This is a genomic window from Nocardia sp. NPDC004260, assembly GCF_053603155.1.
In genome coordinates this window covers 57,672-115,342 of sequence record NZ_JBSGEZ010000011.1, presented here as the reverse complement: position 1 = coordinate 115,342, position 57,671 = coordinate 57,672, and the positions used below count along the sequence as shown (strand labels likewise).

Here is a 57,671-nt window from a genome sequence, read left to right as displayed (position 1 = left end):
CGACAACCGGTCGCCCCAACCGGCGGGCACCGGTCCGAACTCCGGCACCTACGCGCCCAGCGCACCCTGACCACGACTTTCGAGCGAAGCGAGACCGAGCATCCGCCGCTCGCGGCCCGGCTCGGGTGTGCGCGGCCGCCGTGTACGCGACGAAGGAGCAAGCGGCGGTCGCGCACACGCGAGCCATAAAGGGGCCGCGAACACGCAGCGCCGCAGGCGCTGCAAATCGAACACAGTAGGATTGCCAGGTGTCTCCGGCCGATCGCGCGAACAGTCGACGCCGCCAGCCTCGGCGCCGCGGTTCGGCCGCCAATGCCGCGAAGCCGCGGATGCGCACGGTGCGGGAAACTTCGGCAGGTGGACTGGTCGTCGACGGCCTGGACGGTCCCCGGGAAGCACGAAGCGCGGCCCTCATCGGACGCACCGATCGCCGCGGGCGGTTACTGTGGTCGCTGCCCAAAGGACATATCGAAGAAGGTGAGACCGCCGAGCAAACCGCGATCCGCGAGGTCGCCGAGGAGACCGGCATCAACGGTGTCGTGGTCGCCGAACTCGGCAGCATCGATTACTGGTTCGTGACCGACGGTCGGCGGGTACACAAAACGGTGCATCATTATCTGCTGCGTTCGGTCGGTGGCGAACTGTCCGACGCCGACGTGGAAGTGACCCAGGTCGCCTGGGTTCCGTTGAGTGAACTGGATTCTCGGTTGGCCTACGCCGATGAGCGGCGGCTGGCGGAGATGGCGAACAAGCTGATCGACCGGATGGAGACCGGCAAGCGATGACGCGTGGACTGTTCCGGATCTTCGTGGCGGTCCTGACCATCCTCGGCCCCGTGACGACGCTGCCGCTGCTCGATTCCGCGGCGGCGGGAGCGCAACCGATCGGGTCCGGAACCTCGACGAATCCCAAATTCCTGAAGCTGTCCCTCGATTCGGTGACGCCGACCACAGTGACCGCGGGCAGTGATTCGGTGCTCACGGTCGCGGGCACGGTCACCAATATCGGCGACCGTGTGGTGGACGACGTCAGCATCCGTGTCCAGCGGGCGGCGGCGATCACCACGCCGGTCGGGTTGCGCGCCACCTTGCGCCTCGATGAGGTCAACTACGACGTGAACGGCGACTTCGAAGATGTCGCGCAGCGGCTGAACCCGGGGCAGCGCAAACAGTTCACGCTGAGCATCCCGTTGCGTTCGGAGACCGGCGCCACGTCGCTGCGGATCACGGAGCCGGGTGTCTACCCGCTGCTGCTGAACGTCAACGGCGAACCCGCTTACGGCACGCAGGCCAGGCTCGACGACGCGCGATTCCTGCTCCCGGTGCTCGGCGTGCCGCCCGCCGCGAGCGATGGAGCCCCGTCGGTCTCGGCGCCCACCGACGCTCCGGTGGCGACCACGCTGCTGTGGCCGCTGGCCGACCGGCCGCGGCAGGTCGGGGGTCGTCCGGGCAGCGTGGACGGCAAGGTCGAGCTCACCGACGACGAATTGGCCGCCGCACTCGGCAAGGGCGGCCGTCTCGATCAACTACTGGCCGCGCTGGAAGGGACGTTGAATCCGAGCGCGGGCCGCAGCACCGATCTGGCCTCGGCCGTGTGCCTCGCCATCGACCCGGACCTGCTGCTCACGGTGCGCGCGATGACCAAGGGTTACCGCGTGCTGGCTAGTCCGTCCGATCCCGACGGCGCGACCAGGGCGGGTGCGGGCGCCGAACAGGCCCAGACCTGGCTGGACCGGCTGCGCGCCCTGGCCGGGTCGATGTGCACCGTGGCACTGCCGTTCGCGCAGGTCGATCTCACCGCGCTGGCCGCGGTCAACGATCCGGCACTCTCCGCGCGCGCGATCAACGAACCGGCGGAGATCATCGACTCGATCCTGTCGACCCGGTCGGTGCGCGGGGTCAGCCTGCCGGATTCCGGCAGCATCGATGACGGCGCGGGGGCCCTGTTGCGCAGTCATGGTTTCGGTACCGCCGTGCTCGCGTCGACGGCGGCCGTACCGCAGGGAAGCGTGGACTGGGCGCAGTCGAGCAGTGAGAGCGGCCGATCCACATCCGGTGCGAACGAGCTTCTCTCCACCGCCGACCCGGCGATTCCGGAAGCGGTACGCCTGCCCGATATCACCGCGAGCCAGCCGACCGCACCGGCACCCGCACCGCAGGTCACGGGCAATCCGGTGCCCACCGCGAGTGCACCCGCGCCCGTCGGCGACCCCGCACTGCACGCGGTGACGTTCGACATCTGGTCCGCGACCGCGCTCGCCGCGGTGGGTTCGAACCCGCCGACCCCGCCGTTCACCCCGTCCCGTGTCCGCTACGACGTGACCAACGACTCACGAGCGGCGCGCTTGCAGGACGCTCTCGGGGCGATTTCGTGGAAGGCGCTGCACCCGGAGGCGAACCCCTCGCGCTCGCTGTTGCTCGTTCCGCCGCAGCAATGGGGTGCGAACCGGGACGAGGCCACCGCACTGCTGCGCCAAGTCGACCAGCTGCTGCGCGGCAACCTCGCCACCGCGCGTCCGTTCCACGATCTGGTGACGCTGCCGCCGGACCCGCAGCCCTACGAGCTGGACTATCTGCCACAGGCAGCGCAGGACGGGGTGCCGGACCGATTCCTGCCGCCGGTACGCGAGCAGAGTCGCCGGATCACCGAGATGACGCGCGCGTTGGTGGACGTGCCGGAGGCCGAGCCGACGCCGCACGAATTCCTGACGCCGCTGCGCGACGACCTGCTGCGCGTACTGAGCCTCTCGGATCGGCGCGCGGGCGATGCCGCGCCGCCGGACACCTTCGCCCAGCGGCGGCTGGACCAGAACACCCGGACGATGGACAAGCTCTATCGCTCGGTGACCGTCCTGCCGCCGGGCGGTGTGTACACGCTCGCGTCCGAGCAGAGCCCGCTGCTGCTGGTCGCGCGCAACGACCTGCCGGTGGCCATCCGGGTCAGGTTCCGGATCGAGGCGCCTGCCGAGACGAAGATCACCGACCCCGGCGAGCAGCAGCTCCCGGCCAACGGATCCAGGTCCTTCCAGATCCCGACGGAGGTCAGCGACAGCCGCAACCTCGTCATTCCGATCTCGCTCACCACGCCGGAGGGCGTCGCGCTCGGCAATCCCACGCAGGTCTCGGTGCGTTCGAATGCCTACGGCAAGGCCTTGGCGATAATTACGGGATGCGCCGCACTCCTGCTGCTCCTGCTGGCCGGTCGCCGTTTGTGGCGCCGGTTCCGCGGGCAGCCCGACCCGGCCGACGAGGGATTCGATCCGAGTACCAGGCGCCGGGTCAACCGGTACCGGCGCGCGCGCTCGCGTGTGCTGCGGGCCCAGGAAAAAGAGCAGGAGCATCTCCAGGAGACGCGGTGACGGATCCCGCTCCGACGGGGCCACATAAGCCGCTGCTACCTGCGCCGATGTGGGGTACCGCAGTGTCATGTGGCACGGTGGAGGACAATCACAGTGTTGCCGAGCCGGTCCGATCCGGACGGGGACCACGGACAGAATGTTCGCTGAGCACGGCGAACCATTGCGGCGAGCCGCGGCTCACCGCACCGATGGGGGTGCGGAATCCCGGCTGGTACAGGAGGCATGATGAGCGACGATGACATATCGGCTCATCGCCCTCGACCAAGCGACCGGCTCGACGGGCCACCGGTGCGCCGAGCCCCGGTCGCGCCGTGGGAACGGAGCCCCGCTCCAGCCGAAGCCGAACACCAGGAGGTGAACGGCGGTCCGTACAACGACGGCCAGGCGCCGAGGGTGCCGCAGGTCAGTCGTCCTCCGGCCGCACCGCAGCCGCGGCCTGGTCAGCACATGCCGCCGCCACCGCCCGCCGGACAACCGAGGCCGCCGGTGCCGCCACCGCCGCGCCCCGGCCCCGTACCGAACCCACGCCGATATCCGGCTCCGCCACCGGCGGCCGGTCCTGGCCAGCCCCGCCCCGTTCCGCCCGGACCCAATCGCCAGGTGCCTGCGCCTTCCGGCCCGCCTGGCAGTGTCCGGCAGACGCCGCCGCCCCCCGGGCCACGTGGGCCGCAGTCCGGCGCCATTCCGGCCGCGCCGCGTCCCCCGCAGTCCGGCGGGATCCCGACCACGCCGCGTCCACCTCGTTCCGGCGCCATACCCGCGGTGCCACGGCCTCCGCAGTCCGGTCCGATCCCGGCCGCGCCGCGCCCACCCCGTTCCGGGCCGATGCCTGCGATCCCGCCGGAATCCGATCGGGTGCCGCCGCCGCGCTACGCCCCGCCGCAGCCGCAGCAGTTCCCACCGCCGCGTCAGCGGCCTGCCGCCCCGGTTCGGCATGAACCGGCGGAACCGGCTCGCCCACGGACCAGGGAGTGGCCCGCCGCCACCGCCACCGCGGAGCCACCGAAGGCCGACGAGCCGAAGCTGAGTGCGAATTCCCGGCTGCTCAGCGACTCCGGATCGATCGCGTTCGCGACACTGATCAGCAGGATCACGGGGTTCGGCAAGCAACTGCTGCTGCTGACCGTGCTCGGCCCTGCCATCGCAAGCGCGTTCACCGTCGCCAGCCAGATTCCGAACATGATCGCGGAGTTGGTGCTCGGCGCGGTGCTCACCGCGATCGTGGTGCCCACGCTGGTGCGCGCGGAGCAGGAGGATCCCGATCGCGGAGAGGCGTTCGTCCGGCGCCTGGTGACCGCGGCGTTCGTGGTCTTGGCCACTGCCGCGCTGCTGGCGACGGCCGCCGCGCCGGTGCTGACCACACATGTCTTCCTGTCCGACGACGGCAAGGTCAACACGGCGCTGACCACGGCGCTATCTTTCCTGTTGCTGCCCGCGATCCTGTTCTACGGCATGTCGGCGCTGCTCACGGCGATACTGAACACCCGGCAGATGTTCAAGCCCGGCGCCTGGGCGCCGGTACTGAACAACCTGGTGGTGCTCACCGTCCTCGGGCTGTACGTCCTGATGCCGGGGGAGATCACGCTGGATCCGGTCCGCATGAGCGACCCGAAGCTGCTGGTGCTCGGCGTCGGCGTCACGGTCGGCGTTGTGGTGCAGGCCGTCAGCCTCCTTCCGGCGATCCGTAGGGCGGGCATCGACCTGCGCCCGCTGTGGGGCATCGATGATCGCCTCAAGCAGTTCGGCGGCATGGGCGCGGCGATCATCCTGTACGTGCTCATCAGCCAGGCAGGCTTCGTCTTCGCCACCCGGATCTCATCGCATGCCGACGCGGCAGGTCCGGCGATCTACAACAACGCGTGGCTGCTGCTGCAACTGCCGTACGGCGTCCTCGGTGTCACGGTGCTGACCGCGATCATGCCCCGGCTGAGCCGCAACGCCGCCGCCGACGACACGCCCGCGGTGGTCGACGATCTCTCCGCCGCCACCCGGTTGACCATGATCGCCCTGGTACCCGTGGTCACCTTCCTGACGCTGGCCGGTCCGCAGGTCGGACAAGCCCTCTATGGCTACGGCAACTTCGGATCGGACGCCGAACGTCTCGGTCTCGCGGTCAGCTGGTCGGCGTTCGCACTGATCCCGTACTCGCTGGTGCTGATCCACTTGCGCGTGTTCTACGCCAGGGAGCAGGCGTGGATTCCCACTTGGATCATCCTCGGCATCACCGCCGCCAAGATCGTCTTCTCCGCACTGGCTCCCGTGGTCACCGACGCCGAACACGTGGTGGTCGCGCTCGGTGTCGCCAACGGCCTCGGCTTCGCGGTCGGCGCCGTCGTGGGTGGTTTCCTCCTGCACCGCAGTCTCGGCGACCTGCGTATGGCGAACGTCGGCCGAACGGTGACCCGTGTCGTACTTGCGTCACTCGCGGGCGGCGCGGTGATGTGGATCGTGGACCGGGTACTCGGCTTGGATCGGCTGACCGAGTCCTTCGGCGGCCCCGGTTCGCTGATCCGGGTGGCGATCACCGCGATCGTGATGTTCGCGGTGGCCTTCGGCTTGATGCGACTCGCCGGTATTCCGGAGATCGTCGCCATCACCGTGGCAGTCTCGCGGCGCCTCGGCTGGACACCGCCCGCGCCGGAACTCGACCTGGAGAGCCCGGTCGAAGATCCCTACGTCACGCAGGTGCTCCGCAGGCCTGATCCCTACTTGGCATACCCGAGGTTCGATTCGTACATGGACGCACAGACCATGGTGCTTCCTGTGATCCGACCCGATGCCGTTGACCGCACCGGCAAGGGTGAGTTCCCGTACCCTGTTCGGCAGAGAAGCACAAGTGGCGAATTCGCCGGAACCTCGACATACCAGGGCGAAGGAGGACCGAGGGTGAGCGACGACGCGGTGGGCGGCGTCCCAGCCGCCGATTCTTCTGCGACCACGCCCGGCGGACTGTCCACCGATGTACCGCCGACCGCGGGGGAGCCGTTGGATCCCGCGTACGCGAACAACGGACCGGGCACGGCCGGACCGGAGCAGGCCGCGGCGAGACCGCAGGAGAACCAGCTGCCGCCGCGCGATCCGATGTACGACACCGGGATGATCCCCGTCGGCTCGCCGGAGATGCCGCCGATGGGTGGCGAGAACCTGGGCGCTCGGCGGATCCCGCGCGGCCCCAAGTTGATTCCGGGCGCGTCGGTGGCAGGCGGGCGTTACCGCCTGCTGGCGAGTCACGGCGGCGCCCGGGGCCTGAAGTTCTGGCAGGCGCTGGACATCAAACTCGATCGCGAGGTCGCGCTGACCTTCGTCGACGCCGACCAGAAAGCGACGGAGAACTCCGGGCAGGACGGCCCCCAGGCGATCCTGTCCCGGACGCTGCGCCTCGGCCGGATCAACTCGCCCGGCCTCGCCCGCGTACTCGACGTCGTGCGCGGCAGTTCCGGCGGCATCGTGGTGGCGGAATGGACGCCGGGTCGTTCGTTGCGCGAGATGGCCGAGACGGTGCCGTCGCCGATCGGCGCGGCGCGGGCCATCCGCGCCCTCGCCTCGGCGGCCGAGCTGGCGCACCGTGGCGGCGGATCGCTGTCCATCGACCATCCCGACCGGGTGCGCATCAGCGCGTCCGGTGACGCGGTGCTCGCCTTCCCCGGCACGCTGTCGGACTCCGACGCGCAGTCCGACGTCCGCGGTCTCGGTGCGATGCTCTACTCCCTGATCACCGCCCGCTGGCCGATCCGCTCCGGCGGCGTCACGGGCACCGCCGCGACCGTCGGCGGGCTGCGGTTGGCCGATTTCGGACCGGACGGCACGCCGGTGGAACCGCGCCAGATCCGTCCCGAAGTGCCGTTCGAGATCTCCGCGGTCGCCGTGCGCTCGCTGGAGTCGAACAAGGGCGTGCGTACGGCGGCGACGGTCCAGCACGTGCTGGAGCAGGCGTCGGTGGTCGATCAGAAGACCGACTTCATCCCGGTGCTGCGGCTGGGCCAGCGCGCTCCCGCGAACATGGACGACTCGCTCGCCGATCCGGAACTGCTCGCGGCCGAACGTGAACGCTCGCAACGCATGATGTGGATCATGGTCGGCCTCGGCATCCTCGCCGCGCTGGTGGTCGGCGTCGTGATCTGGTGGATGGTCAGCGTGTTCGCACCGAGCGCTTCCGACGCGCCGCTGAACGAACAGCGCAATATCGGCCTGACGACGAACAACCAGCCGGTACCGACGCCCGCCGCCGCGGGCCCCGGCCTCACCTCGACCGGTGCGCCGGTTCCGGTGACCGGCGTGTCGGTGTTCTCGCCGGAGGGCACCGCCGACGGCGTCGCCAACGTCCACGCCGTGCTGGACAACGATCCGGGCACCCAATGGCGCACCGATCAGTACTTCCAGCAGTTTCCGGCGCTCAAGAAGGGGGTCGGTCTGCTCGCCACGCTGCCGGCCCCCGCGAAGCTCACGAACGTCTCGATCAACTCGCCCAGCGCGGGCACATCGGTGGAGATCCGCACGTCGCCCACCGGCTCGCCGACGCTGGATCAGACCCAGCTGATCGGTTCCGCCCGGCTGGACGACGGCGTCACCGACATCCCGGTGCGCGCCGACCAAGCCGCCCGCTACGTGCTCGTCTGGATCACCGGACTGGGGAATTCCGGAGGACAGTTCCAGACCGCCATCGCCGACATCCGTTTCGACGCCGCGCCGTAGCCCGGCTTGCCCGCGCATCGGTCGTGCGGGCCATTCGTCACGCGGCGTTGAACGCCGCGCATTCTTCCGTATCCGGACCGATCACTTGGTTGCTGCCAAAACGTTACGGGCGATATGATCTTCGCGCGCTCTCAGCAGGGGAGCTTCCCAGGTTTCGGCGTTCGATCCTGGATGCTGCGAAGTCCGGTGATGGTCAACCATGCCCGTTGCCGCGTGAGAGCTGTCCAAGGGGTTGGCATTTGTCGTCCGAAGTGAACGAGGAGCTCGGCAGGGGGGCGTCGCAGCCGGTGATGTGTCGCGAGCGCGCCTTCGAACTCGGTGAACGCACCGATGTGGAGTTGTTGCGGGCGCACGTCGCCGGTGAGCGGTTCGCGTTCGCGGAGTTACTGCGCAGACACAACGATCATCTGTGGCAGACCGCGCTGCGCACCTCCTACACGCGTGAGGATGCGGCCGATTCACTACAGGACGCGCTCTTGTCGGCGCATCGCACCGCGGGCTCGTTCCGGGCGGAGGCGGAGGTCCGCAGTTGGTTGCACGCGATCGTGGTGAACGCGTGCCTGGACCGGATCCGGCGGAACAAGACCAGGCGGGCGCTGTCGCTGGCGCCGGAGTCGATGCCGGAGCCGAGAGATACCCGCGACGAGATGGCCGAGGTGGAGATGTCGTTGGTCATCGATCGAGCGTTGTTCTCGTTGCCGCCGGATCAGCGGACCGCGTTGGTAGCGGTGGATGTGGAGGGGTATAGCGTTGCCGAAGCGGCGGCGTTGCTCGGCGTGCCCGAGGGGACGATCAAGAGCCGGTGCGCTCGTGCGCGGCAGCGGTTGAAAGAGCGATTGGATTTTCTGCGTGATCCGGGGAACCGGGGGTAGTTGGGATGCGTCATTAACAGTGACGAACCACTGAACGAATCAGAGACAGGCCCCGTAGGCGAGGGGGTCCCCGCGATGTCCGATGCGAACAACGGAGGTGCGATGGCTACCGAGTCCGTGCCGCAGCCTCCGTTCGCGTCCGAATTGCTGGCTGACCTACATGCCGACAACGTAACGCCCGCGCAGCGCGAGCAGTTGTGGCCGATCGTCTCGCGTGACCCGGAAGCGGTGCGGTATCTGCGCGCGCTGGATGACGTGCGTGCGGAGCTGCGTGCCTTGGGCGGGAACGAGCGCATCGTCCATCCGATGCCGGAAGACGTGGCGGCCCGGCTCGCACGGTTCGTCGACGAGCTGGAGCCCCCCGAAGGCGCCACGGTTCATGAGCTTGCGCCCGCGCAGGTAAGCGAATCCGTCGCCGAAGCAGACGATTTCGAATCCGCGCCGGTGGCTCTGGACGAGCGCCGCCGCGGCAGGTTGCGCTGGTTGGCCGCGGCGGCCGCGGCGATCGTCGCCGTCATCGGCGCGGGTGTCTGGGCTTCGACAATCCGCAGCGGAGACGACCCAGCGCCCACGGCGCAGCCGACCTCGGGGAAAGACGACTGGGGTGACGATCTCACCGCCACCGTGGCCCTCGGCGCGCTGGGCAGGCACAACGTCACCGGAGCCCTGGCCGGCCCGGAAGCGCTCGAGCGTTGCGTCCGGGCGAACGGTCTGGACCGCACGATCCTCGGTTCGACCGACATCCGATTCCAGGGCGGCAACGCGGTGCTCATCCTGCTGAACGGGCCGCATTCGCCGAAGATCACCGCGCTGGTCGTCGGGACGGGTTGCGCTACGGGCGATCCCCAGCGCAAGGCGCTGCAAGACATCGGCTGACCTTGCGATCCGGGCCACCCGCGCGGTGTGACCCCGCCGACGCGGGGAACAACAGCCATTACCCTGTTGTTGACCGACACGTCCGATCGAATCTCCCCGGAAGGGCCTCATGAGCGAGCGTAGCGAGCAAAAAAGCGACACCGGCACGCCAGTTCGCGACCTGATCATCATCGGCTCCGGCCCCGCCGGCTACACGGCCGCCATCTACGCGGGCCGCGCCGAGCTCCAGCCGTTGCAGTTCGAGGGGACCCAGTTCGGCGGTGCGCTGATGACCACCACCGAGGTCGAGAACTTCCCCGGCTTCCGCAACGGCATCATGGGCCCGGATCTCATGGAGGAGATGCGCGAGCAGGCCAAGCGGTTCGGCGCGGACATCCGCACCGAGGACGTAGAGGCGGTCGACCTGACCGGCCCGATCAAGAAGGTCGTCGTCGGCGGCGAGACCTTTCACGCCTACGCCGTGATTCTCGCCATGGGTTCGGCCGCGCGCTACCTGAACGTTCCGGGCGAGCAGCGGCTGCTCGGCCGCGGTGTCAGCGCCTGCGCTACCTGCGACGGGTTCTTCTTCAAGGGCCAGGACATCGTGGTGGTCGGCGGCGGCGACTCCGCGATGGAAGAGGCGATCTTACTGACCAAGTTCGCCTCCAGCGTCACCATCGTGCACCGCCGCGAGGAGTTCCGTGCCTCCCGCATCATGCTGGAACGGGCGAAGGCGAACGAGAAGATCAAGTTCGTGCTCAACGCCGAGGTGGTCGAGGTGCACGGGGAGAACAGCGTCACCCATCTGACGCTGCGTGACACCCGGACCGGCGAAACCTCCGAGCTGGCCGCCACCGGCCTGTTCGTCGCGATCGGCCACGATCCACGCAGCGAACTCGTCAAGGGCCAGGTCGCCTTGGACGACGAAGGATATGTGCTGGTACAGCACCCGACGACCGCGACCGATGTCCCCGGCGTCTTCGCCTCGGGCGATCTCGTCGACCACACCTACCGGCAGGCGATCACCGCCGCGGGCACGGGCTGCCGTGCGGCCATCGACGCCGAGCGCTGGTTGGCCGAGCAGGGCGACATCACCTCGAACACCCTCGCACACGCGGGTGAGTCGGTGGCCGCCAACTGAGCTCGCGCTGGACGAGCCACACCTTTCCGTCTCGCTGTATCGCAAGGAGAACACCCATGTCCGAGTCCGCCAACATGGTCACCGTCACCGACGCGTCCTTCGCCGACGACGTGCTGCTGAGTGATAAGCCGGTCCTCGTCGATTTCTGGGCCGACTGGTGCGGCCCGTGCAAGATGGTCGCGCCCGTCCTGGAGGAGATCGCGGGCGCGCACGCGGACAAGCTGACCGTCGCGAAGCTGGATGTGGACGCCAACCCGAGCACCGCCCGCGATTATCAGATCCTCTCGCTGCCCACTATGATGCTGTTCCGCGGCGGTAAGCCGGTCAAGCAGATCGTCGGAGCGAAGGGCAAAGCGGCTCTTCTGCGCGAACTCGAAGACGTCATCTGAGGACGCGCCGTAGGATGCCTGGACCCGGGGATTGTCGAAACCCGGTCCGGGTCTGAGACAATCGACCGACGCTCCGGTCGTGCGAAGGTGTATCCCATCGCATGAGTGGGTACCCGCAGGTTTGACGGAAGGAAAGGGCTCTCACGCATGCACCGACTTCGTCACGGCGATTCCGGTCCAGCCGTAGCAGAGGTTCGGAGCACCCTGGCAAGCCTCGGGTTCCTACACGCGCACATCGCTGCCGACACCGCGGACGCACGCGAATATTGGAAGGACACCGAAGTGTCCTTCGACCATCACCTCGACTCCGCGGTCCGCGCGTTTCAGCAGCATCGCGGTTTACTCGTCGACGGTGTGGTCGGTCCGGCGACTTACCGGGCACTGAAGGAAGCGTCCTATCGACTCGGCGCGCGCACGCTGATCTATCAGCTGTCCGCGCCGCTGTACGGCGACGATGTGGCCACACTCCAGCGCAGGCTGCAGGACCTCGGCTTCTACGTGCACCGGGTCGACGGCTACTTCGGTCCGCACACCCACGACGCGCTGACCGCCTTCCAGCGGGAGATCGGCCTGTCGGCCGACGGCATCTGCGGTCCCGACACGCTGCGCTCGCTCGACCTGCTCGGCGCCAGGGTCACCGGCGGCAATCCACACCGGATCGCTGAGGAAGAGGTCGTGCACCGGGCTGGGCCGCAGCTGACCGGCAAGCGGATCGTCATCGATCCGGGTCTCGGCGGTCCGGACAAGGGTTGTGCCGTGCCCACCGAGTACGGCGACGTCTACGAATCGGAGATCCTGTGGGATCTCGCCAGCCGTCTGGAGGGACGGATGGCTGCCACGGGCATGGAGACCTTCCTGTCGCGGCCGTGGGGCGCCAACCCCACCGACGCCGAACGCGCGGAAACATCCAACGCCTTCGACGCCGATCTGATGATCTCCCTGCGCTGTGCTGCTAACCCGAGCCCGCTCGCCAACGGCGTTGCCGGGTTCTACTTCGGTAACTCACACGGCTCGGTGTCCATGATCGGGCAGGTGCTGGCCGGGTTCATCCAGCGCGAGGTCGTCGCCCGAACGTCGTTGCAGGACTGCCGCACTCACGCGCGAACCTGGGATCTGCTGCGTCTCACCAAGATGCCCACCGTGCAGGTCGACATCGGTTATATGACAAACGAATACGATGCCTCGGTGCTCACCAACCCGCGCATGCGCGACGTGATCGCCGAAGCCATTCTGATCTCGGTGAAGCGGCTGTACCTGCTCGGTCAGGATGACCAGCCCACCGGCACATACACTTTCGCGGAACTGCTGGCCGAAGAGCTGGCTGCCGCCGACCGGATGTAGCCATCGGTCTTTCGTAAGTCGAAGCGCCCCCTGCCCTTTCGAGCTCGGCAGGGGGCGCTTCGATGTTCAGCTCAACGCGCTCCGATACGGGTCGGCGCGGTCATCGACGCCGCCGCGAGCAGCTGATCCAGCGCCCGTTCGACGTCTTCCTTCCAGCCGTGATCGGAGGCGAGCTCCAACCGCAAGCGCGGGAATCGGTGATGCGGGGCTACGACCTCGAAGCCGACATCCTCCAAGAAGTCGGCGTCGATCATGCAACTCTCGGGTGAGCATTCGGTCGTCGCGCCCGCCGGGTTCGCATTCTTGATCGGCGCGACGATCCGCTCCAGCAGTGTCATCGAGCCGGACCGCTCCGAGAGTGCCTGCGTCGTCGGGTCGGTGCGGATACCGAAAGCCTCCAGGGCGCGCACGCCGCGACGCACCAGATCGGACACCACGCCCTGAACCAGGCGGTGGGCGACATCGGCATCCTGATAAGGGAATTCGGCCCGCAGCGTGGTCAACAGGACCGCGTCCGGACTCACGGGGGAGGTGGGGAAGAGGGTGGCGCGCGGCACGGCGCTCGGTGGCGCGTACAAGGCGCAGCCGGCGACGTTGCCATCGACGTTCGCTACCTGCCCGCACGAACCCCACTCCAGCATGACCGTGGACAGCCAGGCTTCCTTCTCGAACACCGGATCGCTGAAGTTGCGTGAGTCCTCGGCCACGGCGGGGTCCATCTCCCAGAAGACACAGCGCCGCGCATGCGCGGGAAGCTTTTCCAGTCCGCCGAGGGTTAGTGCTGTGACGCTGGTCGACACCGCTCTGCTCAGCCTCCAGCTGTCCGATTCATCCACGCTCACGTCGCATCAATGTTTGCTCGCCAGCAAGAATAAGCGATCAACGGGAACCTGCCTCATTCCATGTCGCTGTGCTGTTGGTCGGAAGAACTTGGGTTGGTCCGCCGGGAGCGATGCACGCTCGCAGCCGTTGCGGTACCCCTGCCGTCACTGTGACGTTTCGGCCGGGTATCCGCACCTATCGAAACCACAAGTTAAATTTCGTCACTTCTGTCACACTGCGGGTGCGTTCTGCTCCATCAGGGCGACGATCCGTTCGAGGTCTTCGACCGACCCGAACTCGACGACGATCTTGCCTTTGCGCTTGCCCATACTCACGAGGACCCGGGTGTCGAAGGAACCGGACAGCCGTTCGGCCACGGCTTGCAGGCCTGGCATCTCGATCGGCTTGCGCCGAGCGACGGGAGAGGGCGCGGCCGCGTCCTGCTCTCGGTTCGCCAGCATGACGGCTTCCTCGGTAGCCCGGACCGAGAGTCCCTCGGCGACGATCCGGGCGGCGAGCACCTCTTGAGCGTCCGCACCCGCTTCGAGACCGAGCAGTGCCCGCGCGTGCCCGGCGGACAGTACGCCCGCCGCGACCCGGCGCTGCACCGGGATCGGCAACTTCAGTAGACGGATCATATTCGTCACGACGGGGCGAGAGCGGCCGATTCGCGAAGCCAATTCTTCGTGAGTGACGTCGAATTCCTCCAGCAGCTGCTGGTAGGCCGCCGCCTCTTCGAGCGGGTTCAGTTGCACCCGGTGGATGTTCTCCAGCAGGGCGTCGCGCAGCATGGACTCGTCCGCGGTCTCCCGGACGATCGCGGGAATCGCCGCCAGGCCCGCCTCCTGACAGGCCCGCCACCGCCGCTCGCCCATGACCAGCTGATAGCGGTCCACACCCGGTTCGGTCCGGCGCACCACGATCGGCTGCATCAACCCGAATTCGCGAATCGAATGCACCAGCTCGGCCAGCGCGTCTTCTTCGAAGACCGTGCGCGGCTGCTTGGGATTCGGCTCGATCTGGTCCGGCGGGATCTCCCGGTAGACGGCGCCGCCTGCTTCCAGTTCAGCGTTGTCGGCGGGATCCGGTACCCGGTGCAGGTAGGCCGAGGGTGGCTGCGGCCCGACCGGATCCAGACCGATGACACTCGCCGCAGCGCTACTGAGGCCCGGTGATGCCGTCGGTGTCGTCGGGATCAGCGCGGCGAGACCGCGCCCGAGACCACCCTTCTTCGCCTGACTCATCGGTCTACCGACCCCTTCCTCATTCCGCTACCGAACCGCACTGTGCCGAGCGTCGACCCGGCAGGCCGAATCACTCCGCCGACTTCGTCGCGGCGACGCGCGGGGCCACCGCGCGGGCCGCCATTTCGCGTCCGGCGTCCAGGTAGCTCATCGCGCCCCGGGAGCCTGGATCATAATCGAGCACCGTCATGCCGTAACCAGGCGCCTCCGACACCTTCACGCTGCGTGGAATCACCGACCGCAGTACGACATCGCCGAAGTGCCCGCGAACCTCCTCGGCGACCTGGTCGGCCAACTTGGTGCGCCCGTCGTACATCGTGAGGATCACAGTCGAGACGTGCAGCTCCGGGTTCAAGTGCGCCTGCACCAAGCCGATATTGCGAAGTAGCTGACCCACGCCTTCCAGCGCGTAGTACTCGCACTGGATCGGAATCAGCACCTCTTTCGCCGCGACGAGCGCGTTGACCGTCAACAGGCCCAAGGAAGGCGGGCAGTCGATCATCACGTAATCGATGTCGTATCCGGCGATATTCGCCTCTTGGATAGCGGCTTTCAGGCGCCCCTCCCGGGCCACCATCGACACGAGTTCGATCTCGGCGCCCGCCAGGTCGATGGTCGCTGGGATGCAAAGGAGGCGTTCGCTGTGCGGACTCGTTTGGATAGCGTCTCTGACCGAGACCTCGCCGATGAGCAGCTCGTAGCTGGAGGGGACACCCGAGTGGTGCTCGATACCCAGGGCGGTGCTTGCGTTGCCCTGCGGATCGAGGTCGATCACAAGCACCGTCATCCCCTGATGCGCCAAGGCGGCCGCCAGATTCACGGCAGTGGTCGTCTTCCCGACGCCGCCTTTCTGATTGGCGATCGTGATGATCCGTTGCTCGTGGGGTTTCGGCACAGTCACCTTTCCTGGATGGAGGACCTGACTTGCACGTTGGGCTTCGGCGGCTATCGGGGTCTCGCTGGGGGAGATGTGCCCGAACGGCGTATTTCCGAATGCCTCCGTGTCGAAATTGCTGGAGTCCAGCATCCCCGGCACGCGCGACGTTGTTTCCCGTGAAACATTCGCCGGACCGCTCGACATAGACAGCTCCTAACCCGAGAAACTTCAGAACACGTGCGCGCGACGGGACGGGTCGGCGTCGTATCTGCAACAGCCTTTGTCGGTTCGAACACGATGCACAACCGGCTCCGCGGTGCCCGATCGACCGAGCGGAGCTGCGCGCCGCTGTGACAACCAGATCCCTCGTGGCACCTACGCTCACGCCCGACGCACACTAGCTTGCCAGCACTGAGCGGTTTAAGAAAGCTGAATCGCGGCGAGGCGCAAAGCGACACGCAAATCCGCACGAATTCGCCTCGACGCGCGCGCTGTTTCACATGAAACATTGCCGCCGGACGGTGCGTGGGACAGCAGGCATGCCGCGACCGATCGCGGATAGCGAATGATTACTCGCAGTGGCTGTTCGACCGACCTGGTCCACATGCTTCGTCTGACGACCTCGGACCAGCACACAGCCCCGCGCTACTTCGAATGGACTGAGCTCGGTCGCGCATCGACAGGCTTGACGACGCCGGGGTATGCGTTGCCGCGCTTCGAGAGTGGCGCGGCGACCAGAAGGACCACACGCATCGCCCCTCAGCTGTGGTCGGAGACTGGTCGCGTCTCCAGCGGAGCGAAACCGATTCACGTGAAACATCGGGTGACAATTCCAGAGGCGCTCAGGATTCCGGCGGACTCGTTCGGAGGGGCTTTGATTCACGTGAAACACGGGCCGCAGCCTGGTGATCCGAGAAGTGCCCGCTAGGTCCGCAACCCACCCCTGTCTCATGCTCGGGGTGTAGTTCGAGACGCACCTCGATGAAGTCGAGTGTGACTCGGCCACGCTCGCATGGAACTTCAGGGTCTCGCTCCAGCCTCGCCGCGCGGACCAACTTCCCGCCGATGTTTCACGTGAATCCAATCCGCGTGGGAGTCTGTGCACCCACGCGCACACAACACGACGACTTCTCACCCGACGCACAACGGACTTGATCCAACCGCGACGCCAGTAGCAATCTCCTTCCCCAGCCACGGCAGATGGACGCCTCGACTTCAGCCACCAAGCGGCCACGCCGTTCCAGACGGAGGTGCCGCACGGGACCCAGCCGGCGGATCGAAAGAAAGCACATCAAGCGCGTTCAACCGGGCCATTCCGTCAGAGTGACGAAACGATCCCAGGCCCGAGGTCGACGGTCGAGCCTTCGCGATCGAAGCTGCTACTTGGCCTTGCGTGCCGCACGCTTACGCGCACGCTCCGTCGTCGCGGCGCGGACAGCCTTTCCGCCACGCTCGACCGCTCGTTCGGCGCGCCGTCGAGTGGCTCGTGCGGCGCGGGGGAGGCGCTCTGCGCTGATCACCATCGTGGGCGTCGCCACCAGACCGACGCCACATTCCAGGACGACCGCGTTACCTGCGCCGGCCTTCGTCAGCGCGTCGCCATCGCGTTCGAGTTCCTCGGCCGCGCTCGCTCCCTTGAGCGCGAGCATGTGCCCGTGGTCGCGGAGGAGAGGAAGGGACCACTGGGCGAGTTTCCCGAGCGGGGCCACCGCGCGGGACGTGACCACGTCCGCGCCACCGGCCTCCTTCATCACGCCCGACTCCTCCGCGCGCCCTCGCACCACGGTCACGTCCAGTCCGACCGATTCGATGAACTCGCTCAGGAAGATCGTTCGGCGCAGCAGTGGTTCGACCAGAGTGATCCGGAGATCCGGACGCGCAATGGCGAGCGGGATGCCCGGCAGGCCCGCACCGCTGCCGATATCGACCACGGACGCACCCTCGGCGATCAACTCGCCGAGCACGGCGCAGTTGAGAATGTGGCGATCCCAGAGGCGGGGCACCTCGCGCGGGCCGATCAGTCCGCGCTCCACGCCCGCGGTCGCGAGCGCCGTGCGATATCGACGCGCGAGATCGAGTCGGTCGCCGAAGACGGTCGCCGCCGACGCGGGTGGCTCCAACTCCGCGGGGTCCGCGGTGGTTCCACCGAGATCTCGTTCCACGTGAAACATCCTTCCGAACTCGGGTCGATCTACGAACGAGCAATCGGGCTCCGGACACGAACAAGGCCCCCGGTCCGAAGACCAGAGGCCCTATCCAACCACTACCCATCCGGGCCCGCGAAACACGCCGCCCGCTCCGGGGATGTCGCGACTCAGCCGGGAACGACCACCACGTGCCGGTTCGGTTCCACACCTTCGCTCTCGCTGCTCACGCCCTCCACGGCCGCCACCGCATCGTGCACGATCTTGCGCTCGAACGGAGTCATGGGCGCCAGCGACTCCGGTTCACCGGAGTCCAGTACGCGCTGCGCCGCCGCTGCGCCGAGTTCGCTCAGCTCGGACCGCCGCTTGGCCCGCCAACCCGCCACGTCCAGCATCAGCCGGCTCCGCACTCCGGTCGCCTGCTGGACGGCGAGCCGGGTCAGTTCCTGCAACGCGTCGAGCACCTCGCCGTTACGTCCGACGAGCTTGGTCAGGTCACGTCCGCCGTCGATGCTCACCACGGCGCGATCGCCTTCCACGTCGAGATCGATGTCGCCGTCGAAGTCCAGCACGTCGAGCAACTGTTCGAGATAGTCGCCCGCGATCTCGCCTTCCTCGATGAGCGCTTCCTCGGCATCATTCACGACATCGTCGGTGTCCGCTCCGGCGTTCGCCGTCGTCGTCGCCACGGTGGCGTCCCCTCCGTCGGTCTCAACAGTCATTTGATTTCCTTCATCTGCTCATCGCGCGCGCCGGGCAATCGCCGCCGGGCGGTATTCGCGATCAAGGGGGTTGCTCAGCGATCGAGGTGGGCGGCTCGGCCCACCGATAATGCGATCAGCGCTTGCGCTTCTGGTTCGCCCTGCCCCGGTTACCCGGCCGTTTCTGCCCGGCCGGACGCCGTTGGCCCGCCGACTGCTTCGGCGGCTTCGCGGTGCCGTTCGTCGACGCGACTGCAGTGTCCTCGTCCGACGTGGCATCGGCAGCGGCGGCGGTCGGCTTCTTCTTCACGTTGACCGGTTTGGCTCCGGGCTTGGGCGCGTTCTGCGCGCGCTGCTCGAGCTTCGCCTGCTTCTTGGCCTCTTCTTCTTTCGCCATGCGGCCGAACACGAGGTGCTGCTGCCCGTAGGTCCAGATGTTGTTGGAGACCCAGTACAGCAGGATGGCGATCGGCAGGAACGGGCCACCGACGAGCACGCCGAGCGGGAACACCCACAGCGCGAGCTTGTTCATCATCGCGGCCTGGGGGTTGGCCGCGGCTTCCGGCGTCTGCCGCGCGACCGAAGCACGCGCGTTGAAGTGCGTGGCGATACCGGCGATGACCATCAAGGGAATCGCGACGAGCGCGATGCTCAACTTGGTCGGCACGCCGCCGTAGTCGGCGAAGGCCTGCAACTGGGGGGGCGGAATGGTGATGAACGCCGAGATCGGCGCACCGAAGATGCGGGCGCTCAGGAAGGACTGGACATCGGCGGCGCTGAAGACGTAGTTCGCGGTGTTCGCGTTCTGTTCCGGCGTCATTCCGAGCTGGCCGATACCGTGCCCGGTCCGGTTGAACGAGCGCAGCACGTGGAAGAGTCCGAGGAACACCGGCACCTGAGCGAGGATCGGCAGGCAGCCCATCAGCGGGTTGAAGCCGTTGTCCTTCTGAAGCTTCTGCATCTCGACCGCCATCTTCTGACGGTCGTTCTTGTACTTCTTCTGCAGCTCTTTGATCTGCGGCTGCAGTTCCTGCATCTGCTTGGTGGTGCGCACCTGCTTGACGAACGGCTTGTAGAGCACCAGGCGCAAGGTGAACACCAGGAACACCACGGCCAGCGCCCAGGTGAGACCGTTGTCCGCGCCGAACGCGAACCCGAAGACCCGATGCCAGAACCAGAGGATCCAGGACACCGGGTAATAGATGAAGTCGAGCACGGCTCTATGCACTCCCGTCGTTCGTGTCGCCGATCACCGCGTGCGGCGATCCTTTACAAGCTTTCGGCTCCGACCGCGGTCCGGTGAGCAGGCTCGTTTCCTGCGACGTCGCGTCGGTCGCTGCCCCGTCCGCCGGCTCGGCGCGATGCGTACTCCGCTTCCGCTCCGGGACGGGGTCCCACCCACCAGGGTGCCAGGGCGCACATTTGGCCAAGCGCACGACCGTCAGTAAGAGCCCCATGAACAGGCCCCGAGTGCGCAATGCGGTCACCGCGTACTCACTACAGGTCGGGGTGAATCGGCACACCGGCATGCGGGTGGGGGAGACGTAGGTCCGATACAGCTCGATCGAAAAGATCAGCACGTTCGCGGGCAGTCTGGCGATCTTCGCCCAGAGGCTCATGCCAGGCCACCCGTCGACATACCCGCCTGAGCGCCGACGCCGAGCTTGCGCAGTGCGGTGCGCAGCTGGCGAAGCAGGTCCTCCGACGACGCTGTAGCGGCGCCAGGAAGCGCGCGGATGACGACATCGGTCTCGGCGGGCAATTCGTCGACCACCTGGGCACACATATGACGCAGGCGGCGGGCGACGCGATGTCGAACCACCGCGTTGCCCACCGCCTTGCTGACGATCAGCCCGAAGCGCGGTCCGCCCACGCGGATCAGCACGTCGTCCGGGACCTGATCGTGTCGTCCATTCGCGCCCACGATTCCGTCATACCCGTGCGCGAGCGCATGTACGACCAGATCACGCCTCCCGATTCGCTGGCCGCGGCGCACCGTCCGGGAGAAGTCGGCACGATGATGCAACCGATACGGCTCAGGCAACACCCGAGCGTCCGAGAGCGAGGATCAGGCAGTGAGGGAGGCGCGGCCCTTACGGCGACGCGCCGACACGATGGCGCGGCCCGCACGGGTGCGCATCCGGAGGCGGAAGCCGTGAACCCGCGCCCGACGACGGTTGTTCGGCTGGAACGTCCGCTTGCCCTTGGCCACGGTCAACACTCCTCGAGTAGGCGGGCACCAGGTAGTGCCCGAAGCTTGTCGGTGATACGTATATTGCGCGAATGAATCGCAGGTCTGGTCATCATCGGCGCGCGTCGGTCCTGGCGCACAGTCGGTCGATCACGACCTAAACGCGGTCAGCACAAGACCGCCACCGCACCAAGGGGTGACTGTACGAGGGTACTGATCGGCTCGGGGCGGGTCAAACTCGCCCCATCGCTTCGCTCGCCCCGGCGACCAGGCGGAATCGGCTCGCCGGAGTCAGGCATTCTGGCAATCACCGTGAGTTCGTCCACACCCCTAGCCATCGCGCACCCCGCGCCACTAAGGTACGTAGCCAGGCGATTGCTACAGAACCCCAGGTCGTGGCGTTGCCCTTCTCGCGCGTACGCGCGTTTCACAGTTCCCGAGAGTTCTCCACATCTGTGGATAATTGTGTGGAAAGACCCCTGGAGTGGCATATTCGTAGGGCCGACGGTGCCACGCCGCTGTCCAGATGGGGGACCCGGGCAGCGTCCGAACCGGTTACGGACGTACGCAGGATCACGGGATCCATCCCGAGCATCGCATTCCACGCGTGCCCCGGCCGTCTGCTCCTATCGACCTACTCCGGGGAGGAAACTGCATGGACGACGAGCAGAACGTGCTGGCCACGGTGTGGCCCGAGGTTGTCACCGAGCTGACCACCGGGTCGCCCGACGGCGCTATTCCTCCGGTGACCCGAGCACAGCAGGCTTGGCTGAAGCTGGTCAAGCCGCTGACGGTCGCACAGGGGTTCGCGCTGCTCTCCGTGCCCTCGTCGCTGGCCCAGGAGGCCATCGAACGCGATCTGCGCGAGCCCATCCTCCGTTCTCTCGGCCGTCGGCTCGGACCTCAGGTGGAAGGGCTCGGCGTTCGCATCGCCGCCCCGACCACCCCGACCGTCGACCGGCAGACCAACACGCCGCGGCACGCGCGGATGACGAGCAGGCCGGAGCGCAACCGAGAGGGCCGTGCTCCCGCCGCCTACCCGGGTTCGGAGTTCCCCGGTCGCGATGCCTACCCGGGGCCACGTTATGCACAGCCCACCGACTTTCCTGCGGCGCCCGCGTACCACGACGGCTCCGACTACCCGGGCGCCGAATACGGTCAGGACTTCGCCCCGCCGGAGGAGTACCGCCAGCCGGAGTACGCGCACGCCGACTATCCACCGCGCGGTGAGTACGCCACGACGGCCGAGCTGCCCATGATGTCCGGGCCCGACGCCGCGTCGCGCCGCGAACCCGGGCTTCCGCCGCGGCGAGAGCCCGCCATCCCTCCGGGGCAAGAGTCGCTGTTCAATCCGGAGCCGTCGCCGAGCGGTGTGCGCGGCCCGCTGCGTGCGCCGATGCGCGAGACCACAGACGACGACACGGGCTTGGCGCACGATCCGGTGCGCGAGCCGGTGGGTGACCGCGACCAGGACGACGAGCCCGTGGTGAACGTCCGCAACTCCTGGCCCACTTACTTCGCCAAGTCGCAGGAAACACCCGCTCCGTCGACGTCCTCGGCGAGCCTGAACGCGAAGTACACCTTCGAGACCTTCGTCATCGGCGCGTCCAACCGCTTCGCGCATGCCGCGGCCGTAGCCATCGCCGAAGCCCCGGCTCGGGCCTACAACCCGTTGTTCGTCTGGGGCGCATCGGGGTTGGGCAAGACCCATCTCTTGCACGCGGCCGGCCATTACGCACAGCGTCTCTTCCCCGGCATGCGGGTCAAGTACGTCTCGACCGAAGAGTTCACCAATGACTTCATCAACAGCCTGCGTGACGACCGCAAGGTCGCGTTCAAGCGCCGCTACCGCGAGACCGACATCCTGTTGGTCGACGACATCCAGTTCATTGAGGGCAAGGAAGGCATCCAAGAGGAGTTCTTCCACACCTTCAACACCCTGCACAACGCCAACAAGCAGATCGTCGTCTCCTCGGATCGTCCGCCCAAGCAACTGGCCACACTAGAAGAGCGGCTGCGGACCCGATTCGAATGGGGACTGATCACCGACGTACAGCCGCCGGAGCTGGAGACACGCATCGCCATCCTGCGGAAGAAGGCGCGGATGGACCGGCTCGACGTACCGCACGACGTGCTGGAACTGATCGCCAGCCGGGTGGAGCGCAACATCCGCGAGCTGGAGGGCGCGCTGATCCGGGTGACCGCGTTCGCCTCGTTGAACGGCCAGCCGCTGGACCTTCCGCTGGCGGAAGTGGTGCTGCGCGATCTGATGCCGGACACCGCGGCCCTGGAGATCAACGCGGCCACGATCATGGCCGTCACGGCGGAGTACTTCAACACCACACTCGAAGAACTCACCGGTCCAGGTAAAGCGCGGCCGCTGGCCCAAGCCAGGCAGATCGCCATGTATCTCTGCCGCGAGCTGACCGACCTGTCGCTGCCGAAGATCGGCCAGGCATTCGGCCGCGACCACACCACGGTGATGTACGCGGAGAAGAAGGTACGCAAGGAGATGACCGAGCGGCGCCGCGTCTACGACCAGGTGCAAGAACTCACAGCCCGGATCAAGCAGCGCTCCCGCTGAGCGCTATCCACACCTGAGCACCGCCCCTGACCTGGGGCGGTGCTTTTTTGTGGGTTGTGGATTCCTCGAGGAATCCTTGTGGAGTCCTCGAGGAATCCACCGGTTTGTCCACGGATCCGTGCACAGGTCGGGGCAACCGCTCCCTCGAGTTCCCTCACAGGGCGAATTCAACAGTTTCCCCAGGCAGAGTTGCGCACAGCCGCTGACCAGGGGAGTGTCCGGATCTGGCCTTGTGGAATCCTCGAGGAGTCCTTGTGGAATCCTCGAGGAGTCCTTGTGGAGTCCTCGAGGATTCCTCGAGCTGTCCACGATCTCGTGCACATGTGTGAACAACCGGGTGAATCCGGTGGAACAACTCGAGGAGCGCTCGAGGATGAATCCGGGACAACCACGGAACCTCCACAGACGCCTCGTGTTCATCCTCGAGACACTCCATGGCCATCCCCACGGCACCACGCCCCCTGAACAGCGGTTTCGGCCGCAGTCCACAGAATCCACAGCGCCTACTACTACTTCAGTTCTTTTCATTAGAGATCTCTCTTCAAAACAGGGTGTGTGGAAAGTCGGTCGAGCGACGCACTTCGCCATCCGCTCCCGGTTTCCCGCAAGGAAGAGGGACCGACCCGGAGCGGGATCACCCGTCCCGACGACCGACCGCCGTGCGGCGTCCGCCCGCCCACTGCACGCCCGGCCCGATCTCCGTCGCCGCCCCGCTTGCGTCCACCCGTGGCTCGGCCATCGGCGGCACCGGAGGGTCGGGCTAGGTGCATGTCCCTCGCGCGGGTACGGTTTGATGTCGGTCGTCTGTGCCAGACTTCGAAGGCGGCCGATTCGGCAGGACCCTTTCGAGCACCGACACTGACGAGCCGACAACAGATCACGGAACCGGGAGAGGACAGATCGGGCGATGGAGCTTGCAAGCATGAAGTTTCGGGTCGCCCGCGAGGATTTCGCCGAGTCCGTCGCCTGGGTGGCGCGCAGTCTTCCCTCCCGGCCGCCGGTTCCGGTACTCGGCGGTGTGCTGCTGGTCGCCGACGAGGACGGCTTGACCGTCTCCGGCTTCGACTACGAGGTCTCCGCACAGGTACGGGTCGCGGCCGAGGTCGCGGGTCCCGGCCAGGTGCTGGTCTCCGGTCGTCTGCTCGCCGACATCACCAAGGCGCTGTCCAACAAGCCCGTCGACGTCTCCGTCGACGGCACGCGCGTGCTGATCACCTGTGGCAGCGCGAAGTTCTCCCTGCCGACCATGCCGGTGGAGGATTATCCCCAACTGCCCGAGGTGCCTCAGCAGACCGGTGCACTGAGTGTTGATGTCTTCGCCGAGGCGGTCGGTCAGGTCGCCGTCGCCGCCGGCCGCGACGACACCTTGCCCATGCTGACCGGTATCCGGGTGGAGATCGAGGGATCGCAGGTCGTGCTCGCCGCCACCGACCGGTTCCGCCTCGCCGTCCGGCACATCGAATGGCAGCCAGCGCGTGCCGATATCGAGACTTCGGTACTCATTCCGGCCAGGACGCTGTCGGAGGCCGCCAAGACGCTCGGACCCTCCGACGCGCCCGTCCAGCTGTCCCTGGGCACCGGTGCGGGGTCGGACGGGCTGCTCGGCATCGTGAACGCGGGCCGCCGGACCACCACCCGCCTGCTGGACGCGGAATTCCCCAAGTTCCGCCAATTGCTCCCCAAGGAGCACACCTCGATCGCCACCCTGGCCGTCGCCGCGCTCACCGAAGCCATCAAGCGCGTCGCGTTGGTCGCCGAACGCGGCGCGCAGGTGCGGCTGGAGTTCTCCGCCGACGGCCTGCTGCTGTCGGCGGGCGGCGACGATGCCGGCCGGGCCGAGGAGTGGCTGGAGGCGGATTTTCGCGGCGAATCCCTGACCATCGCCTTCAATCCCGGTTATCTCATCGACGGCCTGTCCGCGCTGCACGCCGACCGGGTCACCTTCGGCTTCACCACGCCGAGCAGGCCCGCCGTGCTGCTGCCTGCGTCGGGGGAAGAGCCCGAGGTACTCGACTCGGGGACGTTCGCGGCGCTGTCGAGCCCGTACATCTATCTGCTGATGCCGGTCCGGCTCCCGGGCTGATCGCCTGTGCAGGATCTGGTTCCCGGCGGATCCGCTCCGCGTGATCCAGCGCGGGTGAGCGGTGACGTCGCTGGAGAATTCCCGGCGACGCCAGAGAAATCGGTCTGCGCAAAGCGGAGTATCCAGTTTATCCACAGGTGTTCCACAGGGGTGTGGTTCGCCGAGCGGCATGCGCACGACGCGGCGGCGATGCTTCCACCGGGGGAAATGTCCGCTTCGACGCAGGCAGGGGCGCGATAGCGGATGTTCGTCCGAGCTCTGTCGCTGCGTGACTTCCGCTCGTGGGAGCATGCCGAACTGGAATTATCCCCAGGTCGAACCGTTTTCTTGGGATCGAACGGCAACGGCAAGACGAACCTGCTGGAAGCGATCGGCTACCTGGCCACGCTCGGGTCGCATCGCGTCGCCACGGAAGCTCCGTTGATCCGGACCGGGACCGAGCGCGCCCGGATCGGCGCCACGGTGGTCAACGCCGGCCGCGAGCTGCGCATCGATGTCGAGCTGAATCAGGGCAGTGCGAACCGCGCGCAGATCAACCGCTCGCCGGTTCGCCGGACCAGGGAGATCCTGGGGATCCTGCAGACGGTGTTGTTCGCCCCGGAGGATCTCGCTCTGGTCCGCGGCGATCCCGGGGAACGGCGTCGATTCATGGACGAGTTGTGCACAACTCGCCTCCCCAGGCTGGCCGCGGTCCGCAGCGACTACGACCGGGTGCTGCGCCAGCGCTCGGCGCTGTTGAAAACCGCTGGGCGGCAGGCCAGGTCGAAGGGCGACCTGAGCACTCTGGACGTGTGGGACGGGCACCTCGCCGAGCATGCGTCCGTCCTGCTCGCCCAACGGCTGCGTTTGGTGCACGATCTCGCGCCCTATCTCGCCCAGTCCTATGCATCGATCGCCCCCGAATCCCGGCCCGCGTCGATCGCGTATCGCAGCGCCGCGCTTCCCCCCGAGTTCCTGGATCCGGCCAGGCCTCCGCGCCCGGAGGACACGGAGGAGCTCGCTGCGATCATGCTGCGTGAACTCGCCGCCGCGCGTTCGAGGGAACTCGAACGCGGTGTCTGCCTGATCGGTCCGCACCGCGACGACCTGGACCTGATGTTGGGCGATTCGCCCGCGAAGGGCTTCGCCAGTCACGGCGAGTCCTGGTCGTTCGCACTGGCTTTGCGCTTGGGCGCGTTCGAACTGCTGCGCGCCACCGGCGCCGAACCGGTCCTGCTGCTCGACGACGTGTTCGCCGAGCTCGACCGGCGTCGCCGCGCCGCGCTGGCGGCCGTCGCCGCGAGCGCGGAACAAGTGCTGATCACAGCGGCCGTGCCGGAGGACGTGCCCGGCGAACTCGCCGCGGTGCCGCTGCGCGTCGAGACGGCGGGTGGGCCCGACGGCCGCGTTTCGCGGATCCTCGCCGAGGATCGTTCTGGCAGCGGAGGTTTCGACGGCAACCAACGGCAGGACCACGCCACGCCTCCGGCAGCCGGCGGCGAACGCGATCCGGTCACCGGATCGACGGAGTCGCGGGCGCCGTAGCCATTCACAGGCGAAGTGGACAGAATCGCCATACACCGCCCCGGTCCACTACAGTGACCACTCGTCGGGATCGTCGATCGAGTTCTCAACAGTTGAGACCGATTCCCCAATACCTGTGGAAAACTCGTCCGGTCACGCTTGCCCGCTTCCCCGAAACCTCACCCAGCAACAGCTGAGCAAGTCATCGAGCTTTGCCGGAAAAGCCAGTTTGGGCGGGGAACAGAGCGTTCAAACCGCTGCCTGCGGCAGGCAGTAGGCAGGATTCTCGATGCAGGCAACCTTGTGCGACGGCTGGGGACAACTCGATCGAAGCTGGGGACAAATCATCGGACGCGGAGAAAGGGGGGCGATGAGCGATCAGCCTCCGGAGCCCGGATCCGCCGAATCCACCGGACCGGAACCCGAACTGCGCGGAATCGACCTGGCCCGGCGTGCCCTGGAGGAAGCGCGTGCGGCGGCACGGGCGAGCGGAAAATCCGTCGGTCAGGGGCGTTCCTCGCCTCAGCGCAGGCTGCGAACGGGTGGCCGCAGACGAACCGGATGGTCGGGCGCGGGTCCGGACGATCGCGATCCACAGTTGTTGTCCAAGCTGGCCGGCTCCATCGCCAGGAGCCGCGGCTGGTCGGGCCGAGTCGCCGAGGGCATGGTCTTCGGTCGCTGGGCGGGCGTGGTGGGCGAGGACATCGCCGCGCACGCCACGCCGGTCACCTTGAAGGACGGCGTGTTGAGTATCTCCGCAGAGTCGACCGCCTGGGCGACGCAGCTGCGGATGCTGCAAAACCAGATACTCGCGAAGATCAATGCCGCGGTCGGGCAGGGCGTGGTGACCTCGCTGAAGATCTCGGGGCCCGCTGCGCCGAGCTGGCGCAAGGGCGAACGTCATATCAAAGGTCGCGGACCGCGCGACACCTACGGATAACCACGATGGCCAGTATCTGATACCGAGTGTTACGTTTATTAGAAAGCGGCGTTTCACGTGGAACGCCCCGGTTCGACGTCCCATCGGCAGCCCGCGGCGTCGGATCGAAAGCGTCCGCGCAGAAGGAATCTCGATGACGATCACCACCTCGGTCGGCCCGTTCCCCGCGACCGCGACCCGGACGGTTCACCGAGGCGACGTCGAGCTCGCGGTATACGAGTGCGGCAATCCCGAGGGTGTTCCGGTACTGCTGATCCACGGTTGGCCCGATACCCATCTGCTGTGGAGTCGGGTGGCGGGCCTGCTCGGCGGCCGTCATCGTGTGATCGCCTTCGACAACCGAGGCGCGGGGAGCAGTTCGGCGCCGGAAGCGGTCGAGGCCTACCGGATCGAAGAGCTCGCGGCGGATGTCCGTGCGGTCATCGCCGCAGTCGCGCCCGGTGAACGGGTGCACGTCCTCGGGCACGACTGGGGGTCGGTGATCGGGTGGGAGCTGGTGGCCGCTACGGACGCCGCATCCGTGATCGCGTCCTTCACCTCGGTGTCCGGCCCGAATCTGGATTTCCTCGGCGCTTATCTGCGTGGACCGCTCACCTCGGCGCGGCTGCGCGGCGCGCTGGCCCAAGTCGTGGCCTCGGGCTACACCGTCGCCTTCCAGATCCCCAAGCTGCCGGATCCGGTACTGCGCGCGTTGTCCAGCCGCTGGCCGCGTTTCCTCGCGTTCTTCGACGGCCTGGACCCCGCGTTGGTGGAGACGGCGCCGACGCTGCGCACCGATATGGTCAACAACCTGAAGCTCTATCGAGCGAACATCCGGACCCACCTGCGTCATCCCCGACCGCGTCCGATCGAGGTGCCCGTCCAGTTGATCGTCGCCACCGGCGACCGTGCCGTGCGGCCCGTGGTGAACGCCGAGGCGGACCGGTGGGTGCCCCGTCTGAGCCGGGTCGAGATCCCGGCGCGGCACTGGTCGCCGATCTCACACCCAGCGGAGCTGGCGCGCCACACCGCCGCGTTCATCGCTCGGGCCGACGCCGCTCGCTGATCCGGGCGCCCGAAAGAACGACCTGCCAACGCATCTCTCAGCCCACTTCTGATGGATCGAAACCGGCGGGAGGCGGAACCGAGTCGCCGGATACCGATTTCTCGCATCCACGCCGCCGTGAGGGGTGTCGGAGGTGGGTTGTAAGTTGGCTGTACCAGTAGGATGGTGACGTAACTAGCGGCGATACCTTCGGCGCGTTCCGCACAGTCCGCGCGTGGACCCTAATTCTCCAGCAGGCGTCACCAGGGCCCCACGTGTGCTGTCCGATCGCTCTATGCCGGGATCAGCAAGTAAGGAGAGCTACCGACCAGTGGCTGCCAAAGACTCCAACGCATCGGGTTCGACCAGAGCGACCGGGAAGCAGGACTACGGTGCCTCCTCCATCACGGTTCTCGAGGGACTCGAGGCGGTTCGCAAGCGTCCGGGCATGTACATCGGCTCCACCGGCGAGCGCGGTCTGCACCACCTGATCTGGGAGGTCGTCGACAACTCCGTCGACGAGGCGATGGCCGGATACGCGACGAAGGTCGAGGTCACCCTGCTGGCCGACGGCGGCGTCGAAGTGATCGACGACGGCCGAGGCATCCCCGTGGAGATGCACGCGCAGGGCATCCCGACCATCGAGGTCGTCATGACCCAGCTGCACGCAGGCGGCAAGTTCGACTCCGAGTCCTACGCGGTGTCCGGTGGTCTGCACGGCGTCGGCATCTCCGTAGTCAACGCGCTGTCGACGCGGCTGGAGGCCGAGATCGACACCGGCGGCTATCACTGGACCCAGGAATACAAGGACGCGAAGCCCGGCAAGCTCATCCAGGGCGAGCCGACGAAGCGGACCGGTACCACCATCCGGTTCTGGCCGGATCCGGACATCTTCGAGACCACCACCTTCAACTTCGAGACCGTCGCGCGCCGGTTGCAGGAGATGGCGTTCCTGAACAAGGGCCTCACCATCGTCCTCACCGACCAGCGGGTCAGCGACACCGAGATCACCGACGAGGTGGTCAGCGAAACCGCCGAGGCGCCCAAGCACGCCGAGGAGGGCGCAGCGCCCACCGAGCACAAGGTGAAGTCCCGGACCTACCACTACCCGGGCGGTCTGGAGGACTTCGTCCGCCATATCAACCGGACCAAGCAGCCGATCCACAACTCGGTCGTCGCGTTCACCGGTAAGGGCACCGGCCACGAACTCGAGGTCGCGATGCAGTGGAACTCCGGTTACTCGGAGTCGGTGCACACCTTCGCCAACACCATCAACACCCATGAGGGCGGTACGCACGAAGAGGGCTTCCGCGCGGCGCTGACCACGGTGGTCAACAAGTACGCCAAGGACAAGAAGCTCATCAAGGAGAAGGACGGCAACCTCACCGGTGACGACATCCGGGAGGGCCTGGCCGCCATCGTGAGCGTCAAGGTCGGCGAGCCGCAGTTCGAGGGCCAGACCAAGACCAAGTTGGGCAACACCGAGGTGAAGTCGTTCGTGCAGCGCACTTGCAACGAGCACCTCACCCACTGGTTCGAGGCCAACCCGGCCGACGCGAAGACCATCGTCAACAAGGCGGTGTCCTCGGCGCAGGCCCGCGTCGCCGCGCGCAAGGCTCGCGAGCTGGTGCGGCGCAAGTCGGCCACCGACCTGGGTGGACTGCCCGGCAAGCTGGCCGACTGCCGGTCGAAGGACCCGAGCAAGTCCGAGATCTACATCGTGGAGGGCGACTCCGCCGGCGGCTCGGCCAAGTCCGGGCGCGACTCGATGTACCAGGCGATCCTGCCGCTGCGCGGCAAGATCATCAACGTCGAGAAGGCGCGCATCGACAAGGTCCTCAAGAACAACGAGGTCCAGTCGATCATCACCGCGTTCGGCACCGGCATCCACGACGAGTTCGACATCAGCAAGCTGCGGTATCACAAGATCGTGCTGATGGCCGACGCCGACGTCGACGGCCAGCACATCTCCACGCTGCTGCTGACCCTGCTCTTCCGCTTCATGCGCCCGCTGGTCGAGCACGGGCACGTCTACCTGGCGCAGCCGCCGTTGTACAAGCTGAAGTGGCAGCGCAGCGAGCCGGAGTTCGCCTACTCCGACCGGGAACGCGACGGCCTGCTGGAACGCGGTCTGGCCGCGGGCAAGAAGATCAACAAGGACGACGGCATCCAGCGCTACAAGGGTCTGGGCGAGATGAATCCGAAGGAACTCTGGGAGACCACCATGGATCCCAGTGTCCGGGTGCTTCGTCAAGTGACGTTGGACGACGCGGCCGCGGCCGACGAGTTGTTCAGCGTGCTGATGGGCGAGGACGTAGAGGCCCGCCGCAGCTTCATCACCCGTAACGCCAAGGACGTCCGCTTCCTCGACGTGTGACCTGCCCGAGGCGCCGCCGGTGGCGGTGGCGCCCGGCAGTTTTCGCACGTCAGCCCGTTAAGGAGACTTCATGACCGACATCACCCTGCCACCGGAAGGCGCGGGCGACCGCGTCGAACCGGTCGATATCCAGCTGGAGATGCAGAACAGCTACATCGATTACGCGATGAGCGTGATCGTCGGCCGCGCGCTACCCGAGGTGCGCGACGGCCTCAAGCCGGTGCATCGCCGCATTCTCTACGCCATGTACGACAACGGGTATCGGCCCGATCGCGGATACGTGAAGTCCGCGCGCCCGGTGTCGGACACGATGGGTAACTACCACCCGCACGGCGACTCGGCGATCTACGACACCTTGGTGCGCATGGCGCAGCCGTGGGCGATGCGCTACCCGCTGGTGGACGGCCAGGGCAATTTCGGCAGCCGCGGTAACGACGGCGCGGCGGCCATGCGTTACACCGAGTGCCGCCTCACGCCGCTGGCGATGGAGATGCTGCGCGAGATCGACCACGAGACGGTCGATTTCATCCCCAACTACGACGGTAAGACGCAGGAACCGGTGGTCCTGCCGAGCCGCGTGCCGAACATGCTGATGAACGGCAGCAACGGCATCGCGGTCGGCATGGCGACCAACATCCCGCCACACAACCTGACCGAGCTCGCCGCCGCCATCTACTGGGCGCTGGACAACCACGACGCCGACGAGGAGGCCACCCTCGCCGCGTGCATGGAGCGGATCAAGGGCCCGGACTTCCCGACCGCGGGCCTGATCGTCGGCACCCAGGGCATCCACGACGCGTACACCACCGGCCGCGGTTCGATCAAGATGCGCGGTGTCGTGGAGATCGAGGAGGACAATCGCGGGCGCACCACGATCGTCATCACCGAGCTGCCCTATCAGGTCAACACCGACAACTTCATCAACGCGATCGCCGAGCAGGTCAAGGACGGCAGGATCGCCGGGATCGCCGACATCCACGACGAGTCCTCCGATCGCGTCGGCCTGCGCATCGTGGTGACGGTCAAGCGTGACGCCGTCGCCAAGGTCGTGCTGAACAACCTGTACAAGCACACCCAGCTGCAGACCAGCTTCGGCGCCAACATGCTGTCCATCGTCGACGGCGTGCCGCGCACGCTGCGGCTGGACCAGATGATCCGGTTCTACGTCAACCACCAGTTGGACGTCATCGTCCGGCGCACCAGGTACTTGCTGCGCAAGGCGGAGGAGCGGGCGCACATCCTGCGCGGGCTGGTCAAGGCGCTCGATGCGCTCGACGAGGTCATCGCGCTGATCCGCCGCTCGGCCAACACCGACACCGCGCGCACCGGCCTGATGCAGCTGCTCGACATCGACGAAATCCAGGCGACCGCGATCCTGGACATGCAGCTGCGGCGGCTCTCGGCGCTGGAGCGGCAGAAGATCGTCGACGATCTGACCAAGATCGAAGCCGAGATCGCCGATTACAAGGACATTCTCGACAAGCCGGAGCGGCAGCGCGCGATCGTGCGCGACGAGCTGGCCGAGATCGTGGAGAAGTACGGCGACGATCGGCGTACCCAGATCGTCTCGGCGGACGGTGACGTGGCCGACGAGGACCTGATCGCTCGCGAAGACGTGGTCGTCACGATCACCGAGACCGGCTACGCCAAGCGCACCAAGACCGATCTCTACCGCAGCCAGAAGCGCGGCGGCAAGGGCGTGCAGGGCGCAGGCCTCAAGCAGGACGACATCGTCAAGCACTTCTTCATCACCTCGACGCACGACTGGCTGCTGTTCTTCACGAACAAGGGACGGGTCTACCGCGCCAAGGCCTACGAACTGCCCGAGGCCAACCGCACCGCGCGCGGCCAGCACGTGGCCAACCTGCTGGCCTTCCAGCCGGACGAGAAGATCGCCCAGATCATCCAGATCAAGTCCTACGACGACGCGCCGTACCTGGTGCTCGCCACCAAGAACGGCCTGGTGAAGAAGTCGAAACTGACCGACTTCGACTCCAACCGCAGCGGCGGCATCGTCGCGGTGAATCTGCGCGATGAGGACGAATTGGTCGGCGCCGTGCTCTGCTCGGCCGACGACGATCTGCTCCTGGTCTCCGCGCTCGGCCAGTCGATCCGGTTCTCGGCCACCGACGAGGCATTGCGTCCGATGGGTCGCGCCACCTCCGGCGTGCAGGGCATGCGGTTCAACGACAGCGATGCGCTGTTGTCGCTCAACGTGGTTCGCGACGGCACATATCTGCTGGTCGCCACGTCCGGCGGCTACGCGAAGCGGACCGCGATAGAGGAGTACACCGCGCAGGGCCGTGGTGGTAAAGGTGTATTGACCATCCAGTTCGACGCGAAACGTGGCACCCTGGTCGGGGCGCTCATCGTCGACGACGAAGATGAGTTGTACGCGATCACCTCCGGGGGCGGCGTCATCCGGACGGCGGCTAAGCAGGTTCGTAAGGCTGGACGACAGACCAAGGGCGTGCGATTGATGAACCTCGCCGAGGGCGATACCTTGCTTGCGATCGCGCGCAATGCCGATGAGCCCGATCCCGATCAGATCTTCGGTGGCGGCGACACCGGCTCCTCCGAGAAGTAACCCAACAGCGGCGGCAACGAACGGATCTAAGGATTCCCATTGACCACTCCGAATCAGCCGAATGACGAGCGGCACCACACGAACGGTGTGACCGAGCGGATCGCACCGTCACCGATTCCGCCGCGGCCGATCCCACGGCCGGTCGCCTCGGCCGAGAACGGTCAAGGCCAGCAGAGCGGCGGCCAGCCGGGCGGTCACCCTGGTGTCGGCCATCCCGGTGGGCCGCAGCCGGGTGGGCCGCAGCCGGGTGGTCCGCAGGGCCAACCGAACGGGCCGCAGTCCGGCGGTCATCCGGGTGGCCAGCCGGGCAACCAGCCCGGCGGCAACCAGCCGCACGAGATCCGCGATCCGCAGGTCGCGCAGCAGCAGGGTGCGCCCGACCAGGGGCCCGGAGGCGACGGCCAGGATCGCTTCGACCAGAAGACGACCCGGATCCCCAATCAGGCCCCGCAGTCCGCGCCCGAGAGCGAGGACAAGCAGCCGGTGGGCGCCACCAATGGCGGACAGCAGTCGCCGTATCAGGACGGGTGGGCGCAGCTGCCGCAGCGGGAGCCGCAGTCCAACCTGTACCGCCCGGGGCAGGCCCCGGTCACCGGCCGCCCGACCTCGGGCGGTGCGGGCGGCGGCCTCGGCAGTAGCACGTCCAACGCGCGTACCACCGCCGACTTGGCCGCCAAGGCGGCGCGCAAGGAAGCGGCGATGGTGAAGTCCGTCGGCATCGACGGCCCCACCCGCAGCATCGCGCGGCCGGAACTGATCAAGGACATGCCGGACCTGTCCGAGATCCGGCATCCGCTGCCGCAGACCGAAGCCGCTGGCCAGCAGCCCGGGCCGGTTTCGCCCGCGGTTCCGGTCGCGGTCGCGGCGGTCGCCTCCGGCGAGCCGCTGCGGGCCACCGTGCAGATCCGTCGCATCGACCCTTGGTCGACGCTGAAGATCTCGCTGGTCATCAGTGTGGCGATGTTCTTCGTGTGGATGCTGGCGGTCGGCCTGCTGTACATCGTGCTCGAGGGCATGGGCGTGTGGGAGCGGCTGAACAACACGTTCACCGACATGGTGTCGCAGGACAGCGGTTCGGTGGGACTGATCGACGCGGGCACCGTGTTCGGGTACGCGGGCGTGATCGGCTTGATCAACGTCGTGCTGTTCACCGCGCTCGGCACCGTCGGCACCTTCATCTACAACCAGTGCTGCGACCTCGTCGGCGGCATCCAGGTCACCCTGGCCGACCCCGACTAGTCCCGGAACGTCCAGACGGCCGGTACTCGCCCAACGGGCAGAGTGCCGGCCGTTTTCGTGGGTACTGTCGCCTGACGGACTGTCATACCGGCGGCGCTGGACAGCGGCTGTCGCTGCCGCTGTAAGTGCGCCTCGCTAAGGCTTCTACCAGCTGTTTTGGTTCAGTGGATAGGTGTTGTGTAGTCTCTACACGTCGTTGTTCATGCAAACAACACAAACTACGGGCCTATAGCTCAGGCGGTTAGAGCGCTTCGCTGATAACGAAGAGGTCGGAGGTTCAAGTCCTCCTAGGCCCACCTCTCTCAGTGCCAGGTCAGGCACCATTCCGGTCTTCTCGAGCCGATCTACCGTTGCGTCATCAACCGGCCTCCGCCGATTCCGCGAACTTCGCCGCCTTCCCGTAGACCCGGCGCGTCCGCTGCTTCACCCCGCTCCAGGGGCCCGAGTACCGCACCGTCTATGCGGCGCTGATGCGTAACGGACTTGAAGCACCACTCCTGGAACGTTGGGTTGGTAGCGATTCGTGTGAGGGCGGGGTCCATGTCGCCTGGGCGAGACCGCCGAGGGCACCGTCGTCCGGCAATCGCCGGTGCCCTGCGTACACGCCGGTGGGTCGTCGAAATCCCGGCCGCTCTCGGGGTTTCTACTGGCAGAACTGGGGGCCCTGGTTCATGAGCATCAGCTTGATGATGGTGCAAAGGATTCCCGACGACGAACCGCTCGACGAGCCGCTGTCGCCGGCGGCGATCGAGGACACAGACGGAGTGGGCTGCGAAGTCTCTGCCTGCGCGGTTGCGGCAGGTGACAGCACGGCCACGGTCAAAAGCGCGCCGATGGTGAGCCGAGTGATTCGAGTCATGTCGAATCTGCCTTTCTCTCTTGGGGTTTCGGTCCGCCCAGGCGTACCGCCAAGTCCATCGGCGGCTCCATTTCCGCCGTTACAGCGGTGTTATCAAACGACCGTCCGTGCGCACCGGTCACCACAGCGCGCGTACGACAACGACCCCAATGTCCGTCGCGCACTTCGCCTACTCGTCCTCCTCGGGTGCGGTCCGAGGGTTTGCGGCCGGGCGATGGGGACTGGTTCGGCGAAGCCGGCATCGCGAAGTTACCCATAGTGGCGAGGTCGCTGCTGCTCGCCGATTCCTCAGAAGCGGGAGGCTGGTCCGGAATCGTCTCGGCTAGGTTGACGGAATGAAGATCAGCACGATAGTCGGTACGGTGGCCGCGTTCGTCAGCTGCTCGATGGTGGGTGCCGCAGGAGCGGGTGCGGTCCCTGCGCAAAGCGTGGACGAGGGCACGGTGTACTTCAGTTACGCGAGTTCGAACTGCGCTATCCGGTCCAACGGCGACGTCGGATGCGACATCCCTTTCGGCACCAATCTTTTCGGTTTCACCGTCTACGACCTCGCGATCGACCTGCCATTCCTGCCCGCCCATCCCACCTTCGGCCTGAGCGGTGCGCACGGCCGGGCTGGTAGCCCGCCGATCGACGGCACCCTCACCAACGGTGGCGCCAGCTGCACCGGAGGCGGTCGAGGCGCTCTGATCTGTACCTCGAAGGGCCACAGCTTCAGCTTCGGCTGGTCGGGCACCCAGATCAGCTGACCTCCTGAACGCTGCCTCGGCCCGGAATGACCACCTGCGGGACGGTGTTCTGGGCCGAGGCGATTTCATCGCGGGTCGGCTACCAACCGGTCTGGTGGTACACCCTGCGCGGTGCTGTCAGACCGGAGACTCACCGCTGGATGCACCCCTGTAACACCAAGGGCGGCCGGTCCGACATCTCTGACAACAGTTGAGGGACAAGAACTTTCGTAGCGCTGCGCGGCCGCAATGCGTCGCTTCGGCGCGCCGGTGATCGCGGGCACGAACGAATATCGAAACCGAAGCTCGGTCAGCAATTTCGAGGGGTGCGCAATGAACGTCAGACTATCGGCGGTGCTGTCGATCGCGGCAACCGTTGTGGTCGCAACCGCCGCGTGCGGGACCGACTCGAGCACATCGGCCGGGTCCGCGACGTCGGCGGGAAGTACGACCACTGCGTCATCGGCGGGTCCAAGGGCGACGCGGACAACAGCGATCGGCGAACAATCGGAGGCGGCGCCACAACCGGGAGGGGCACCACAGCCGGCGACGGCGCAACAACCGGCTCCCGGGGCAACCGCGGTCCCGGAACCATCCGTCGCGGCGACCTCGTCTCCCGCTACGCAGTCGGCGCCGGAGGGTAGCGGCCACGGCCTGTGCTTCGACGCCAACTCGGCGCTTGCGGCGTCCTCGGTCGCCACGTTGGCCGCGCCGCCCGGTGGCGGGTCGTGGACGATCCAAGGGGCGAGCGAGGATCCCATCGCGGCGGGATGTTCCGGGGTGCTGTCGTGGATGACGGTGGAATGGCCGGGAATTCATCCCGGCACACACGTTCTCTTCTTCACCGGCGGGAAGTATCTCGGGACCGCGAGCGCGCGGCCATACGGGTACACGACAGTTCTGGGCAAGACCCGCGACACCGTGTCCGTGCAGTACCGCTGGCCGTTGAAGGACGACGCGCTGTGCTGCCCGCAAGGAGGACCGAGCGTCGTGACATTCACCCTGAACGGCACCACCGTGCAGGCGAACGGGCAGTTCCCGCCGGAGAACTGAACGGTCCACACCGGAACCATACGAAAAAGGCTCACGCTCCGCGAGCATGAGCCTTCGACGAGTGGAGCCTAGGGGAATCGAACCCCTAACCCCTGCCTTGCAAAGGCAGTGCTCTGCCAATTGAGCTAAGGCCCCGCGCGTACATACGCCTGCAGAACGTTACCTTCTCGCCGCTGAGATGGTCAAAACGTCAGGTTGTCGCGTCAAGCCGAGCGCTGTCGGCCGCACGCCCGGCTCAGGCGGCGTCGGCGGGATCGAGCACCGTGGCGAGGGAAGGCAGGGGACGCGAGCAGATCTCGTCCGCCTCATCAGCCGGAACGCCGAACATCCGAAGCAGGTCTTCGGTGACCTGATCGGTGGCGGCAGCGTCGTCACGGTCGGGGTGATCGTGCAACAACTGGCCGAGACACAGAGCGGCTCCGGCCACGATCGTCATGGCCAGTTCGGCGTCCCGTGTGCGGAAACGGCCGATGCGAGCGGCGGCCTCGATGTCGCGGCGAGCGCGCGGTGCGAGTCCCTTCTCCGAGGCGGTGAGCGTCAGGCCGTTGTTGAGCAACACCTTGCTCAGAGTCGGGATTCTCCGGTGCATGCGCCCGGTCAGCCGGAAACTCTGCGCGAACACCTCGGCTGGGTCGTCCAGACCCTCGGTCAGGGCATCGAGCACGGCGCCGTGCTTCTCGAGCGCTTCCTCGACCGCCGCGTGGAACAGGTCCTCCCGGCTCTGGAAGTGGTTGTAGAACGACCCCATGCCGACGTCGGCGGCTTGGGTGATCTCCAAGATGGGCGCGTTCAGCTTCCCGTTCGCGATGAACGACTGGGCCGCTGTTATGAGGGCGGCGCGAGTGCGTGCCTTGCGGCGCTCCAGGCGGTTGGGTGCCGCCCCGGTCCGTTTCGTCATGCCGCTCCTCTCCCAGCCGCTGCCTCGATGATGATAACTCATTGTTCAGTCTTGACGAATCCATCAGAGGTCGGGCTCGAGTCCTTCTGGGCGGGCTTCGGGCACCGCAGTAGGGTGGAAACCATGAAACTTCTTCTCACCGCCGGTGTCGTAATTCTGGTTCTCTTCGGCATCTCGAAGCTGCGCCAGCGCAGCGACGCGGACATGTGGCACGAGGTGACCACCCGCTGATCCTGGGAGGGGCCTTAGCTCAATTGGCAGAGCACTGCCTTTGCAAGGCAGGGGTTAGGGGTTCGATTCCCCTAGGCTCCACTGATGCGCTTCGTTCCGGTGCGGCGGCCTACCGCTGGTGCGTTGGTGTGCGCACCCGATCTTCGAGGCCGATACGGATAACGGGTGCCTCTCGACGAATTCCGAGTCGGTAGCAGCGGAACACGGGCTCGTCGGCCCGGCGGGGGTGCCGAAATTTCCGGCCGGATAACCGGAACCTTTGTGTCCAATTGGACACAGAGCGGCAGCGGCACAGCCGCGACAGGGCGCCGCAATCAGACGATATTCGTCGATACTGTGCCAGACTGGCCCGGCACAGTAATACACTCCTCACCCTCGGAGGAACGTCTATGACGAATTCTGTTGCGCCACTCGAATTGCCCGAACCTCTGGTCATCACGCTGGGGAATCTCAAGGGCGGTGTCGGCAAAACGACATCAGCGTTCTTCTTGGCGAGCTACTTCGCTTCGGTTCACGAACTGCGGGTGCTGGTGATCGACGCCGACCCGCTCAGCCAGACCGGCTACTCCTGGTACCGGCGGCTGGTCAAGGGGGGCATCGAAGTGCCGTTCCATCTGGTCGCGTTCCCGTCGCGGCATGTCGGCGACTGCATCACCGACAATGCCGCCGATTTCGACGTCATCATCGTGGACGCCGGGGGTGAGTCGGCCGATATCTTCAAGGCCGCTGTTCCGGAGAGCGACGAGCTCTTGCTGTTGACGAGTGTGAGCCCGTCGGAAGTCAAACGTGTGCCGAGTACGTTCAAAGCCGCCGAGGAGGCGGCGGCCGACACCGACCGGGAAATCCGGGTGCGGGTGCTCATGACCAAAGTCCCGGTGATCATGAAGAAAGGCGTCAATGTCTCGACCGAATACCGTGCGCAGCGAGGCCATTTGGAAAGCGCGGGCTACGACGTATTCGATTCCTATTTGAGCGCCTGGAAATGGTATCGGGAGGCAGCCGACGGGGAGGTGGGGGAGGGCGCCGAGAATCCGATCGAGGATTTGGGCGAGTACCGCAAGGTGGGCGACGAACTGCTGAGCGCGTATCGCGCCCTGATGGAGGTGCCTGCCTGATGCCTCCACAACGCAGGAAGGGGTCGATCGGCGGGGCCAATCCGCTATCCGACGGCGCCGAGCACACGCCACCGGTGTCCCCGTTGCGCGACGCCGAATGGCGACGGTCGAAGCCGGCCGAGAGCCCGAATGTCTTGACCATGCCGGTGCCGGACGCGGGCGACGGACCCCTGAGCGACCGAGAACGGGCGCAGTTGACGGCGTGCGAGTCGTCGATCGACACGCTGCGGATCGCATTCTGGGCCGCCGGCCGTGCGCTGCAGATCGTGCGGGACGGCAGGCTCTACCGCGACAGCCACGAGACGTTCGACGACTACGTGGAACAGCGGTGGGATATGCAGCGGTCATACGCACACAAGCTGATTCGCGCTTGGCCGCTCGCCGCGCGGCTGCAGCCGGTCGCGCCGGCGATCAACGAGGGCCAGGTCCGCGAACTGCTCCCGGTAGCGGCCGAATACGGGGAAGACGCGGCGGTCACCATCTACACAACCGTGGCGGCGGGTGCCGACGTGAAGGTCACCGCGGGAAAGCTCCGGCAGGCGGTGGCCCTGCTGCCTGAACGCTATGACGAAGAAGTGGTGGTCGAGCGTCTCCAAGCGTGGCTGCGCGGCGAACTGCCGGGCGACCCGACCGATCGCTCCGCCGACATCTTCACCGCCATGGAATCCCGGCTCGCGGCGCTGACGAAGCGCGTGGTCAAAGGATCCAGCGACGACCCACGCGCGGCGCGCGAATTCGCGGCCAAGCTCCGTACGATCGCCGAGCAGATAGAGGAACAGATCACCGCGTGAGATCGCAGTCGGCGACGACCCCGCAGCGGAATCTTTCCCTGCGGGGTCATTGCGTATCGGGGGAATGAATTGCGAGACGCGGAATTATCGTTGCGAGTCACGTGCCGGAACGAGTTATTATTTCGTTATGGAAATAAAGGTGTGTTGTGCTTTACGTGATGCAAACTATGCCGAAAGGTGAATACTCGGATCGGATCCGCTGGACTGACGAAGCACCGTGATGGTTTTCGAATCAATTCGAGGTCTTTGGTGAAGTCCGTCGCGCCACGCATGGCGGCGTCGTATGGCTCCGCCGGAGGCCGGCGATATGAGCATCGGAGGACCGCATCATGGCATCATCGACCGACGACCGATATATCCGCTACCTGCGACGTGCTGTGCTCTGGGCACTCGCCACCGGAGCGGCCGCACTCATCGGCGTGTTGTGCAACGCAGGGGAGGCATCGGCCCAGCCGGTGACCATTCCGGGCGTGGGAACGTTCGAGATTTCCGACTACATTCCCCTGAACAACGCCATACTCCCCGTCACCGAATCTCCGGTGACCGCAGGGTTCTCGGATATCGAGAACATCGCTAGTACCCCGGGTCCGCGGATCGAGATCGCGCCTGCCGCGCTCGGCCCGGCGATCGAGTTCCCGGTTTCGGTGAACATTCCCGTAATCGAGCTGCCGCTACCGACGACTGTGCCCGCGATCGAGATCCCACTGATCGGCGTGCTTCCGGAGATCGAGATCCCTTTCCTCGGCGACCTCCCGCAGATCATGCCTCGGGCGCCTACTCCGCCCGCCGCGGTGATACCGCAGAGGACCGCCGGTGAGATGGCCGTCGACGCGGCACGAACCAAACTCGGTTCCGACTACAGCTATGGCGCCGTCGGCCCGGACTCCTTCGATTGCTCCGGGCTGGTGCAGTGGTCCTACGAGCAGGCCGGCGTGGAGCTGCCACGCACCAGCTACGACCAGCTCGCCGCCGGAACGCCGGTACCGCTCGACGAATTGCGCCCCGGCGACATGGTCTCGTTCTACGGCGGAAGCCACTCCGCCCTCTACGTAGGCGACGGCAAAGTCATCCACGCATCGACATACGGCACGGGTGTGACCACTTCCCCCCTCTCTTCGATGCCGGTGACAGGCGCCCGCCGATTCTGATTCCTCCGGTGCAGCCGCACCGCAGTTCGCAGGTCAGGGAGAGACCGCCGCCGCTTCCAGTGCGGCCAGCGTCTCGGCATCCGGCCAGTGGCGGATTTCGTAGCGGCGAGGTGAGAGATCCGGGACCGGAGTGAGGCCGGTCAGTCCGACGACAGCATCGAACGGGACCTCGAAAAGACGCTCCAGTTCACCTCGGTCGTCACGGCAGAAGGCGACGTAGTCGGCCTCCGGGAGCAAGTAGTCGACACCCTCCCCCCAGACGGTGATCGTGAAGGGACCGTTGTCGCCGTGGCCGTACATGACCGAACCGACATAGGCGGACTCGAGGTCATAGGGCGTGAATTCCAGATCGCGCTCGACGATCTCGTTGAGAATCTGAGCTTGCGCGTCGTATTCGGTGACCGCCAAACCGCATCGGGCCCGCTGCACGGCGGGCAGGTGGCGGTGCGCGGGTGAACGATCGAGCGGAATGACCGCGCCACTGTCGTCCACGGTGTAACCCTGTGGCGAGACCGGCCGGGACGCGTCACGGTACTGCTCTTCCACCACCTCGAAGATCGGCTCGAGATCGTCCGCACCGGTCGCGATGATGAGCGTGTCGACATCGGGCATGAAGACGACAGGTGGTCGGGTCCCGAAGCCGGAACCGGCGAGCCAGCCGGGGACCAGTGGCCACGATGTGCAGTAGCCGTCGCCGTCGTCGACGAATTGCAGGATGCCGTCTTCCTCGATGTCGGTGAAACTGACTATCGCGCCGAGGTTCTCGCGCGCCGCCGCGAAAACCTCCTCGGGACTCACGTCCCATTCGCGCAACGACGCGTAGGTAACGATCGACCGGGTGTGGGGCATATCGATGGCGACCATCTCGTCCACGAATGGAAACGCGGAGCGAGCGATCGGCCGTGATTCCGGTTCGACCCCCGCGCCGAAGCTGTTGGGACGCAATACCGGCCGCAGCATGGACCGCACCGAAGGCCAACCCGGCGCGGGGGCGCGTAGTTCACGCACGGCGTCGCAGTGCTGTGCGACCCGGACATCGCGCTCCGTGGCATCGAGCTCACGCGTTTCCCGAAAGATGTTGTGCAGGTCGAGAAACAGATCGCCGATCCGTATCGCGAACTCGTCCTGGTCGTATTCGACATCGGTTTCGCCCAGCGCCGCCAGATGCTGCATGACGAGCGCGGCGAAGGCGGCGGCTTCGTTTTCGATATTCTGCACGCGGCCACGGTAGTCGCGAAGTCCCGCGGTCACCCGGCGGTGGCTTACCGCGTGAGGGGACCGTGCCGATCCAGGTGCAGATAGGTGTAGCCGGTGACGAGCAGGCACACGACTGTCGCGGTGATCAGCATGGCCCAGCCGGCGACCAGCAGGCTCAGCAGTCCGCCGAGCAGCGCGCCGAGCGAGAAACCGGCATAGAGCAGGAAGTACCCGAGCCAGTCCGCGTAGTCGCCACCGCTGAGGTGGCGTTCGATGCCTTGACCCAGCTTGACGAGTGTCCCGGTGACGTAGCTGAGCGGTATGGAGACCTCACCGTTGCGGACGAACGATGTGTTGAGCGCGCCGACGCCGAAGGCGACGAACAAGATCGGCAGCAGACCGATCGGCTTGCTGGACGTCTGGTATTCGAGCAGGTCGACGGCCGAGGCCAGCGCCAGGCAGACAGTGGTGAGCAGAGTGGGCCCGTGTGGGTGCCCGGACCAGTAGCGTCTGCGGCACCATGAGGCCACCATGACACCGGACAGGAAGGACATCAGCAATCCCGCGGCCGCCAAACCCATGTCCGATTCGTCGTGAAAGTACCCGAGGACGGCCCGTTCGGTATTGCCCGTCATGAAAGTGACGAAATAGCCGGCGGTATGCATGACCGCCGCCGCACCGATCAACCCGGCGAGTGCCGCCAGGACCCAGGACAGTCTGGCTTCGGAATCGAAAAGTGCCTTCTTGCGACTTTCTTCCAGTTCCGGCACAGGTCGAACTCCTTCCGGTACGGCGCGGCAGTTCAGTCAAGCAGCCTCGTCGGCGGAATCGGCTTACGCAGGGCCGACCGTTGCTCATAGATCGCCGGCATTCCGGGCACGTACGCGCTATCGAAGCGCCGTTTCACCCTGGTCGGCGGGCCGTCGTCCGGACCGAGCCCTCCCGAGCGAGTCGCTGCTCGGTTACCGTGCTGAGGTGGATACTCTGCTCGACTTCCTGCTGACCGAGCCGGTGGCGGCCGCGCCGCTCGATGATGTCGCCGCGGCGTGGACGCGACATCGCGTGGCGGCGAATCGTTTCGAGCAGCCGGTGGAGGTGTCGATCGCGGGTGGCTTCGGAGCCGACCGGCTCGGGTTCGCCTTCCTGTCCGGCTACCAGGAAGCGCTGCGGACGCTGATTCCGGACCTGCCGGACGACGACCTGGTCGCGATGTGCGCCACCGAGGAAGGCGGCGGTCACCCCGCCGCGATCCGCACCACGCTCACCGAGCGGGACGGGGTCTGGCTGCTCGACGGCACCAAGTCGTTCGCGACCATGGGCTCTTACGCGCGACAGCTGGTGGTGATCGCCAGTGTCGGCACGGCGCCGGACGGGCGGAACCGGTTGCGCGCCTGCACGGTCGAGACGAGGGAACCAGGCGTGCGCCTGACCGATCATCCCGCGCTGTCGTTCGCGCCCGAGGTCCCGCACGCGTCGGTCGTGCTGACCGGCGTGCCGGCGCTGCCGCTTCCCGGTGACGGATATCTGGACTACCTCAAGCCGTTCCGGACGATCGAGGACATCCACGTGCTGGCCGCCACGCTGGGCTGGCTGGTGCGGGTGGCTCGGGTGTCGCAGTGGCCGCGCGCTAGTCGGCAACGCCTGTTGACACTGGTGGCCGCCGTGCGCGGCCTGGACATCGATGCGCCGGCTGCTGCCGGGGTGCACATCGCCCTCGGCGGGGTCTTCGATTCGTTCGGTGACGTGCTGGCCGAACTCGAGCCTTTGTGGCATTCCGCCGACCCCGTGACACGGCAGCGGTGGGAGCGTGACCGGCCATTGCTCGCCACCGCCGGGCGCGTGCGCGCGCAACGCCTCACCGCCGCGTGGCGGGCGGTGGAACCGGGCGACGGCCGAGCGGGGACAGGGGCCTGACCTGGTCCGAAATGGGGAGCGGGCCTCGGCGAAGGGGGGGAGTTAGCCGAGGCCCGCGTAGGGTCGGCCCGGGGGGGAGGGGCCGACGAGAACGATGCTACTCGATGATGTGGGTTTGTGGGTGCGGGGGGACGGCCGCGCTCCAAGTTTTTTTTGGGTGGGCTTACTTGCTGGATGTCGCATGGCAGTTGTGCCTGGCTCCCCGGTCACCCACGCCATTCCTGCCTGTTGGCCCAGTGTTTGCCAAAAGTATTGTAAAGCAAGCGTTTCCATGGATGTACGGCAGCATGACCTGCTGTGGATACGCGTTGCGAACAACATGCCGACCGGTCGCCGAAGAATGGAATCTACGAGAGCGTTCGGGCGTGTCTGCCATTCGGGGCGTGCCGCCGCCCCGCGCAGGGGCCGAATGTGTCGTACCCCGATGCGAACATGTGTTCGTGATCACCGACTGGACTGTTCGCGCGGAGCGCCCCCGCTCGCCGCGACAACGCGCATGCGAATTTCCGTCATCCGAGTACGGGACCTCGGCGATTCGGGTAGTCCGCTACGCGCGCTCAGATACCCGTACGCGCGGGATCATCGAACCGGTCGCATTCCGATCCGGTACCCCCGAGCACCGACCGGATCGGAATGCGGCCTTCTCGCGTTGCACGAGTCGTCCTTCCAGGGCAGACAGGTCTCCGGAAACAAATCGGATGAAATTATCGGCGAGCGGGACAATACTGTGCCGGGTATCGGCCGGTGATCCGATCCAGCGAATTGATCGGCGCCCGGGGCTCCCGGGGTCGCACTCATTCGCATCGAACTCGTCAACTTCAGGAGAATCATGCCCGACGCAATAGTCGCCGAGGGTCTGGTCAAACGATACGGCCAGCTGGTGGCCCTCGACGGACTCGATCTGCGAGTCCCGGAAGGCACCGTCACCGCACTACTCGGACCCAATGGCGCAGGCAAGACCACCACCGTCCGCGTGTTCACCACCCTGCTTGTCCCGGACGCCGGACACGCGACGGTCGCCGGAATCGATGTGCTGCGCGATCCGCAGGCGTTGCGTTCCCGCATCGGGGCGTCGGGACAGTATGCCGCGGTCGACGAATACCTCACCGGTTTCGAGAATTTGGAAATGGTGGGACGTCTTTATCACATGGGGGTGCAGCGAAGTAAGGAACGCGCGCGCGAATTGCTCGATCGATTCCGGCTCACCGACGCCGCGGACCGGCCGGTCAAGGGTTACTCCGGCGGCATGCGCCGTCGCCTCGATCTGGCGGGCGCGTTGGTCGCGAACCCTCCCGTGCTGTTCCTCGACGAGCCCACCACCGGACTGGACCCTCGTGCGCGCCTGGATCTTTGGGACGTCATCGAAGAACTGGTCGCGGGTGGGACAACGTTGCTGCTCACCACCCAGTACATGGAGGAGGCTGATCGGCTCGCCGATTCGATCGCGGTGATCGACCACGGCAAGGTGATCGCCAAGGGCACCGCGGACGAACTCAAGACCATGGTCGGCGGGGACCGCATCGAGTTGACCGTCGATCGCGTGGACAATCTCGCGACGGCCGAGGCCGCGCTGAAGAGTTTGGCGGACGGGGAGATTCATCTCGAACCGGGGTTGCGCCGGATCATCGTCCCGGTCTCCGACGGGTCGCAGGCACTTGTGGAGGCAGTGGGGCGGCTGGCCGAGCACGGCGTGCAGATCCACGACGTCGGTCTGCGCCGCCCGTCGCTGGACGACGTCTTCCTCACCCTCACCGGTCACGAGGCGGAGGCGATCGCCGCCGGTGACGCGGCGAACGACGAACTGGGAGCTACGGAAGGAACGATCCGATGACCGCCACCGCCCCGGTCCTGGGCAGGCCCTCGCTGGGCGCGCGACTGTCCATAGTGGTCAGCGACAGTGTGACCATCGCGAAACGCAACGTCATCAAGATCAAGCGGGTACCCGACGTCCTGATCTTCTCCACGCTCTCGCCGATCATGTTCGTGCTGCTGTTCGCCTATGTCTTCGGCGCGGCCATCGACGTGCCAGGTCTCTCCGGGGGATATCGCGAGTTCCTCATCGCGGGCATCTTCGCGCAGACCGTGGTGTTCGGTGCGACCTTCACCGGTGCGGGGCTGGCCGAGGACATGCAGAAGGGCATCATCGACCGATTCCGCTCGCTGCCGATGGCCTCGTCGGCGGTGCTGGTCGGCCGCACGATCAGTGATGTGGTGATCAACGTTGTCAGCCTGACCGTCATGTCGCTGACCGGCCTGCTGGTGGGTTGGCGCATCCGCGGTTCGTTCCTGGACGCGGTGCTGGCCTACATCCTGTTGCTGCTGTTCGCCTACGCGGTGTCCTGGATCATGGCCGTGGTGGGGCTGCTGGTGCGGGCGCCGGAGGTGTTCAACAACGCCAGCTTCATGGTGATCTTCCCGCTCACGTTCATCGCCAACACGTTCGTCCCCAGCGAGAAACTGCCCACCGTCCTGCGGGTGATCGCGGAATGGAACCCGGTGTCCGCGTTGACCCAGGCGACACGTGAGCTGTTCGGGAACACGAGCCCGCTCGCGCCGACGCCGGATGCCTGGTCGTTGCAGCACCCGGTGATCACCTCGCTGGCCTGGGTGGTGGTGATCCTGGTGGTGTTCGTGCCGCTGGCCCTGCGTCAGTACAAGAAGACGGTCAGTCGCTGATTCGCCGCTTTGTCGTCAGTGCTCGGTCTCCACGCCGGTCTCCGCCAATGGAGTCGGCGTGGAGCCGTTGCGGGAGTATCCGATGCGCGGCGGCGCGGGCGCGGGTTCCGGCGGCTGCGGCCGCCGGGTGCGGGCCAGATAGGCCACGCCACCCGCCAGCGCGACGGCGACGGCGAGAAGGAGCCGATTACGTGAACGCGACGAGACATGCAGGCGCCCAGAGGTCATTGGACCACTCTATGCACAGCCCGGTGATTCGCGCAGGAGGCCCAGCTCACAGCACGGTCCGGCCCAGTTCCGCGGCCGCGTCGCCGACCGTGGCACGATGGGCGGCGTGACCTCACCGAATCAGACATCCGTGGCAACGCTGCACACGAATCACGGCGATATCAAGCTCGCGCTTTTCGGTAACCACGCGCCCAAGACGGTCCGCAACTTCCTAGGTCTCGCCGACGGTTCGGCTCCGTACACCACCGCGAACGCCAGCGGAGGCAACAGCGGTCCGTTCTATGACGGCGCCCTTTTCCATCGCGTGATGGCCGGTTTCATGATTCAAGGTGGCGATCCCACCGGGACCGGTCGCGGCGGCCCCGGCTACGAATTCGGCGACGAGTTCCACCCCGAGCTGCGGTTCGACCGTGGCTACCTGTTGGCGATGGCCAATGCGGGGCCGGGCACCAATGGCTCCCAGTTCTTCATCACCGTTCGTCCGCAGCCGCACCTCAACCGCAAGCACACCATCTTCGGTGAAGTCGTGGACCCGGAATCCCGGAAGGTCGTCGACGCCATCGCGACCACCAGGACCGATCACAACGACCGGCCCCTGGAGCCCGTCGTCATCACCAAGATCACGATCGAATGAGACTATGAATCCCCAGCCGCCCGCACCCACCTGCGTCCGCCATCCGAATCGCCCGACCGGCCTGGCCTGCACGCGGTGCGGGCGGCCGTCCTGTGCGGAGTGCCTGCGACCCGCGGCCGTCGGCCAGCACTGTGTCGACTGTCTGCGCGCGGATCAGCGCGACGCCGCGCCGGTGCGGACGGTCTCGGGCGCGGCAGCGCCCCGGATGTCCGCACCCTATGTGACCTATGCGCTGATCGCGCTCAACGTGGTGATCTACGCGATCACCGCGGCGCAGGCCAAGAGCCTGATGGACAACCAGCGCGGCTCCGCGCTGTTCTTCGACTGGGTGCTGTTCGCACCGGCGGTCGCGGACGGTGAATGGTGGCGGGTGCTCGGTTCCGGGTTCCTGCACTACGGTCCCATCCACCTGCTGCTGAACATGTTCGCGCTGTATGTGGTGGGCCGGGATGCCGAATTGGTGCTGGGTCGGCTGCGCTACCTGGCGGTGTACCTCGTGTCGTTGCTCGGCGGGTCCGCCGGGGTCATGCTGTTGTCGCAGAACAGTCTCACGGCGGGTGCGTCGTGCGCGGTGTACGGCCTGTTCGGTGCGATCACGATCATTCTGCTCCGGTTGCGGCAGAACCCGAATCAGATGCTGATTATCATCGGCATCAACGTGTTCATCAGCCTGTCACTGCCCGGCATCTCGCTCTGGGGTCATCTCGGCGGTCTGGCCGCGGGCACCATCGCCACGCTCGGCATTCTGTTCCTGCCGGGTTGGCTGCGAGTGCGCACTCCGCAAGCGGCACGGACGGTCGGCTGGATCGCGGTGGCGCTCGTCGCGTTCGCGGCGCTGGGGCTGGTGGCTGTCGGCGCGATCACTTCGACTGCCTGACAGCGGGATTCGCTTCACGTGAAACATTCGCGGCCGGGTTTGCCGAAGGTCCCGGCCGCGGCGTCGTCAGCGGGTCTTGTCCTGGGTGAGCCGGAGGGCTTCGACCAGGTCTTGATATACGAACTCGGGGTTGGCGCCCAGATCCCAGCGGCCGAAGATCAGCAGCCGCTCCACCCCGTCGTGCTGGACGTCGAGTTCCAGCATCGGCATCTTCCGCCCGAGACGGCGGTAGCTCACCACACGGGCGCGCACGATTTGCTCGGGGGTGTATTCGTCAGGTCCGGTCAGGGTGCGGACCACCATGCGTGGTTGCGCGCCGGGCACCACGGACAGTCGCGGGCGTTGCCGGAACCCGAGCGCGGCGAGGGCGAGCAATCCGGCCGCTGCCAGTCCTACGAGCAGGCGGCTAGCCGCATCGTTGGTGACCACCGCCGCGACGGCCAACGCGACGCCGCCCACGGCGACCGCGACGAGCGCGGAGGTCGGCGTGGTCCAGGCCAGGCTCGGCTCGTTATGGTCCGGCGAGCCGGGGACCACGGACTCCGAACTCACGGCACTCCCCAATCGCTCCTCGAGTTGTCCACAGGCTCATCCACAGGTGTGCATGAATGACACGTCTGTAATCTGCGCGATGTCGCCGCTCAGCGCCAGCGCATCGTCATGATCAGGCCCACCACCATCAGACCGAAGCCGATCAGGAAGTTCCAGGCGTTGAGATCGTTCATCCAGCTGATCTGCTCGGCCGCCAAGTAGTAGACGAGCAGCCAGGCCAGCCCGGCGAGCATGAATCCGAGCATGATGGCGACATACCAGACCGGCGACGGCCCGGCCTTCACCTTCACCGGCGTCCGGCTGGCGGGGTTGATCGTATAGTCGGTCTTCTTACGGACCTTCGACTTGGGCATGACGTCCTCGTATTCGGCGTGCAGGTCGTGGTCTCTAGGCTATCCCAACAGGTAATGGATGCGACGCGGTGCCGGGCGGGCACGTAATCTCGATGCCATGCGTGTTCTGGTCGTCGACAATTACGACAGCTTCGTCTTCAACCTGGTGCAGTACCTCGGTCAACTGGGTGTCGACGCGGTCGTCTGGCGTAACGACGATCCGAATCTGGCCGACGTCGCCGCGGTGGTCCGTGACTTCGACGGCATTCTGATCAGTCCAGGCCCCGGCACTCCGGACCGTGCGGGCGCCAGTATCCCGTTGGTGCGCGCCTGCGCGGAAGAAAATGTCCCGCTGCTGGGCGTGTGCCTCGGCCATCAGGCGATCGGGGAGGCCTTCGGCGCCACCGTCACCAGGGCTCCCGAGTTGCTGCACGGGAAGACGAGCGAGGTCTTCCACATCGGCGCGGGCGTGCTGGCCGGTCTGTCCGACCCGTTCACCGCCACGCGATACCACTCCCTCACCGTGCTCGAGGACACCCTGCCGGAGGAGATCGAGGTGCTCGGGCGCACCGAGAGCGGGATCGTGATGGCGATGCGGCATCGCACCTTGCCCATTCACGGTGTGCAGTTCCACCCGGAATCGGTGCTCACCCAGGGCGGGCACCGAATGCTGGCGAACTGGTTGGGCGTGTGCGGTGAGCGTCCCGCCGAAGGGTTGGTGCAGAAGCTGGAGGCGGAGGTCGCCGCGCTGGTGCTGCAGTGACCCGTCCGCATGTGCTCCTGTCGGTCGCGACGAGTATCGACGGGTACATCGACGACGCGAGCCCCGACCGGCTGCGCTTGTCCGACGCGGCGGACTTCGATCGGGTCGACCAGGTCCGCGCGGACTCCGACGCCATCCTCGTCGGAGCGCAGACCCTGCGCAGCGACAATCCGCGACTGCTGGTCGGGAGCGCCGAGCGCAGGGCGGCCCGTCTCGCCGCGGGCAAGCCGGAGTATCCGTTGAAGGTGACGGTCTCCGCGAGCGGCGAACTCGATCCCGAACTGCGGTTCTGGCACCACGGCGGCGGCAAGCTCGTCTACACCACCGCGGCGGGCGCGGCGAAGCTCACCACCCGGCTGAGCGGACTCGCCGACGTGGTGGATCTCGGCACCGAACTCGACTTCGGTGCGCTGTTGGACGATCTGGGCCGCCGGGGTGTCGGCCGTCTCATGGTGGAGGGCGGCACCCGCATCCATACCGCGTTCCTCGCCGCCGATCTGGCCGACGAACTGCACCTCGCGGTGGCGCCGATCCTGGTGGGTGACGTCGCGGCTCCGCGGTTCCTCGACCCGGCCGATTTCCCGGGGGCGCCCCACCGCAGGATGCGGCTGGCGGGCGTGACGCAAGTCGGCGATGTCGCCGTGCTGCGGTATCTGCCGAAGGCCGACCGGATCTGACGCCGGGGTCGTGCCACGACGAGGGGGCGACGCACCGCGGACGACGGCCCGCCGTCCGCGGCCGAGCGTCGGCTCACACACATCTCGACCGGATTGTGCCGCCCGCCCTAACTCCGTCGAGTTCGCATCGCCGGGCGGGAGCCTGGTGGCAGCCCATCCGAGAGGGCGGTGGGGTACCGCCCTCCGCAGCGGTTCGAAATCTATGGACGCCCGTAGACGGCGGTCACGAACTCGCCGAGTTGGTTATCGTCCAGATGCCTGGCCAGGTCCGCTTCGCTGATCATGCCGACCAGCCGCTTGTCCTCGATGACGGGCATGCGCTTGACCCGGTTGCTCTCCATTTCATCGAGGACTTCCTCGATGTCGGCGTTGGCATCGACCCACCGCGGCGTCGCTTCGCACAGTTCCTCGACCCGGCAGTTCGCGGGGCTCTTGCCCTGAGCGATGCACTTCACCACGATGTCGCGGTCGGTGACGATGCCGCACATCCGTTCGTTGTCGTCCGAGACGATCAGCGACCCGACGTTGAGTTCGGCCATGATGCGCGCGGCCTGCTCGACAGTCGTGTCCTTGGAGATCCACTGAACGCCGGGTTTCATGATGTCCCTGGCAGTGGTCATGAGCTACCTCCTCGTGCTCAGCTGCGCTGATTGGGATGGAGCAGCATCATTCTCCCGCAATTCACACCGGATGGTCTCGTTTTCTGGATACCGGTGACCACGCCCGATCACGGCGGACCCAGTACCCCCACACCGACCAGGATGGCGCTGTTCTTCTGGATCGAACTGCCCGCGGACGGCTGCTGGCTGAGTATGCGTCCGACATTGCCCGCGTCGAAGGTTCCCTGCGGCGACTGGCTGATCTGGCTGGTGCTGCCGGTCCAACCTTCCGCGCGCAGCTTCTCCACCGCCTGCGAGACAGTGAGGCCGAGCAGCGACGGCATCTTCAGATCGCCCGCGGACACCTGGACGGTAACCGTGGAGCCCTTCTCCGCGTTGCTGCCGCCGGCCGGGCTGGAGGCGACCACCTCGCCCTTCGGCTTAGAGGACTGCACCTCTTGCACGACGACCTTGAAACCGTTGCCCTCGATATTCGGCTGAGCCACGTCGATCGTCTGGCCGACGACGTAGGGAACGCGAACCGCTTCCGGGCCGGTGCCGATCGTGACGACGACTTCCCAGTCCACGTCGACCTTCGAACCCGGCGACGGATTCTGCTCGATCACCTGATCCTTCTCGGCGGTGCTCGACGGTTTGCGCTCGATGTTCGAGTTGATCCGCAGGCCTTTGGAATTCAACACCTGCTCGGCCTGCTCCTGGGTCAGCCCCGTGAGCTTCGGCACCTGCACTTGGGCGGGTCCGGAGGACACCTGAACCGTGACGGTGCTTCCCTCATCGATCCGCGAGCCGCCCAAGGGCTGGGTCGCGATGACGTTGCCCGTGGCGACCTTGCCGTCGGGCTTCTGCTGGATCGCCACCGTGAAGCCGAGCTTCTGCAGCGCGTCCTGCGCCTGCTGCGAGGACTTGTTGGACAGATCGGGAACGGCTACCTGGTCCGGCCTGCTGCCCGGTCCGAGCAGCACCCAGAACAAAGCGAAAGCCACGGCGACGGCCGCGACGGCGCCGAGCGCGATGTAGGCGGTTCGGCGCTGGCCGTTCGGTTCGGCCGGGTCCTGCTCTGCGGTGTCGTCGTGGCGTTCGACGGTGCGGTAGTTCCGCGGCGGAGGCTCGTCCGCGCTCATGAAGGTGGTGCGGTCCTCGTCGGTCATCACCATGGGGGCGCTGGGCTTCTGGCCGCCGAGTACCCGGATCAGGTCGGCGCGCATCTCGGCGGCGGATTGATACCGGTTGGCCGGGTTCTTGCTCATCGCCTTGAGCACGACCGAGTCCAGCTCGCGGGGCACCCCCGGGTGCACGTGCGAGGGCAGCCGCGGATCTTCCCGGACGTGCTGGTAGGCGACGGCGACCGGGGAGTCACCCGTGAAAGGCGGCTCCCCGGTGAGGATTTCGAACAGCACACAACCCACGGAGTAGACGTCCGAGCGGGCGTCCACCGTCTCTCCGCGCGCCTGTTCCGGCGAAAGGTACTGCGCGGTGCCGATCACCGCCGCGGTCTGCGTCATCGGGTTGGAGCTGTCGGCGATCGCGCGCGCGATGCCGAAGTCCATCACCTTCACCGCGCCGGACCGATTGATCATGATGTTGGCGGGCTTCATGTCGCGGTGCACGATCCCGGCCTTGTGGCTGAAATCCAAGGCGGCGCAGACGTCAGCGACGATTTCCATCGCTCGGCGCGGCGGCAGCGGCCCCTTGCCGCGCACGATGTCACGCAGTGTGTCGCCGTCGACGTACTCCATCACGATGTACGGCAGCGGGCCGCCGTCCACCTCGGCCTCACCAGTGTCGTAGACCGCGACGATGGCCGGATGATTGAGTGCGGCGGCATTCTGCGCTTCGCGCTTGAACCGCAGGTAGAACGTGGGATCGCGGGCGAGGTCCGCCCGCAGCACCTTGATCGCCACGTCGCGGCTCAGCCGGATGTCGCGGGCCTTGTGCACCTCGGACATACCGCCGAACCCGATGATCTCGCCCAGCTCGTAGCGAGACGAGAGATTCTTCGGGGTCGTCATGGCAGTCCTTGCGAAGAAGTGGCGGATCCGCTGCGAGTGGCCGAGGGCCCCCGGGCACCGGGAATCTCCGGGAATGGTAGGTCGAGAGTCGGGATGCGCGGGCGCGTTGCGGTGGCAGTGGGCGCGGTGGTCGTCGGCTTCGTCGTGCTCGGTGCCGTGGTGGTGGGCGGCGCGGTGGTCGTCGTCGGCTCCGGTGTCGTGGTCTTCGGCTCGGTGGTGGTCGGTTCGTAGGTCTCGGTTTCCACCGGCGCGGGCGCGGGCTTGGGAGTGGTCGTGGTGGCCACCGGCGGGACCGGCTTCGGGTTCGGTGCGACCGTCGCGGTCGGCGACGGTGTGGAATCCGGATTGGTGTCGCCACCGAAGAGCAGGTAGGCCGTGAGCGCGGCGAGCAGGACGGCGCCGATGCCGAGTACGGTCAGCCATTTCTGGGCAGTGGTGAACCGTTTGTCGCCACCGGGCGGTTGATCGCCCGCCGTGCCACGGCTCAGCACGGTGGCCGGAGCCGCGATCGTGCCCGCGCGATTCGCCGCGCCCACCGCGCCGGCCGCGGGCGTCGAGTAGCGCACCGTCGCCCCGTCGAAGTCGGGTGGCGTGGAAGGGATAACGGCGGTCGGGCCCGGCGGGAGCACCCGCGTGGCGCCGGTCAAGGGCGCGGCGGGATGGGTACCACTCGGCGGCGGCGGACGGCGGCCCGCGCGCACCGCGGCGACCGCGTCGGCGAACTCGCCGCCACTGGCGTAGCGGCGCGCCGGGTCCTTCTCCATCGTGATCTCGACCAGTTCGCGCACGTTGCCGGGCAGATCGGCCGGCATCGGGGGCGGCGTCTCACGCACGTGCTTCATGGCGACGGTGAGCGCGCCGTCGCCGGTGAACGGCCGCTGGCCTGCCAGCACTTCGTAGCCGACCACGGCGAGGGAGTAGACGTCGCTGGCCGCGGTGGCGTCCTCGCCGACCGCCTGTTCCGGCGCGATGTACTGCGCGGTGCCCATCACCATGCCGGTCTTGGTCACCGGGGATGCGTCCACCGCCTTGGCGATACCGAAGTCGGTGATCTTCGCCTGACCGGTCGGGGTGACCAGGATGTTGCCCGGCTTCACGTCGCGGTGCACCACGCCCGCGCGGTGCGCCACCTCCAGGGCACGGCCGGTCTGCTCGAGCAGGTCGAGGCCCTGGGCGACCGATAGCCTGCCCAGGCGGTTGAGCACCGTGTTCAGCGGCTCACCCTGGACGAATTCCATAACCAGGTAGGCGATCTCGCTGCCCTGCGGGTCGATCGTCTCGCCGTAGTCGTAGATGCCCGCGATACCGGGGTGATTCAGCTGGGCGGTGGTCTTCGCCTCGGTGCGGAATCGATGCCGGAACGTCGGGTCGGCCGAGAACTCCGACTTCAGCACCTTGACCGCGACCCTGCGGTCCAACCTGGTGTCCAGCGCTTCCCAGACCTGGCCCATGCCGCCGGTCGCGATCAGTCGCTGCAGCCGGTACCGGTCGGCGATCATCGCACCGTTGTTCAGCATCGAGGTCCCCGTACCTTCACTCGCACATCCATATCGTTCAGCCCCCTCGAAGACCGGCGTCGAGAACCGCGCGAGCCACCGGCGCGGCGACCGAGCCACCGGTCGCGGCAAGCGCCCGGTCCCCACCGTTCTCCACGATCACCGCGATGGCGATCTTCGGGTTCTGCGCGGGGGCGAACGCGATGTACCAAGCATGCGGCGGCGTGTTGCGCGGGTTGCTCCCGTGCTCCGCGGTGCCGGTCTTGGACGCGATCTGATAAGGGGTCTGGTTACCTCCAGAGGTGTTGCCCTCCGACGCGATCATCAGGTTGGTCACGGTCGACGCTACATCGGCGCTGACGGCTTGGCCGACCGAGACCGGCTTGGTCTTCGACAGCTCGCTCAGATCCGGGCCCTGCAACTGATCGACCAGGTAGGGCTCCATCCGGACGCCGCCGTTGGCGATGGTCGCCGCGACGACCGCGTTCTGCAGCGGGGTCAACGCCACGTCGCGCTGCCCGATGCTGCTCTGGGCCAAGGCGGCGTCGTCGGAGATGGTGCCGACGGTGCTCTCCGCCACCGGCATCGGGATCCCTCGGTGCGGGCCGATGCCGAACGCGGCCGCCTCATCCTTGAGATTCGCGGCACCCACCTTGACGCCGAGTTCGGCGAACGCGGTGTTGCACGAGCGACGGAACGCTTCGAACAGCGACGCTGTCGGGTTGGGACCGCATGTGGAGCCGTTGTAGTTCTCCAGCGTGGTGCTGGTGCCGGGCAGCGTGATATTCGGCGCGGCGGTGAACTGGTCGTCGGGAGTCGCGGCGCCGTTGGACAGCGCGGCGGCGGTGACCACGACTTTGAACGTGGATCCGGGCGGATAGGTCTGCGAGATGGCGCGATTGAGCATGGGGTGGTGCGGATCCGCGCTCAGCGTTTCCCACGCCTGAGTGCCGCGCGCACCGTCGTGCCCGGACAGCAGGTTCGGGTCGTAGCTGGGCGTGGAGACCATGGTCAGGATCTTGCCGGTGCTCGGCTCGATCGCCACCACCGAACCGGTGTAGCCCTTGCTGGTCATCTGGTCGTAGGCCACTTGCTGCATCAACGGGTTGAGCGTGGTGACCACGTTGCCGCCGCGCGGGTCGCGGCCGGAGATCAGGTCGACGAGGCGGCTGCCGAACAGTTGACTGTCGGAGCCGTTGAGCACCGAGTCCTCAGCTCGTTCCAGTCCGGTGCTGCCGTACTGCATCGAGTAGAAACCGGTGGCGGGTGCGTACGCCTTCGGCTCGCTCGGGTACGTGCGCAAGTACTTGTAGCGGTCATCGGTCGCGACCGAGCCGGCCAGCACGGTGCCGCCTGCCGAGATCTGCCCGCGCTGGCGGGCGTACTCGTCCAGCAGAACCCGGGAGTTGCGCGGATCGGAGCGCAGGTCGTCGGCCTTGATCACTTGGACGTAGGTGGCGTTCGCCAGCAGTGCGACGACCATCACCATCACCGCGATCGCGACTCGGCGTAGTGGAGTGTTCATGTCAGCGGCCCCGCCTCCGGTCGCCCGCCATCGCGCCGCAGCAGTTCGGTCTGCGCGTCGGCGATCGGCGCCGGTTCTTTCTTGCGCACCGGGGCGGGTGCGCGGGCGGCGTCGGAGATCTTGATCAGCAACGCCAGCAACCCGTAGTTGGCCAGCAGCGAAGACCCGCCGTAGGACATGAACGGGGTGGTGAGACCGGTCAGCGGAATCAGCTTGGTCACACCCCCGACCACGACGAACAGCTGGATCGCGATGGTGAAGGACAGGCCGGCCGCGAGTAATTTGCCGAAGCTGTCGCGCACCGCGAGGGCGGTGCGCAGCCCGCGCACGACGAATACCAGAAACAGCGCCAGCACTGCGGCGAGCCCGATCAGGCCGAGTTCC

The 57,671-nt window shown here is 66.7% G+C and carries 49 protein-coding genes and 3 tRNA genes (1 of these 52 only partly in view); 30 read left to right on the top strand and 22 right to left on the bottom strand.

The window, feature by feature from the left end; genetic code table 11:
* The first annotated feature begins 248 nt into the window (after window positions 1-248).
* The 8 genes from ACWEO7_RS09355 (at window position 249) to ACWEO7_RS09320 (ending at window position 12,648) form a co-directional block, all read left to right on the top strand.
* Complete coding sequence (locus ACWEO7_RS09355; RefSeq protein WP_039803412.1) at window positions 249-785, top strand: NUDIX hydrolase; 537 nt, start codon at window positions 249-251, stop codon at window positions 783-785.
* A complete protein-coding gene (locus tag ACWEO7_RS09350) occupies window positions 782-3,358 on the top strand; it encodes a DUF6049 family protein (RefSeq protein WP_452422175.1) in 2,577 nt (858 codons plus the stop codon). Before ACWEO7_RS09355 ends, ACWEO7_RS09350 begins: the two co-directional genes overlap by 4 nt.
* A gap of 825 nt (window positions 3,359-4,183) precedes the next feature.
* Window positions 4,184-8,050, top strand: coding sequence for a murein biosynthesis integral membrane protein MurJ (locus tag ACWEO7_RS09345; RefSeq protein ID WP_452422173.1), 3,867 nt, complete (start codon window positions 4,184-4,186; stop codon window positions 8,048-8,050).
* A 290-nt stretch (window positions 8,051-8,340) separates the two neighbouring features.
* Window positions 8,341-8,922: an RNA polymerase sigma factor SigM gene (sigM, locus tag ACWEO7_RS09340; protein ID WP_452422212.1), complete on the top strand. Its 582-nt coding sequence runs from the start codon at window positions 8,341-8,343 to the stop codon at window positions 8,920-8,922.
* A gap of 102 nt (window positions 8,923-9,024) precedes the next feature.
* Window positions 9,025-9,798, top strand: coding sequence for a hypothetical protein (locus ACWEO7_RS09335; RefSeq protein ID WP_452422171.1), 774 nt, complete (start codon window positions 9,025-9,027; stop codon window positions 9,796-9,798).
* Window positions 9,799-9,907: 109 nt separating this feature from the next.
* Complete coding sequence (gene trxB, locus ACWEO7_RS09330; protein ID WP_452422169.1) at window positions 9,908-10,918, top strand: thioredoxin-disulfide reductase; 1,011 nt, start codon at window positions 9,908-9,910, stop codon at window positions 10,916-10,918.
* Window positions 10,919-10,974: 56 nt separating this feature from the next.
* Complete coding sequence (trxA, locus tag ACWEO7_RS09325) at window positions 10,975-11,307, top strand: thioredoxin (RefSeq protein ID WP_452422167.1); 333 nt, start codon at window positions 10,975-10,977, stop codon at window positions 11,305-11,307.
* 147 nt (window positions 11,308-11,454) lie between these two features.
* On the top strand, window positions 11,455-12,648 hold the full coding sequence (locus ACWEO7_RS09320) for a peptidoglycan-binding protein (RefSeq protein ID WP_452422165.1): 1,194 nt from the start codon (window positions 11,455-11,457) through the stop codon (window positions 12,646-12,648).
* Window positions 12,649-12,719: 71 nt separating this feature from the next.
* Here the strand turns inward: ACWEO7_RS09320 and ACWEO7_RS09315 are convergent, their stop codons facing one another.
* The 9 genes from ACWEO7_RS09315 to rpmH all read right to left on the bottom strand — a co-directional run bounded on the left by ACWEO7_RS09315 (window position 12,720) and on the right by rpmH (window position 20,648).
* A complete protein-coding gene (locus tag ACWEO7_RS09315) occupies window positions 12,720-13,448 on the bottom strand; it encodes a GNAT family N-acetyltransferase (RefSeq protein WP_452422210.1) in 729 nt (242 codons plus the stop codon).
* Between the two features lie 252 nt (window positions 13,449-13,700).
* Window positions 13,701-14,714, bottom strand: coding sequence for a ParB/RepB/Spo0J family partition protein (locus ACWEO7_RS09310; RefSeq protein WP_356963227.1), 1,014 nt, complete (start codon window positions 14,712-14,714; stop codon window positions 13,701-13,703).
* Window positions 14,715-14,784: 70 nt separating this feature from the next.
* Window positions 14,785-15,741, bottom strand: coding sequence for a ParA family protein (locus ACWEO7_RS09305; RefSeq protein WP_452422208.1), 957 nt, complete (start codon window positions 15,739-15,741; stop codon window positions 14,785-14,787).
* 1,229 nt (window positions 15,742-16,970) lie between these two features.
* The gene (gene rsmG, locus ACWEO7_RS09300) at window positions 16,971-17,762 is read right to left on the bottom strand and encodes a 16S rRNA (guanine(527)-N(7))-methyltransferase RsmG (protein WP_452422163.1); all 792 of its coding nucleotides are present in this window, start codon (window positions 17,760-17,762) and stop codon (window positions 16,971-16,973) included.
* Window positions 17,763-17,905: 143 nt separating this feature from the next.
* A complete protein-coding gene (locus ACWEO7_RS09295) occupies window positions 17,906-18,457 on the bottom strand; it encodes a Jag family protein (RefSeq protein ID WP_355073440.1) in 552 nt (183 codons plus the stop codon).
* Between the two features lie 115 nt (window positions 18,458-18,572).
* A complete protein-coding gene (gene yidC, locus ACWEO7_RS09290) occupies window positions 18,573-19,652 on the bottom strand; it encodes a membrane protein insertase YidC (RefSeq protein ID WP_452422161.1) in 1,080 nt (359 codons plus the stop codon).
* 4 nt (window positions 19,653-19,656) lie between these two features.
* The gene (gene yidD / locus ACWEO7_RS09285) at window positions 19,657-20,055 is read right to left on the bottom strand and encodes a membrane protein insertion efficiency factor YidD (protein ID WP_356963229.1); all 399 of its coding nucleotides are present in this window, start codon (window positions 20,053-20,055) and stop codon (window positions 19,657-19,659) included.
* Entirely contained in the window at window positions 20,052-20,483 is a 432-nt protein-coding gene (gene rnpA, locus ACWEO7_RS09280) for a ribonuclease P protein component (protein ID WP_452422159.1), read from the bottom strand. The genes yidD and rnpA overlap by 4 nt, the downstream gene beginning before the upstream one ends.
* A gap of 21 nt (window positions 20,484-20,504) precedes the next feature.
* Entirely contained in the window at window positions 20,505-20,648 is a 144-nt protein-coding gene (rpmH, locus tag ACWEO7_RS09275; RefSeq protein WP_006550910.1) for a 50S ribosomal protein L34, read from the bottom strand.
* A gap of 634 nt (window positions 20,649-21,282) precedes the next feature.
* Between rpmH and dnaA the strand changes: the two genes are divergently transcribed.
* The 9 genes from dnaA (at window position 21,283) to ACWEO7_RS09230 (ending at window position 35,260) form a co-directional block, all read left to right on the top strand.
* Window positions 21,283-23,211 (top strand): chromosomal replication initiator protein DnaA, encoded by a 1,929-nt coding sequence (dnaA, locus tag ACWEO7_RS09270; RefSeq protein WP_452422157.1) that lies wholly within the window; start codon window positions 21,283-21,285, stop codon window positions 23,209-23,211.
* 907 nt (window positions 23,212-24,118) lie between these two features.
* Window positions 24,119-25,294 (top strand): DNA polymerase III subunit beta, encoded by a 1,176-nt coding sequence (gene dnaN, locus ACWEO7_RS09265; protein WP_452422155.1) that lies wholly within the window; start codon window positions 24,119-24,121, stop codon window positions 25,292-25,294.
* 243 nt (window positions 25,295-25,537) lie between these two features.
* On the top strand, window positions 25,538-26,818 hold the full coding sequence (recF, locus tag ACWEO7_RS09260) for a DNA replication/repair protein RecF (protein ID WP_452422153.1): 1,281 nt from the start codon (window positions 25,538-25,540) through the stop codon (window positions 26,816-26,818).
* Between the two features lie 349 nt (window positions 26,819-27,167).
* Window positions 27,168-27,737, top strand: a complete 570-nt coding sequence (locus ACWEO7_RS09255) for a DUF721 family protein (RefSeq protein ID WP_452422151.1) — start codon at window positions 27,168-27,170, stop codon at window positions 27,735-27,737.
* Window positions 27,738-27,870: 133 nt separating this feature from the next.
* Window positions 27,871-28,782 (top strand): alpha/beta fold hydrolase, encoded by a 912-nt coding sequence (locus ACWEO7_RS09250; RefSeq protein ID WP_452422150.1) that lies wholly within the window; start codon window positions 27,871-27,873, stop codon window positions 28,780-28,782.
* Between the two features lie 310 nt (window positions 28,783-29,092).
* Window positions 29,093-31,138 (top strand): DNA topoisomerase (ATP-hydrolyzing) subunit B, encoded by a 2,046-nt coding sequence (gyrB, locus tag ACWEO7_RS09245; RefSeq protein WP_450015929.1) that lies wholly within the window; start codon window positions 29,093-29,095, stop codon window positions 31,136-31,138.
* Between the two features lie 70 nt (window positions 31,139-31,208).
* Window positions 31,209-33,725, top strand: a complete 2,517-nt coding sequence (gene gyrA / locus ACWEO7_RS09240; protein ID WP_452422148.1) for a DNA gyrase subunit A — start codon at window positions 31,209-31,211, stop codon at window positions 33,723-33,725.
* Between the two features lie 39 nt (window positions 33,726-33,764).
* Window positions 33,765-34,964: a DUF3566 domain-containing protein gene (locus tag ACWEO7_RS09235; RefSeq protein ID WP_452422146.1), complete on the top strand. Its 1,200-nt coding sequence runs from the start codon at window positions 33,765-33,767 to the stop codon at window positions 34,962-34,964.
* 222 nt (window positions 34,965-35,186) lie between these two features.
* Window positions 35,187-35,260 (top strand) — tRNA-Ile (locus tag ACWEO7_RS09230).
* Window positions 35,261-35,607: 347 nt separating this feature from the next.
* Here ACWEO7_RS09230 and ACWEO7_RS09225 read toward each other — a convergent pair.
* A complete protein-coding gene (locus ACWEO7_RS09225; protein WP_452422145.1) occupies window positions 35,608-35,823 on the bottom strand; it encodes a hypothetical protein in 216 nt (71 codons plus the stop codon).
* Between the two features lie 335 nt (window positions 35,824-36,158).
* On the opposite strand from ACWEO7_RS09225, the gene ACWEO7_RS09220 reads away from it, so the two are divergent.
* Together ACWEO7_RS09220 and ACWEO7_RS09215 are read left to right on the top strand one after the other, a co-directional pair.
* Entirely contained in the window at window positions 36,159-36,572 is a 414-nt protein-coding gene (locus ACWEO7_RS09220) for a hypothetical protein (protein ID WP_452422143.1), read from the top strand.
* Window positions 36,573-37,343: 771 nt separating this feature from the next.
* Entirely contained in the window at window positions 37,344-37,604 is a 261-nt protein-coding gene (locus ACWEO7_RS09215; protein WP_355073414.1) for an LppP/LprE family lipoprotein, read from the top strand.
* Window positions 37,605-37,666: 62 nt separating this feature from the next.
* On the opposite strand, the gene ACWEO7_RS09210 is transcribed toward ACWEO7_RS09215, so the two are convergent.
* Together ACWEO7_RS09210 and ACWEO7_RS09205 are read right to left on the bottom strand one after the other, a co-directional pair.
* Window positions 37,667-37,739, bottom strand: a tRNA-Ala gene (locus tag ACWEO7_RS09210).
* A gap of 100 nt (window positions 37,740-37,839) precedes the next feature.
* Window positions 37,840-38,502, bottom strand: a complete 663-nt coding sequence (locus tag ACWEO7_RS09205) for a TetR/AcrR family transcriptional regulator (protein WP_452422141.1) — start codon at window positions 38,500-38,502, stop codon at window positions 37,840-37,842.
* Between the two features lie 239 nt (window positions 38,503-38,741).
* Here ACWEO7_RS09205 and ACWEO7_RS09200 point away from each other — a divergent pair.
* From ACWEO7_RS09200 to ACWEO7_RS09185, 4 genes are all read left to right on the top strand, one after another.
* Window positions 38,742-38,814: transfer RNA gene (locus ACWEO7_RS09200), tRNA-Ala, on the top strand.
* A gap of 188 nt (window positions 38,815-39,002) precedes the next feature.
* The gene (locus tag ACWEO7_RS09195) at window positions 39,003-39,848 is read left to right on the top strand and encodes a ParA family protein (protein ID WP_452422139.1); all 846 of its coding nucleotides are present in this window, start codon (window positions 39,003-39,005) and stop codon (window positions 39,846-39,848) included.
* Window positions 39,848-40,639 (top strand): hypothetical protein, encoded by a 792-nt coding sequence (locus ACWEO7_RS09190; protein WP_452422137.1) that lies wholly within the window; start codon window positions 39,848-39,850, stop codon window positions 40,637-40,639. The genes ACWEO7_RS09195 and ACWEO7_RS09190 overlap by 1 nt, the downstream gene beginning before the upstream one ends.
* A gap of 626 nt (window positions 40,640-41,265) precedes the next feature.
* Window positions 41,266-41,787, top strand: a complete 522-nt coding sequence (locus tag ACWEO7_RS09185; RefSeq protein WP_452422206.1) for a C40 family peptidase — start codon at window positions 41,266-41,268, stop codon at window positions 41,785-41,787.
* A gap of 33 nt (window positions 41,788-41,820) precedes the next feature.
* Here ACWEO7_RS09185 and ACWEO7_RS09180 read toward each other — a convergent pair whose 3' ends face one another.
* Window positions 41,821-43,005 (bottom strand): hypothetical protein, encoded by a 1,185-nt coding sequence (locus ACWEO7_RS09180; protein WP_452422136.1) that lies wholly within the window; start codon window positions 43,003-43,005, stop codon window positions 41,821-41,823.
* A gap of 44 nt (window positions 43,006-43,049) precedes the next feature.
* Entirely contained in the window at window positions 43,050-43,754 is a 705-nt protein-coding gene (locus tag ACWEO7_RS09175; protein ID WP_452422134.1) for a YoaK family protein, read from the bottom strand.
* A gap of 205 nt (window positions 43,755-43,959) precedes the next feature.
* On the opposite strand from ACWEO7_RS09175, the gene ACWEO7_RS09170 reads away from it, so the two are divergent.
* From ACWEO7_RS09170 to ACWEO7_RS09160, 3 genes are all read left to right on the top strand, one after another.
* A complete protein-coding gene (locus ACWEO7_RS09170; RefSeq protein ID WP_452422132.1) occupies window positions 43,960-44,898 on the top strand; it encodes an acyl-CoA dehydrogenase family protein in 939 nt (312 codons plus the stop codon).
* Window positions 44,899-45,727: 829 nt separating this feature from the next.
* Complete coding sequence (locus ACWEO7_RS09165; protein ID WP_452422129.1) at window positions 45,728-46,729, top strand: ATP-binding cassette domain-containing protein; 1,002 nt, start codon at window positions 45,728-45,730, stop codon at window positions 46,727-46,729.
* On the top strand, window positions 46,726-47,574 hold the full coding sequence (locus ACWEO7_RS09160; protein WP_355073401.1) for an ABC transporter permease: 849 nt from the start codon (window positions 46,726-46,728) through the stop codon (window positions 47,572-47,574). Before ACWEO7_RS09165 ends, ACWEO7_RS09160 begins: the two co-directional genes overlap by 4 nt.
* A 15-nt stretch (window positions 47,575-47,589) precedes the next feature.
* Here the strand turns inward: ACWEO7_RS09160 and ACWEO7_RS09155 are convergent, their stop codons facing one another.
* A complete protein-coding gene (locus tag ACWEO7_RS09155) occupies window positions 47,590-47,802 on the bottom strand; it encodes a hypothetical protein (protein WP_452422128.1) in 213 nt (70 codons plus the stop codon).
* A 97-nt stretch (window positions 47,803-47,899) separates the two neighbouring features.
* Between ACWEO7_RS09155 and ACWEO7_RS09150 the strand changes: the two genes are divergently transcribed.
* Together ACWEO7_RS09150 and ACWEO7_RS09145 are read left to right on the top strand one after the other, a co-directional pair.
* A complete protein-coding gene (locus ACWEO7_RS09150; RefSeq protein WP_452422126.1) occupies window positions 47,900-48,436 on the top strand; it encodes a peptidylprolyl isomerase in 537 nt (178 codons plus the stop codon).
* 4 nt (window positions 48,437-48,440) lie between these two features.
* The gene (locus ACWEO7_RS09145) at window positions 48,441-49,313 is read left to right on the top strand and encodes a rhomboid family intramembrane serine protease (RefSeq protein ID WP_452422124.1); all 873 of its coding nucleotides are present in this window, start codon (window positions 48,441-48,443) and stop codon (window positions 49,311-49,313) included.
* Window positions 49,314-49,379: 66 nt separating this feature from the next.
* On the opposite strand, the gene ACWEO7_RS09140 is transcribed toward ACWEO7_RS09145, so the two are convergent.
* Both ACWEO7_RS09140 and crgA read right to left on the bottom strand, forming a co-directional pair.
* Complete coding sequence (locus tag ACWEO7_RS09140; protein ID WP_452422122.1) at window positions 49,380-49,865, bottom strand: PH domain-containing protein; 486 nt, start codon at window positions 49,863-49,865, stop codon at window positions 49,380-49,382.
* 89 nt (window positions 49,866-49,954) lie between these two features.
* A complete protein-coding gene (gene crgA / locus ACWEO7_RS09135; RefSeq protein ID WP_039803465.1) occupies window positions 49,955-50,218 on the bottom strand; it encodes a cell division protein CrgA in 264 nt (87 codons plus the stop codon).
* 97 nt (window positions 50,219-50,315) lie between these two features.
* Between crgA and ACWEO7_RS09130 the strand changes: the two genes are divergently transcribed.
* Window positions 50,316-50,960 (top strand): aminodeoxychorismate/anthranilate synthase component II, encoded by a 645-nt coding sequence (locus ACWEO7_RS09130; RefSeq protein ID WP_452422120.1) that lies wholly within the window; start codon window positions 50,316-50,318, stop codon window positions 50,958-50,960.
* Entirely contained in the window at window positions 50,957-51,637 is a 681-nt protein-coding gene (locus ACWEO7_RS09125; RefSeq protein ID WP_452422118.1) for a RibD family protein, read from the top strand. Before ACWEO7_RS09130 ends, ACWEO7_RS09125 begins: the two co-directional genes overlap by 4 nt.
* Before the next feature lie 200 nt (window positions 51,638-51,837).
* Here ACWEO7_RS09125 and ACWEO7_RS09120 read toward each other — a convergent pair whose 3' ends face one another.
* The 5 genes from ACWEO7_RS09120 to ACWEO7_RS09100 form a co-directional block, all read right to left on the bottom strand.
* Window positions 51,838-52,257 (bottom strand): CBS domain-containing protein, encoded by a 420-nt coding sequence (locus ACWEO7_RS09120; RefSeq protein ID WP_452422116.1) that lies wholly within the window; start codon window positions 52,255-52,257, stop codon window positions 51,838-51,840.
* A 107-nt stretch (window positions 52,258-52,364) separates the two neighbouring features.
* Window positions 52,365-54,266 carry a Stk1 family PASTA domain-containing Ser/Thr kinase gene (gene pknB / locus ACWEO7_RS09115; RefSeq protein WP_452422114.1) on the bottom strand — a complete coding sequence of 634 codons (1,902 nt, stop codon included), beginning with the start codon at window positions 54,264-54,266 and terminating at the stop codon, window positions 52,365-52,367.
* The gene (locus ACWEO7_RS09110; protein ID WP_450015889.1) at window positions 54,263-55,783 is read right to left on the bottom strand and encodes a protein kinase domain-containing protein; all 1,521 of its coding nucleotides are present in this window, start codon (window positions 55,781-55,783) and stop codon (window positions 54,263-54,265) included. The genes pknB and ACWEO7_RS09110 overlap by 4 nt, the downstream gene beginning before the upstream one ends.
* Window positions 55,784-55,820: 37 nt before the next feature.
* Window positions 55,821-57,287 (bottom strand): peptidoglycan D,D-transpeptidase FtsI family protein, encoded by a 1,467-nt coding sequence (locus ACWEO7_RS09105; RefSeq protein ID WP_450015887.1) that lies wholly within the window; start codon window positions 57,285-57,287, stop codon window positions 55,821-55,823.
* Window positions 57,284-57,671 carry the 3' portion of an FtsW/RodA/SpoVE family cell cycle protein gene (locus tag ACWEO7_RS09100; protein WP_452422112.1) on the bottom strand. Its footprint extends 1,097 nt past the window's final position, so 388 of the gene's 1,485 nt are visible here — the last part of the coding sequence; its start codon lies beyond the right edge, outside the window; it ends in the stop codon at window positions 57,284-57,286. The genes ACWEO7_RS09105 and ACWEO7_RS09100 overlap by 4 nt, the downstream gene beginning before the upstream one ends.

Bases quoted from the DNA above. Each gene is read 5' to 3' on its own strand.
- ACWEO7_RS09350 (WP_452422175.1), top strand. From the start codon at position 782: ATGACGCGTGGACTGTTCCGGATCTTCGTGGCGGTCCTGACCATCCTC.
- ACWEO7_RS09345 (WP_452422173.1), top strand. From the start codon at position 4,184: ATGCCTGCGATCCCGCCGGAATCCGATCGGGTGCCGCCGCCGCGCTAC.
- sigM (WP_452422212.1), top strand. From the start codon at position 8,341: ATGTGTCGCGAGCGCGCCTTCGAACTCGGTGAACGCACCGATGTGGAG.
- ACWEO7_RS09335 (WP_452422171.1), top strand. From the start codon at position 9,025: ATGGCTACCGAGTCCGTGCCGCAGCCTCCGTTCGCGTCCGAATTGCTG.
- trxB (WP_452422169.1), top strand. From the start codon at position 9,908: ATGAGCGAGCGTAGCGAGCAAAAAAGCGACACCGGCACGCCAGTTCGC.
- trxA (WP_452422167.1), top strand. From the start codon at position 10,975: ATGTCCGAGTCCGCCAACATGGTCACCGTCACCGACGCGTCCTTCGCC.
- ACWEO7_RS09320 (WP_452422165.1), top strand. From the start codon at position 11,455: ATGCACCGACTTCGTCACGGCGATTCCGGTCCAGCCGTAGCAGAGGTT.
- ACWEO7_RS09310 (WP_356963227.1), bottom strand. From the start codon at position 14,714: ATGAGTCAGGCGAAGAAGGGTGGTCTCGGGCGCGGTCTCGCCGCGCTG.
- ACWEO7_RS09305 (WP_452422208.1), bottom strand. From the start codon at position 15,741: ATGCTGGACTCCAGCAATTTCGACACGGAGGCATTCGGAAATACGCCG.
- rsmG (WP_452422163.1), bottom strand. From the start codon at position 17,762: ATGTTTCACGTGGAACGAGATCTCGGTGGAACCACCGCGGACCCCGCG.
- ACWEO7_RS09295 (WP_355073440.1), bottom strand. From the start codon at position 18,457: ATGACTGTTGAGACCGACGGAGGGGACGCCACCGTGGCGACGACGACG.
- yidD (WP_356963229.1), bottom strand. From the start codon at position 20,055: ATGAGCCTCTGGGCGAAGATCGCCAGACTGCCCGCGAACGTGCTGATC.
- dnaA (WP_452422157.1), top strand. From the start codon at position 21,283: ATGGACGACGAGCAGAACGTGCTGGCCACGGTGTGGCCCGAGGTTGTC.
- dnaN (WP_452422155.1), top strand. From the start codon at position 24,119: ATGGAGCTTGCAAGCATGAAGTTTCGGGTCGCCCGCGAGGATTTCGCC.
- recF (WP_452422153.1), top strand. From the start codon at position 25,538: ATGTTCGTCCGAGCTCTGTCGCTGCGTGACTTCCGCTCGTGGGAGCAT.
- ACWEO7_RS09255 (WP_452422151.1), top strand. From the start codon at position 27,168: ATGAGCGATCAGCCTCCGGAGCCCGGATCCGCCGAATCCACCGGACCG.
- ACWEO7_RS09250 (WP_452422150.1), top strand. From the start codon at position 27,871: ATGACGATCACCACCTCGGTCGGCCCGTTCCCCGCGACCGCGACCCGG.
- gyrA (WP_452422148.1), top strand. From the start codon at position 31,209: ATGACCGACATCACCCTGCCACCGGAAGGCGCGGGCGACCGCGTCGAA.
- ACWEO7_RS09225 (WP_452422145.1), bottom strand. From the start codon at position 35,823: ATGACTCGAATCACTCGGCTCACCATCGGCGCGCTTTTGACCGTGGCC.
- ACWEO7_RS09220 (WP_452422143.1), top strand. From the start codon at position 36,159: ATGAAGATCAGCACGATAGTCGGTACGGTGGCCGCGTTCGTCAGCTGC.
- ACWEO7_RS09215 (WP_355073414.1), top strand. From the start codon at position 37,344: ATGACGGTGGAATGGCCGGGAATTCATCCCGGCACACACGTTCTCTTC.
- ACWEO7_RS09205 (WP_452422141.1), bottom strand. From the start codon at position 38,502: ATGACGAAACGGACCGGGGCGGCACCCAACCGCCTGGAGCGCCGCAAG.
- ACWEO7_RS09190 (WP_452422137.1), top strand. From the start codon at position 39,848: ATGCCTCCACAACGCAGGAAGGGGTCGATCGGCGGGGCCAATCCGCTA.
- ACWEO7_RS09165 (WP_452422129.1), top strand. From the start codon at position 45,728: ATGCCCGACGCAATAGTCGCCGAGGGTCTGGTCAAACGATACGGCCAG.
- ACWEO7_RS09160 (WP_355073401.1), top strand. From the start codon at position 46,726: ATGACCGCCACCGCCCCGGTCCTGGGCAGGCCCTCGCTGGGCGCGCGA.
- ACWEO7_RS09155 (WP_452422128.1), bottom strand. From the start codon at position 47,802: ATGACCTCTGGGCGCCTGCATGTCTCGTCGCGTTCACGTAATCGGCTC.
- ACWEO7_RS09150 (WP_452422126.1), top strand. From the start codon at position 47,900: ATGGGCGGCGTGACCTCACCGAATCAGACATCCGTGGCAACGCTGCAC.
- ACWEO7_RS09145 (WP_452422124.1), top strand. From the start codon at position 48,441: ATGAATCCCCAGCCGCCCGCACCCACCTGCGTCCGCCATCCGAATCGC.
- crgA (WP_039803465.1), bottom strand. From the start codon at position 50,218: ATGCCCAAGTCGAAGGTCCGTAAGAAGACCGACTATACGATCAACCCC.
- ACWEO7_RS09130 (WP_452422120.1), top strand. From the start codon at position 50,316: ATGCGTGTTCTGGTCGTCGACAATTACGACAGCTTCGTCTTCAACCTG.
- ACWEO7_RS09120 (WP_452422116.1), bottom strand. From the start codon at position 52,257: ATGACCACTGCCAGGGACATCATGAAACCCGGCGTTCAGTGGATCTCC.
- pknB (WP_452422114.1), bottom strand. From the start codon at position 54,266: ATGACGACCCCGAAGAATCTCTCGTCTCGCTACGAGCTGGGCGAGATC.
- ACWEO7_RS09110 (WP_450015889.1), bottom strand. From the start codon at position 55,783: ATGCTGAACAACGGTGCGATGATCGCCGACCGGTACCGGCTGCAGCGA.
- ACWEO7_RS09105 (WP_450015887.1), bottom strand. From the start codon at position 57,287: ATGAACACTCCACTACGCCGAGTCGCGATCGCGGTGATGGTGATGGTC.